49 protein-coding genes (2 of these 49 only partly in view) are annotated in these 57,671 nt (G+C 72.6%); 36 read left to right on the forward strand and 13 right to left on the reverse strand.

The annotated features are described in order from the left end of the window. Positions 1 to 557: the final stretch of a hypothetical protein gene (locus tag OG392_RS26980; RefSeq protein WP_329283727.1), read on the forward strand. It extends 829 nt beyond the left edge of the window; the window shows 557 of its 1,386 coding nt (coding positions 830-1,386); the start codon falls outside the window, past its left edge; it ends in the stop codon at positions 555 to 557. Between the two features lie 98 nt (positions 558 to 655). On the opposite strand, the gene OG392_RS26985 is transcribed toward OG392_RS26980, so the two are convergent. Further along, positions 656 to 2,305 carry a glutamate--tRNA ligase gene (locus OG392_RS26985; protein ID WP_329283728.1) on the reverse strand — a complete coding sequence of 550 codons (1,650 nt, stop codon included), beginning with the start codon at positions 2,303 to 2,305 and terminating at the stop codon, positions 656 to 658. Between the two features lie 196 nt (positions 2,306 to 2,501). On the opposite strand from OG392_RS26985, the gene OG392_RS26990 reads away from it, so the two are divergent. The 14 genes from OG392_RS26990 to hemL all read left to right on the forward strand — a co-directional run bounded on the left by OG392_RS26990 (position 2,502) and on the right by hemL (position 17,340). Then, positions 2,502 to 3,818, forward strand: coding sequence for an MFS transporter (locus OG392_RS26990; RefSeq protein WP_329283729.1), 1,317 nt, complete (start codon positions 2,502 to 2,504; stop codon positions 3,816 to 3,818). Then, positions 3,815 to 4,732 (forward strand): TIGR03619 family F420-dependent LLM class oxidoreductase, encoded by a 918-nt coding sequence (locus tag OG392_RS26995; protein WP_329283730.1) that lies wholly within the window; start codon positions 3,815 to 3,817, stop codon positions 4,730 to 4,732. The genes OG392_RS26990 and OG392_RS26995 overlap by 4 nt, the downstream gene beginning before the upstream one ends. Before the next feature lie 32 nt (positions 4,733 to 4,764). Next, the gene (locus OG392_RS27000) at positions 4,765 to 5,865 is read left to right on the forward strand and encodes a LysR family transcriptional regulator (protein WP_329283731.1); all 1,101 of its coding nucleotides are present in this window, start codon (positions 4,765 to 4,767) and stop codon (positions 5,863 to 5,865) included. Positions 5,866 to 6,091: 226 nt separating this feature from the next. Continuing rightward, positions 6,092 to 7,021 carry a DMT family transporter gene (locus OG392_RS27005; RefSeq protein WP_329283733.1) on the forward strand — a complete coding sequence of 310 codons (930 nt, stop codon included), beginning with the start codon at positions 6,092 to 6,094 and terminating at the stop codon, positions 7,019 to 7,021. A gap of 105 nt (positions 7,022 to 7,126) precedes the next feature. Further along, complete coding sequence (locus OG392_RS27010) at positions 7,127 to 7,741, forward strand: LuxR C-terminal-related transcriptional regulator (RefSeq protein ID WP_329283734.1); 615 nt, start codon at positions 7,127 to 7,129, stop codon at positions 7,739 to 7,741. 140 nt (positions 7,742 to 7,881) lie between these two features. Further along, entirely contained in the window at positions 7,882 to 8,301 is a 420-nt protein-coding gene (locus tag OG392_RS27015) for a tautomerase family protein (RefSeq protein ID WP_329283735.1), read from the forward strand. Positions 8,302 to 8,481: 180 nt separating this feature from the next. Further along, entirely contained in the window at positions 8,482 to 9,309 is an 828-nt protein-coding gene (locus OG392_RS27020; RefSeq protein ID WP_329283736.1) for a maleate cis-trans isomerase family protein, read from the forward strand. Continuing rightward, entirely contained in the window at positions 9,306 to 10,586 is a 1,281-nt protein-coding gene (locus tag OG392_RS27025) for an FAD-dependent oxidoreductase (protein WP_329283737.1), read from the forward strand. The genes OG392_RS27020 and OG392_RS27025 overlap by 4 nt, the downstream gene beginning before the upstream one ends. Continuing rightward, positions 10,555 to 11,355, forward strand: coding sequence for an aspartate/glutamate racemase family protein (locus OG392_RS27030; protein WP_329283738.1), 801 nt, complete (start codon positions 10,555 to 10,557; stop codon positions 11,353 to 11,355). Before OG392_RS27025 ends, OG392_RS27030 begins: the two co-directional genes overlap by 32 nt. Before the next feature lie 8 nt (positions 11,356 to 11,363). After that, complete coding sequence (locus OG392_RS27035; RefSeq protein WP_329283739.1) at positions 11,364 to 11,558, forward strand: hypothetical protein; 195 nt, start codon at positions 11,364 to 11,366, stop codon at positions 11,556 to 11,558. Next, the gene (hemB, locus tag OG392_RS27040) at positions 11,555 to 12,574 is read left to right on the forward strand and encodes a porphobilinogen synthase (RefSeq protein ID WP_030325713.1); all 1,020 of its coding nucleotides are present in this window, start codon (positions 11,555 to 11,557) and stop codon (positions 12,572 to 12,574) included. Before OG392_RS27035 ends, hemB begins: the two co-directional genes overlap by 4 nt. A 4-nt stretch (positions 12,575 to 12,578) precedes the next feature. Next, on the forward strand, positions 12,579 to 13,982 hold the full coding sequence (gene hemA, locus OG392_RS27045) for a glutamyl-tRNA reductase (RefSeq protein WP_329283741.1): 1,404 nt from the start codon (positions 12,579 to 12,581) through the stop codon (positions 13,980 to 13,982). Beyond that, on the forward strand, positions 13,979 to 16,042 hold the full coding sequence (locus tag OG392_RS27050) for an acetate--CoA ligase family protein (RefSeq protein WP_329283742.1): 2,064 nt from the start codon (positions 13,979 to 13,981) through the stop codon (positions 16,040 to 16,042). The genes hemA and OG392_RS27050 overlap by 4 nt, the downstream gene beginning before the upstream one ends. Continuing rightward, the gene (gene hemL, locus OG392_RS27055) at positions 16,039 to 17,340 is read left to right on the forward strand and encodes a glutamate-1-semialdehyde 2,1-aminomutase (RefSeq protein WP_329283743.1); all 1,302 of its coding nucleotides are present in this window, start codon (positions 16,039 to 16,041) and stop codon (positions 17,338 to 17,340) included. Before OG392_RS27050 ends, hemL begins: the two co-directional genes overlap by 4 nt. 78 nt (positions 17,341 to 17,418) lie before the next feature. On the opposite strand, the gene OG392_RS27060 is transcribed toward hemL, so the two are convergent. Further along, on the reverse strand, positions 17,419 to 17,835 hold the full coding sequence (locus OG392_RS27060) for an organic hydroperoxide resistance protein (RefSeq protein ID WP_329283744.1): 417 nt from the start codon (positions 17,833 to 17,835) through the stop codon (positions 17,419 to 17,421). A 152-nt stretch (positions 17,836 to 17,987) separates the two neighbouring features. Here OG392_RS27060 and OG392_RS27065 point away from each other — a divergent pair, with 152 nt between their 5' ends. Continuing rightward, entirely contained in the window at positions 17,988 to 19,097 is a 1,110-nt protein-coding gene (locus OG392_RS27065) for a CaiB/BaiF CoA transferase family protein (RefSeq protein ID WP_329283745.1), read from the forward strand. Positions 19,098 to 19,192: 95 nt separating this feature from the next. Here OG392_RS27065 and OG392_RS27070 read toward each other — a convergent pair whose 3' ends face one another. The 3 genes from OG392_RS27070 to OG392_RS27080 form a co-directional block, all read right to left on the reverse strand. After that, positions 19,193 to 19,837, reverse strand: coding sequence for a response regulator transcription factor (locus tag OG392_RS27070; protein ID WP_329283746.1), 645 nt, complete (start codon positions 19,835 to 19,837; stop codon positions 19,193 to 19,195). Next, positions 19,828 to 20,973, reverse strand: a complete 1,146-nt coding sequence (locus OG392_RS27075) for a sensor histidine kinase (RefSeq protein WP_329283747.1) — start codon at positions 20,971 to 20,973, stop codon at positions 19,828 to 19,830. The genes OG392_RS27070 and OG392_RS27075 overlap by 10 nt, the downstream gene beginning before the upstream one ends. A gap of 174 nt (positions 20,974 to 21,147) precedes the next feature. Next, entirely contained in the window at positions 21,148 to 21,819 is a 672-nt protein-coding gene (locus tag OG392_RS27080) for a DedA family protein (RefSeq protein WP_329283748.1), read from the reverse strand. A gap of 236 nt (positions 21,820 to 22,055) precedes the next feature. On the opposite strand from OG392_RS27080, the gene miaB reads away from it, so the two are divergent. Both miaB and OG392_RS27090 read left to right on the forward strand, forming a co-directional pair. Further along, positions 22,056 to 23,585 carry a tRNA (N6-isopentenyl adenosine(37)-C2)-methylthiotransferase MiaB gene (gene miaB, locus OG392_RS27085; protein WP_329283749.1) on the forward strand — a complete coding sequence of 510 codons (1,530 nt, stop codon included), beginning with the start codon at positions 22,056 to 22,058 and terminating at the stop codon, positions 23,583 to 23,585. 226 nt (positions 23,586 to 23,811) lie between these two features. Beyond that, positions 23,812 to 24,540, forward strand: coding sequence for a class III extradiol dioxygenase subunit B-like domain-containing protein (locus OG392_RS27090; RefSeq protein WP_329283750.1), 729 nt, complete (start codon positions 23,812 to 23,814; stop codon positions 24,538 to 24,540). A gap of 99 nt (positions 24,541 to 24,639) precedes the next feature. Here OG392_RS27090 and OG392_RS27095 read toward each other — a convergent pair whose 3' ends face one another. Next, positions 24,640 to 24,966, reverse strand: coding sequence for an antitoxin (locus tag OG392_RS27095; RefSeq protein WP_329283752.1), 327 nt, complete (start codon positions 24,964 to 24,966; stop codon positions 24,640 to 24,642). A gap of 51 nt (positions 24,967 to 25,017) precedes the next feature. Further along, on the reverse strand, positions 25,018 to 25,290 hold the full coding sequence (locus tag OG392_RS27100) for a hypothetical protein (protein ID WP_443054891.1): 273 nt from the start codon (positions 25,288 to 25,290) through the stop codon (positions 25,018 to 25,020). A gap of 188 nt (positions 25,291 to 25,478) precedes the next feature. On the opposite strand from OG392_RS27100, the gene miaA reads away from it, so the two are divergent. The 6 genes from miaA to hflX all read left to right on the forward strand — a co-directional run bounded on the left by miaA (position 25,479) and on the right by hflX (position 34,069). Continuing rightward, on the forward strand, positions 25,479 to 26,417 hold the full coding sequence (gene miaA / locus OG392_RS27105) for a tRNA (adenosine(37)-N6)-dimethylallyltransferase MiaA (RefSeq protein WP_329283754.1): 939 nt from the start codon (positions 25,479 to 25,481) through the stop codon (positions 26,415 to 26,417). Positions 26,418 to 26,525: 108 nt separating this feature from the next. Beyond that, complete coding sequence (locus OG392_RS27110) at positions 26,526 to 27,026, forward strand: hypothetical protein (RefSeq protein ID WP_329287483.1); 501 nt, start codon at positions 26,526 to 26,528, stop codon at positions 27,024 to 27,026. Positions 27,027 to 27,187: 161 nt separating this feature from the next. Then, positions 27,188 to 28,066 (forward strand): diaminopimelate epimerase, encoded by an 879-nt coding sequence (dapF, locus tag OG392_RS27115; RefSeq protein ID WP_329283755.1) that lies wholly within the window; start codon positions 27,188 to 27,190, stop codon positions 28,064 to 28,066. 212 nt (positions 28,067 to 28,278) lie between these two features. Continuing rightward, positions 28,279 to 30,774: a RelA/SpoT family protein gene (locus OG392_RS27120; protein ID WP_329283757.1), complete on the forward strand. Its 2,496-nt coding sequence runs from the start codon at positions 28,279 to 28,281 to the stop codon at positions 30,772 to 30,774. Between the two features lie 152 nt (positions 30,775 to 30,926). Then, the gene (locus OG392_RS27125; protein WP_329283758.1) at positions 30,927 to 32,417 is read left to right on the forward strand and encodes a M1 family metallopeptidase; all 1,491 of its coding nucleotides are present in this window, start codon (positions 30,927 to 30,929) and stop codon (positions 32,415 to 32,417) included. A gap of 158 nt (positions 32,418 to 32,575) precedes the next feature. Beyond that, positions 32,576 to 34,069: a GTPase HflX gene (gene hflX, locus OG392_RS27130; RefSeq protein ID WP_329283760.1), complete on the forward strand. Its 1,494-nt coding sequence runs from the start codon at positions 32,576 to 32,578 to the stop codon at positions 34,067 to 34,069. A gap of 196 nt (positions 34,070 to 34,265) precedes the next feature. On the opposite strand, the gene OG392_RS27135 is transcribed toward hflX, so the two are convergent. Both OG392_RS27135 and OG392_RS27140 read right to left on the reverse strand, forming a co-directional pair. Beyond that, positions 34,266 to 35,447 carry a trypsin-like serine peptidase gene (locus OG392_RS27135; protein ID WP_329283762.1) on the reverse strand — a complete coding sequence of 394 codons (1,182 nt, stop codon included), beginning with the start codon at positions 35,445 to 35,447 and terminating at the stop codon, positions 34,266 to 34,268. A 239-nt stretch (positions 35,448 to 35,686) separates the two neighbouring features. After that, the gene (locus tag OG392_RS27140; RefSeq protein ID WP_329283763.1) at positions 35,687 to 36,865 is read right to left on the reverse strand and encodes a trypsin-like serine peptidase; all 1,179 of its coding nucleotides are present in this window, start codon (positions 36,863 to 36,865) and stop codon (positions 35,687 to 35,689) included. A gap of 316 nt (positions 36,866 to 37,181) precedes the next feature. Here OG392_RS27140 and OG392_RS27145 point away from each other — a divergent pair, with 316 nt between their 5' ends. The 5 genes from OG392_RS27145 to OG392_RS27165 all read left to right on the forward strand — a co-directional run bounded on the left by OG392_RS27145 (position 37,182) and on the right by OG392_RS27165 (position 45,744). After that, positions 37,182 to 38,681 carry a diaminobutyrate--2-oxoglutarate transaminase family protein gene (locus tag OG392_RS27145; RefSeq protein WP_329283764.1) on the forward strand — a complete coding sequence of 500 codons (1,500 nt, stop codon included), beginning with the start codon at positions 37,182 to 37,184 and terminating at the stop codon, positions 38,679 to 38,681. 273 nt (positions 38,682 to 38,954) lie between these two features. Continuing rightward, positions 38,955 to 41,009, forward strand: a complete 2,055-nt coding sequence (locus tag OG392_RS27150; RefSeq protein ID WP_443055103.1) for an IucA/IucC family protein — start codon at positions 38,955 to 38,957, stop codon at positions 41,007 to 41,009. Beyond that, the gene (locus OG392_RS27155) at positions 40,978 to 41,751 is read left to right on the forward strand and encodes a GNAT family N-acetyltransferase (protein ID WP_443054893.1); all 774 of its coding nucleotides are present in this window, start codon (positions 40,978 to 40,980) and stop codon (positions 41,749 to 41,751) included. The genes OG392_RS27150 and OG392_RS27155 overlap by 32 nt, the downstream gene beginning before the upstream one ends. 67 nt (positions 41,752 to 41,818) lie before the next feature. Beyond that, positions 41,819 to 43,720, forward strand: coding sequence for an IucA/IucC family protein (locus OG392_RS27160; protein WP_329283767.1), 1,902 nt, complete (start codon positions 41,819 to 41,821; stop codon positions 43,718 to 43,720). Between the two features lie 50 nt (positions 43,721 to 43,770). Continuing rightward, positions 43,771 to 45,744 carry an ATP-dependent DNA helicase gene (locus tag OG392_RS27165; RefSeq protein WP_329283768.1) on the forward strand — a complete coding sequence of 658 codons (1,974 nt, stop codon included), beginning with the start codon at positions 43,771 to 43,773 and terminating at the stop codon, positions 45,742 to 45,744. 105 nt (positions 45,745 to 45,849) lie between these two features. Here the strand turns inward: OG392_RS27165 and lexA are convergent, their stop codons facing one another. Then, positions 45,850 to 46,638 (reverse strand): transcriptional repressor LexA, encoded by a 789-nt coding sequence (lexA, locus tag OG392_RS27170; protein WP_209497163.1) that lies wholly within the window; start codon positions 46,636 to 46,638, stop codon positions 45,850 to 45,852. A 432-nt stretch (positions 46,639 to 47,070) separates the two neighbouring features. Here lexA and nrdR point away from each other — a divergent pair, with 432 nt between their 5' ends. Then, the gene (nrdR, locus tag OG392_RS27175; RefSeq protein WP_030325324.1) at positions 47,071 to 47,580 is read left to right on the forward strand and encodes a transcriptional regulator NrdR; all 510 of its coding nucleotides are present in this window, start codon (positions 47,071 to 47,073) and stop codon (positions 47,578 to 47,580) included. A 170-nt stretch (positions 47,581 to 47,750) separates the two neighbouring features. Next, positions 47,751 to 50,642: a vitamin B12-dependent ribonucleotide reductase gene (locus OG392_RS27180; RefSeq protein ID WP_329283769.1), complete on the forward strand. Its 2,892-nt coding sequence runs from the start codon at positions 47,751 to 47,753 to the stop codon at positions 50,640 to 50,642. 90 nt (positions 50,643 to 50,732) lie between these two features. On the opposite strand, the gene OG392_RS27185 is transcribed toward OG392_RS27180, so the two are convergent. Then, positions 50,733 to 51,263: a TerD family protein gene (locus OG392_RS27185; protein ID WP_329283770.1), complete on the reverse strand. Its 531-nt coding sequence runs from the start codon at positions 51,261 to 51,263 to the stop codon at positions 50,733 to 50,735. Positions 51,264 to 51,459: 196 nt separating this feature from the next. Here OG392_RS27185 and OG392_RS27190 point away from each other — a divergent pair, with 196 nt between their 5' ends. Further along, the gene (locus OG392_RS27190) at positions 51,460 to 52,230 is read left to right on the forward strand and encodes an arylamine N-acetyltransferase family protein (RefSeq protein ID WP_329283771.1); all 771 of its coding nucleotides are present in this window, start codon (positions 51,460 to 51,462) and stop codon (positions 52,228 to 52,230) included. Between the two features lie 58 nt (positions 52,231 to 52,288). After that, positions 52,289 to 52,894, forward strand: coding sequence for a YdbC family protein (locus tag OG392_RS27195; protein ID WP_329283772.1), 606 nt, complete (start codon positions 52,289 to 52,291; stop codon positions 52,892 to 52,894). A gap of 137 nt (positions 52,895 to 53,031) precedes the next feature. Here OG392_RS27195 and OG392_RS27200 read toward each other — a convergent pair whose 3' ends face one another. Continuing rightward, positions 53,032 to 53,661: a TetR/AcrR family transcriptional regulator gene (locus OG392_RS27200; RefSeq protein WP_329283773.1), complete on the reverse strand. Its 630-nt coding sequence runs from the start codon at positions 53,659 to 53,661 to the stop codon at positions 53,032 to 53,034. A 92-nt stretch (positions 53,662 to 53,753) separates the two neighbouring features. On the opposite strand from OG392_RS27200, the gene OG392_RS27205 reads away from it, so the two are divergent. From OG392_RS27205 to OG392_RS27215, 3 genes are read left to right on the forward strand one after another with little or no spacing between them, the layout of a single operon-like run. Further along, positions 53,754 to 55,364: an ABC-F family ATP-binding cassette domain-containing protein gene (locus tag OG392_RS27205; protein ID WP_329283774.1), complete on the forward strand. Its 1,611-nt coding sequence runs from the start codon at positions 53,754 to 53,756 to the stop codon at positions 55,362 to 55,364. A 33-nt stretch (positions 55,365 to 55,397) separates the two neighbouring features. Continuing rightward, positions 55,398 to 56,057 carry a histidine phosphatase family protein gene (locus tag OG392_RS27210; protein WP_055601683.1) on the forward strand — a complete coding sequence of 220 codons (660 nt, stop codon included), beginning with the start codon at positions 55,398 to 55,400 and terminating at the stop codon, positions 56,055 to 56,057. 12 nt (positions 56,058 to 56,069) lie between these two features. Then, entirely contained in the window at positions 56,070 to 56,978 is a 909-nt protein-coding gene (locus OG392_RS27215) for an ADP-ribosylglycohydrolase family protein (protein WP_329283775.1), read from the forward strand. Positions 56,979 to 57,033: 55 nt separating this feature from the next. On the opposite strand, the gene OG392_RS27220 is transcribed toward OG392_RS27215, so the two are convergent. Continuing rightward, positions 57,034 to 57,671, reverse strand: the end of a protein-coding gene (locus OG392_RS27220) for an MFS transporter (RefSeq protein WP_329283776.1). The gene runs 916 nt beyond the window's last position; 638 of the gene's 1,554 nt are visible here — the last part of the coding sequence; its start codon lies beyond the right edge, outside the window — the gene reads right to left on this strand; it ends in the stop codon at positions 57,034 to 57,036.

A 57,671-nucleotide genomic window follows, 5' to 3' on the forward strand; every position in this document is an offset into this window, starting at 1 on the left:
ACTCCCGGCTCCTCTCGTACTCCGAGCGCGCGCACGACAGCATCTCGCAGACCTACGCCGACGCGGGGCTCGCACTCAACGAGGTGGCCAGGCTGCCCACGTCGGGCGACCGCGCGGAGGACGAGAAGCGCCTCAAGGAGCGGCCCATGGCCGCCCAGTTCGCCCTCGCCTACGAGAAGGTCTGGCAGCGGCCCTGGCAGTGGTTCAGCAGCGACCAGCGCACGGTCGTGGAGAAGATCCAGCCCGGCGAGGTGAGCTGGGTCGAGATGCAGCCGAGCCGCGAGCGGGTCGAGGGGTGGTTCGTCAGCAAGAAGGACGACTACCGGCTGCACGCCGTCGTCGACGGGCCCTCACGGGCCGTGCCCGACCGGCTGCTCCAGCGCACCGGGCCCATGTCGGAGGCCGAGAAGCAGCGCTGCGTGGCCGCCCGGCCCATGACCACCACCCCGGTGGGCGCGGACGCGCCCGCGAGCTCCAGCGACAAGGGACTCCTCAAGAGCCCGGCGTCGAGGGTCGCGGGCGCCCGTGACGGGCTCCGGAGCGTGCCGCTGGACTGACCCCGGCCGGGCGCGACCGGACCGACGCGGGGTGCTGCGCCGCCGCGCCGCCACCGGGGGACCCGCCGCCCGCGCCCGCCACGGTGGGACCCGCCGCCTCACCCCGCCACGGCGGTGAGGCGGCGCAGCACCTCGGCCCGGCCCAGCGCCCGGGCGACGGCGAACAGATCGGGGCTGCGGGTGGCGCCCGTGAGAGCGACCCGCACCACGTTCGCGACCTCCCTCGGCGGGCCCGCCCAACGCCCCGGATCCCGGCGCCAGGAGGCCGTGTCCGGGGCACGGCCGTGACGGGCCGCCAGCGCGCGCAGCGCCCCGTACCACTCCTCCGAGGCGGTCGCCCCGCTCCCCTCCCGCGCGAACTCGCCCGCGATCCGGCGCACCAGGTCCGGGGCCAGGCCGCCGTAGCGGTCGTCGTCGGCGGCCGGCGGCGTGCCGAAGAGCTCCGCGAAGAAGAAGCCGTAGCGGTCGCGGAAGCAGGACCAGCGGTCCAGGTCCTTCCGGGCGGGCGCGCCCTCGGGCCGGCCCGCGGCCACCGCCGCCAGCGCGAGCCCCCGCCGCCGCGCGAGCACGGACCCGAGCTCCGGGTCGTACTCCTCCGCCCAGGCGAGAAGCTGGCCGTACAGCTCGTCGGGAGTGAGCGAGGCGATGAACTCCCGGCTCAGGGAGTGCAGTTTGGGCAGATCGAGGAGCGGCCCCGAGGGGCGCATGCCGTCGAGCCGGACAGGCGCGGCCAGCGCCTCCGCCGTCGGGACGTCCATGAGCCGGATGTTGGCGAGGCCGCGCAGATAGTGCTGGACGGCGGCCGGCGGATACCCGGCGGCCAGGTAGTAGTCCACCGACGCCTCGGGGTCCTTGCGCTTGCTCAGCTTGCGCCGCGAGGGGCCCTCGGCCTTCATCAGCGGCGCCAGATGCGCGTACGCGGGCGGGTCGAAACCGAGCGCCGCGTGGAGCTGGAGATGGACGGGCGTCGAGGACAGCCACTCCTCACCGCGCACCACCAGCGACACCCGCATCAGACGGTCGTCCACGACATGCGCGAAGTGATAAGTCGGCAGGGGGAGTTCCTCCTGCGAGGACTTGAGCAGCACGATGTCGTTGCCGTTGTCCTGCATGGTGACGACGCCACGGATCCGGTCCTTGAACCGGACGCGGCCGGGAAACTCGTACGGGCAGCGGAACCGCACCACGTACGGCTCACCGGCCGCCATCCGACGGGCGGCCTCCGCCGGCGCCAGCGTCCGGCACGGCGCCCACCGGCCGTAGTAGCCGATCGGGGAGCGGCCCGCGCGCTGCTCCTCCGCACTGCGGGCCAGCCGGTCCTTGTCGCAGAAGCAGGGATACGCACGGTCCCGCCGCAGCAGTTCGCGCACATGGCTGAGGTAGACGTCCCGGCGCTCCGACTGGAGGTAGGGGCCCCACTCCCCGGCACCGGCGACCCCGCCCTCGTCGGGCGCGAGCCCGAAGGCCGCGAGCAGCCGGGAGAACTCCTCCGCGGCACCCGCCACCTGGCGTGACCGGTCGGTGTCCTCGACGCGCAGCACGTGCACACCACCCGACTGGTGGGCCAGGGCACGCGCCACGGCCGCCGTGTAGAGGCCGCCGATGTGCAGATGCCCGGTGGGACTCGGGGCGAAGCGCGTCACCTCGGCGCCCTCCGGCAGGGCGCGCGGCCGGAACCGGCGGTCCCAGTCGGCCGGTTCCGGGAGATCGGGCGGGAACATCGCGTTGATGACGGACAGGTCGAGCACGGTGGACTCCCTCCTGGGGTTCCTCGATCGATCCACCGTAGGCAGGTGACCGGCCGATTCGAGCCGGACGGCGGCGCGAGGCTGCGGAACTCCGAACCCACTTCGGTGTGGAGGGCCCCGAGCGGCGCGCACGGTCAGTAGCGTCCTGAGGGCCGTTCCGTACGACGCGGGCGGACGCGGAACAGAAAGGGGTGTGATGGGCGGCACGCGCGCGGTGGCCCTGCTCGCGCTCGGCTCCTTCGCCATGGGGACCGACGCCTACGCGATGGCGGGACTGCTCCCCGACATCGGTGCCGACCTCCATGTCTCGGTCTCCCTCGCCGGGCAGTCCGTCACCGCCTTCACCCTCTGCTACGCCCTGGCCGCGCCGCTGTTCTCGGCCGTCCTCGCCCGCTGGGGCACCCGGACGGTCCTGGTGACCGCGCTGGTGGTCTTCGTCGTCGCCAACGCCGGTACCGCGCTGACCGGTTCGTACGCCGGGCTGCTCGGCACCCGCGCCCTGGCCGGAGCCGGGGCGGGCCTCTTCACCCCGGCGGCGGCCACCGCGGCCGTCGCGCTCGTACCGCCCGAGCGGCGCGGAAGGGCCCTCGGCCTGGTGCTCGGCGGCATGAGCGCGGGGACGGTCCTCGGTGTCCCGCTCGGGCTGCTCGTGGCGGCCGACTCCGGCTGGCGCACCGCCCTGTGGCTGATCACCGGTCTCGGCGTGGTCGCCCTGGCCGGGGTGGGCACCGGGCTTCCGCCGGTACGCGGGGCCGCGGCACCCTCGCTGCGGGCCCGGTTCGGCGCCCTGGCCCGGCCCCGGGTCGCCGTGGTCGTCGCCGTCACCTTCACCCAGACCGTCGCCAGCCTCGGGCTCTACACCTATCTGGAACCGGTCCTCCACCGCGTCGCCGACATCGGCAGCGCCGTGCCGTACCTGTGGGTCTGGGGCATCGGCGGGGTCTGCGGCAGCCTCCTCGCGGGGACCCTCGTCGACCGGAGCGGGAGGCCGGCCCTGCTCGCGGTCGCCCTGCTCGGCACCCTGGGTGCCGCCCTCACCCTGCTGCCGTGGACCGGAACCGTACCCGGCCTGGTCCTGCTGCCCCTCGTCGTGTGGGGAGCGGTCGGCTGGGCCTTCGTCGTGCCCCAGCAGCACCGGCTGCTCGCGCGGGAGGGGGAAGGGGGTGCCGCCGCCGTCGGCCTCAACAGCTCCGCCACCTACCTCGGCGGCGCCGTCGGCTCCGCGCTCGGCGGCCTCGCCCTCGCCCACGGGCTCGACGCCCGCTGGCTCCCGCTCCCCGCCGCCGGGGTCGCGCTCGCGGGAGTCCTCTTCCATCTCACCGCGGTGCGCGCGCTCGCCGGGCGCGAGGCCGGGGCCGGTGCTCTGGCCGGGGCCGGACAGGACGACACCGGGACCGACCGGCCTGACGCCGGGACCGAGCCGCGCGCCGCGGAGGCCGATCACCGTGACAAAGGCAGGGCCGGAGCCGCGGACGCGACCGCGGCCGAGGCCCTGGAAAGGAACACGCCATGAAGTTCGGCGTCAATCTGCCCAACTACGGGCCCGAGGCCACCCCCGACGCCCTCGCCGACTGGGCGCTGCGGGTCGAGTCGATGGGCTACCACTACGCGATGGTCTCCGACCACGTCGCCCTCACCCCGGACGTGCAGCACCTCTTCCCCGCCCCGTTCTACGACCCCTTCGCGACCCTCGCCTGGCTCGCGGGCGTCACCAGGACCGTGGGGCTCGGGACGACGGTGACGATCCTCCCGTACCGGCATCCCGTCCACACCGCCCGCGTCGCCGCCAACATCGACCGGTTCAGCAACGGGCGGCTCGTCTTCGGCGCCGCCGCCGGCTGGGCCGCGCGGGAGTTCGCCGTCCTGGACGTCCCGTACCGCAAGCGGGGGGCGATCAGCGACGAGTACCTCGCCGCCATCAAGGCCTGCTGGGCGACCGAGGTGGCCTCCTTCGACGGCGCCCACGTCTCCTTCCGCGAGGTGCACACCGGACCGCTGCCCGTGCAACGGCCCGGCCCGCCCGTCTGGGTCGGCGGCCACAGCTACGGCGCGCTCCGCCGGGCCGTCCGCCTCGGCGACGCCTGGCACCCCACCTCCGTCTCCGGCGACTGGCTGCTCGGCGTCGGACTGCCCGCGCTCCGCCAGGTCGCGGAGGAACACGAGCGGCCCGTCCCCGACGTCTGCCCCCGGATCAAACTCCGCGTCACCTCCCGGCCGCTCGGCCCCGGACGGCTGCTCGGCGAGGGCACCCGGGCGCAGATCGCCGACGACCTCGGACTCCTCCAGGACCTGGGCGCCCGGGCCGTCGTCCTGGACCCCACCTACCCGGGCGACCGGCGCGAGGCGGGGCGCACGGCTCGGGACCTCGACGTCCTGGAGACACTGGTCAAGGAGGTCATCGACGTGGACGCCGGCTGCGTACGATGACCGAACGGCGGCAGCGGGAGGGGGCGCGTGACGTGACCGATCCGGACCTGCGGAAACTGCGGGTGCTGAGGGAACTCAGCGAGCGCGGCACCGTCAGCGCGGCCGCCCGGGCCCTGCACCTCACCCCCCAGGCCGTCTCCCAGCAGATCAGCGCCCTGGGACGAGAGCTGGGCGTGGCGCTCACCGAGCCCTCCGGGCGCCGGCTCCGGCTCACCGGAGCGGCGCGGATCGTGCTCCGGCACGCCGACGCCGTCTTCACCCAGGTCGAGCAGATGCGCGCGGAACTCGCCGCCCACCAGAGCGGCGAGCGGGGCGAGGTGGCGGTCGCCGGTTTCTCCACCACCCTCTCGGCGCTGATCCTGCCGGCCGTGGCCCGGCTGCGGGAGACCCGTCCGCTGCTGCGGACCTCGCTGGCCGAGGTCGACCCGCCGGAGAGCTTCTCCCTGCTCCAGCGCGGGGAGACGGACGTCGTCATCTCCGCGGACACGACCCGGCCCGCGGCGGGATCGGGCGGTTCGGCGGGATCGGCCGGCGCGGCCGGATCGGAGCCGCCGGAGCGCTCCGACGGCGAGGCCGGGCGCCTCGACGGACCGCGTGACGGATCGTCCGGCGGCGGCCTTTCCGACAGCCGCTCCGACAGCCGCTCGGACAGCCGCTCGGACAGCCGCTCGGACAGCCGGTCCGAGGGGCGTTCCGACGGGCGGTTCCACCGGGTCGTGCTCTGCGACGACCCCTTCGACATCGCCCTCCCCGCCGGTCACCGGCTCCTCGACAGCGAACGGCTGCTCCTCGCCGATCTGGCCGACGAGACCTGGATCTTCGCCACCACCGGCCTCTGTCACGACATCGGCGTCGCCGCGTGTACGGCCGCCGGGTTCACCCCGCAGGCATCCCACGCCATCGGCGACTGGGACGCCACACTCGCGGCGGTGCGGCTCGGCCTCGGGGTCGCACTGGTGCCGCGCCTCGCCAAGCCGGTCCCGCGGCCCGAGGTGACGATCCGCGCGTTCAGCGAGCGGGCGCCCTCGCGCACGGTCTTCGCGGCCGTGCGGGAAGGCAGCCAGACGTCCCCGGAGATCGCCGCCGTCCTCGACGCGCTGCGGACCGCGGCCCGGGCGGCCGTCGCCGGCTGAGCGGGCACCGCCGCCGACGCGTGGCGCGGCCGCCGACCTGCGCGGACACCATTCGCCACGTCTGGTGGACGGTACCGTCCACCAGACGTTGCTGGACCCGTCCCACCGCCGGTGCGAGGCTCGACCCCGTACCGCGGAGAGCTTCGCGCGTCCCCTTCACCTCCGCACCTCTTCCTCTTCCAACTCCTTGCCGAGCCCTGTCTGCCTTCGGAGAGCGGGAACACCCATGTCCAAAGCCACCTACACGCGGCTGGCCGCGCTGAGCCTCATCTGGGGCTCCGTCTTCCTGTGGATCAAGATCGCCGGGTACGGCTTCTCACCCGTGCAGATGGTGCTGATCCGGCTCGCCCTCGGGGCCGTCGTCATCCTCGCCATCGGTTACGCCAAGGGGCTCCGGCTCCCCAAGGAGGCCGCCACCTGGGGCCATCTGACCGTCGCCGCCCTGCTCGGCAACGCCATCCCCTGGACCCTCTACGCCGAGGGGGAGATCGACGGATCGAGCAGCGTCGCCGCGGTCGTCAACGGCAGCGCCCCGATCTGGACCCTGGCCGCCGCGCTGCTGCTCGGCCAGGAGAAGCGGGTCTCCGGCTTCAAGGCCGGCGGCGTGCTGCTCGGCCTCGGCGGCACCGCGCTCATCGCCTCGCCCTGGAACTCGTCCTCGGCCGGCACCGGTTGGAGCATCCTCTGCTTCGTCCTCGGTTCCATCAGCTTCGGCGCCAGCTTCGCCTACATGGGCAAGTACCTGGTGGGCAGGGGCATTCCGCCCCTGATGCTCGCGGGCGGACAGCTCAGCGTGGCCACCGTCCTCCTGCTGGTCGCCTTCCCCTTCCTGGGGCTCCAGACCGTCACCTGGCGCACCGACTCGGTGATCTCCGTCCTCATCCTCGGCGTCGTCTGCACCGGCTTCGCCGCGCTGCTCAACTTCGAGCTGATCATCAAGGACGGTCCCACCGTGGCCTCCACGGTCACCTATCTGATGACCGCCGTGGCCGTCGTCCTGGGTGCCGTGGTGCTCGACGAGCCCCTCGGCTGGACCGTGTGGCTCGGGGCGGTCGCGGTGCTCGCGGCCACGGGACTGCTCCGGCGCAAGCCGCGCCCGGCACCCGAGCCGGCGCCCGGGACCACCCCCGTACCGACGCCAGCGGCGGCCGATTAGCCGCCCCATTCCCTCAGGAAATGCCGGGCCGCCGCCCGCAACATTGTGTTCATTCATGGGGCGGGTGATGGGTGGTAGCGTCACGAGTGGAAACACCCGGCCCTAATGGGGGAGTCGCACGTGGCTTTTGTGGTCGAACTCGTTTTCCGTGGCAATGAGACGGACCGGCTGAGTTTCGGAGAGGCGCACCGGACCTATTGGAAAAGGATGGCCGCACGCGGCATCCTGCTCGGCGGCGGACCCTGGCGGGACGGTACCGGGGAACTCCTGGTCTGTGAGGCAAGGGACCGCGGCACCCTCTTACGGGTCCTGTACGCCGATCCGTACGCCCAGGCGCAGGTCATCGGCGAGTTACGGGTCCGTGAATGGAACGCGGTCATGGGGCACGTGGTGCTCGCCGGTCTGGAGAGGTCCACCGGTGGTGCCGGGACTCACGAGCGAATACGCGGGGGCGTCGCTGCGCCCGCCCCGCAGGCCGTCCGTGAGATGGCTCCCGTACGGGAGGAGGCCGCCGTCCGTGAGGAACTGACCGCCCACGAGCGGCGCATCGCCACGATGATGCTCGACGGCCTGACCAACAAGCAGATCGCCGAGTCGTTCACGGTCTCGACCCGGGCCGTGGAACTGCACATCACGCGGATCTACCGCAAGCTCGACATCCGCCGGCGCGCCCAGCTGGCGGCCGCCATCGACCGGTTCGAGGCGGCCCTTGCCTGCTGATCCCACCGCCGCGCCCGGGGGCCCGTGACCACCCGGCGCCCGCATCGGTGCCCGGTCCCGCGCCCCGTACCGGGGACGGTTCCCTTCCGGCACCCGTTCCCGTTCCTGTTCCCGTACGTATCCATTTGGGGGAGTTCGTCATGCCGCTCGTCGAGATAACCGTTCCCGAGGGCACCCTGTCCGAGACCGCCGCGGAGGTCCTGCGGCAGCGGGTCGCCGACTCCGTGCTGACGGCCATGGAGCTGCCGCACACCGACTTCTTCGCCGCCGCCACCTGGGTCTACGTCCGTGAGGCCGCCAAGGGGTCCGCGGCCACGGGGGCCGGCACCGTCCCGGGCGTCCTCGTCGTGGTCACCCCCCTGGAGGGCTTCCTCACCCCCGAGCGCAACGAGGCGCTCTCGGTCGAGGTCACCCGGCACGTCCAGGAGGTGACCTCGCCCGACACCGTCGTCTGGCTCGTCGTGAACGAGATCCCGGAGGGGAACTGGGCCGTGAACGGCGGACTGACCCGACGGGCGAAGATCGACGAATTCGTCGCCGAGGCCGCCCGGGCCGAGTGAGTTCCGCTTTCCGTTTCCGTATTCCGGACGCCGTGGCGCCGCACCGTATTGACGGTGCGGCGCCGTCCTTTTTTGCCGGGTGATGAATCCGGCCACGGGTGCGGAATCCCGTATCGATGTGCGGTGCGTTCCGCTCGTACGGTGATGTCAATGGCACCGACGGATGGGAGTGACTCGTTCATGGCTCTGCATTCGGCGCCGCGACTCGGTGTGGTGGTTCCTTCGGGAAACGCCGCGGCCGAACCCGAGATCGGCGGCCTCGTCAGCCCCGCATTCAATGTCCACACCGCACGCTTCCCGGTCCTTCCCGGAAAAGACCTCCGCGGCCGGCTTGAGAAGTACAACGACGTACTCCCCGATGTGCTGGGGAATTTCGGTGGTCTGCGTCTCGACGCGGCCGTCGTCTCCTGCACCGGCTCGCACTACCTGCTCACGCCGGACGGCGACCGGGCCCTCTGCGCGGAGCTCTCCGAGCGCGTGGGAGCCCCCGTACGGTCGGCGGCGCTCGCCATCCTCGACACGGCGCGGGCCGTCGGCGCCGAACGGCTGGTCCTCATCTCGCCGTACGAGCCCTGGCTCACCGAACTGTCGCACGCCTACTGGGAGTCGGCCGGCCTCGCCGTCGACCGGGTGGTCAAGATCCGGGCCGGTGCCCGCTTCTCCCCGTACGACGTGACCACCGACGAGCTCGTCGCGCAGGTCCGTGAGGCCGAACTGCCGGAGGACGCGACGCTGTTGTTCACCGGCACCGGCATGTTCACCTTCGACGCCCTCGCCGAGCTCGGCAAGGACAGCGGGCGCATCCTGCTCACCTCCAACCTGGCGAGCGCCTGGTGGGCCCGGGACGCTCTCGGCCTGCCCGCCCACGGCCCGGACGCGCACCCGCTGCTGCGCCGGCTCGCCGAGCGGACCGGCACGAGGACGGGCACTCCCCGCGCCGACAGCGCCGCCGGCGCCGGACCCGAGGCTGCCGCGGCCGGTCGCGACGCCGCCGTGGCCGTGTCGTGAGCGGCGACACCGCCTCCCACGAGCCGGTCGCCGTCGTCGGCGCGGGGCCCGTGGGGCTGACCGCCGCGCTCGTCCTCGCCCGGACCGGGGTCCGCGTGACCCTCCTGGAGTCCCGGGAGACGCTGGCCACCGAGTCCCGCGCGTCCACCTTCCACCCCTCCACCCTCGACCTCCTCGACGAGCTCGGCGTCGCCGCCGCGCTGAGCCGCCAGGGCCGGACGGTCGACCGTGTCCAGTGGCGCGACCTGGACGGCGTCGTCCACGCCGAGCTGGACTACTCCGTGCTCGCCGGGCACACCGGGCACCCGTACCGGCTCCATGTCGAACAGGCCCGGCTCACCCCGCTGCTGCTCGCCGAGCTGACGGCCACCGGTCTCGCCGACGTACGGTTCGGGACCACCGTCACCGGGGCCGAACAGACCGGCGACGGAGGCACCGGCGGCGGGAACGGCGGCGGCGGAGTGCTGCTGCGCACCGAGGACGCGGCGGGGCGGGTCACCGTCACCCGTCACCCGTACGTCCTGGCGGCCGACGGCAGCCGCAGCCGGCTCCGCGAGCTCGCCGGGCTGCCCGGAACGGCCGAGGAGTACCCGGACTACGCGCTCCGCGTGGTCACCGGGACGCCGCTCGACGAGCTGGTCCCCGGGCTCGCCCCGCTGTCCTACATCCGTGACGCCCGGGCCTCGTTCAGCGCCCTGGGGATGCCCGACCACTGGCGGCTGATCTTCCGGATCCCGCGCGGCACGGACCGCGAGGCCGTCCTCGCGCCCGGCGCCGTACGGGCCAGGGTCGAACAGGCCCTGCCCGGAGCCGCCGGGAAGGCGGTCCGGATCGCCGACGCCCACACCTACCGGCTGGCGCGGTTCCTGCTGCCCCGCTACCGGGCCGGCCGGGTGCTGTTCGCCGGGGACGCGGCCCATCTGACGTCCACCGCCGGCGGACTGAACATGAACTGCGGGATCCACGACGCCGTGGAGACGGGCCGGGCCCTCGCCGCCGTCCTGCGGGGCGACGCCCCGGGCGGGGCGTCGCTCGACGCGGCCCTCGACCGGCGCCGTTCCGTCGTCGAGACGGCCGTCATCCCGCGCAGCGAGGCCCGTACGGCCGGACTGGACAGCGCGGCCGAACTCCCGGCCCGGCTCGCCTCCTTGAGGCGTACCGCGGCCGACCCCCGCTCGGCCGTCGACTACCTGCTCAAGGCATCACTTCTCGACGTCGCACCACGACCACTGAAAGGTGACGCACATGCGGATCTGGTTTCACAAGCACACCGTTGAGGGACGCCTGCCGCTGCTCGACGAGTGGTATCGCACGCACCTGGACGCGATCGCCGCGCCCGGCACCACCATCGACATCAAGACCCTCCCCGCGGACACCTACCCCGACGCCACTCCGTTCGGACTCGTCGGCCACCACTCCGCCCAGGTGCTCTTCAGCCGGCACTTCTCCGAGTCCGCGCTCGTCGCGGAGCGGGAGGGCTACGACGCCTGGGTGATCGCCGCCGGCCAGGACCCCGGCCTGCGCGACGCCCGCCACCTCGCCTCCATACCGACCCTCGGCTACGGAGAGACGGCCTTCTTCCTCTCGGCGCTCACCGGGCAGCGCTTCGGCGTCCTCGGCTTCATGCCGCCCCTGGAGGAGCCCATCCGGGCCAACATCCGGCAGTACCGCCTGGAGTCCTCGCTCAGCTCGTACGAGGTCGTCCCCGGCGGCTGGGACTCCGTACACCGTTCCCTGGAAGGGGACTTCGACCAGTTCGTCGAGGTGTACTCGGCGGCCGCCGAGCGGGCCGCGCGGGCCGGCGCCGAGGTCATCATCCCCGCCGAGGGCATCCCCAACGAGATCCTCTGGCACCTCGGCATCCACGAGCTGCACGGCCTGCCCGTCGTCGACCCGGCCGGGCTCGCGGTCAAGCTCGCCGAAACCCTCGTCCAGCTCGGTGAGTTGAAGCTCTTCCAGCGCAGTGGGCACGGCTACTGGTTCAGCCGCCCGGACGAGCCCGTCGCCAAGCACCTGGAGCAGGTGTTCCTCGGCGAGGCGCTCTAGGAGATGCCGTGTACGCCGCCTCGCGCGCCCTCCTCACCCCGCACGTCCGCCCGTCCGTCCGCATCGGCCCGCCCTACCACCTCGCGCCGTCCGCGTACGTCGCCCGGTCTCCGCACCGGGCCCGGTCCGCGCACCGCTCCCCGTCTCCGTACAGCGCCGCCTCTCCGCACGCCGCCACGCCCTCGAAGGAGTCACGCTCATGACGTACGACGCCTACGGCCGCAACACCGCGGCCACCGACCCCGCCGCCCCTTACTACCGCCCCCGCCGACTGCGCCGCACACCCGCGCTGCGCCGGTTCGCCGCCGAGACCCGCGTCGGCCCCGCCAATCTCGTCCAGCCCCTCTTCCTCCGCGAGGGCCTCACCGAGGCGCGGGAGATCCCCTCCATGCCCGGTGTCTTCCAGCACACCCGTGACACCCTCCGCAAGGCCGCCGCCGAGGCGGTCGCCAACGGGGTCGGCGGACTCATCCTCTTCGGCATCCCCGAGCACAAGGACCCCACCGGCACCGGCGCCGTCGACCCGGACGGCATCCTGCAGGTCGCCCTCCGCGACGTCGTCGCCGAGGTCGGCGACTCCTCCGTGATCATCGGCGACATCAACCTCGACGAGTACACCGACCACGGTCACACCGGGGTCCTGGACGCGAACGGCGACGTCGACAACGACGCCAGCATCGAGCTGTACGCCCAGGCCGCCGTCGTCCAGGCCGACGCGGGCGCCCAGATCGTCGCCCCCAGCGGCATGATGGACGGCCAGGTCCGCCGCATCCGCGAGGCACTCGACCGGGCGGGCCACCAGTCCGTGGCCATCCTCGGCTACTCCGCCAAGTACGCCTCCCACTTCTACGGCCCCTTCCGCGACGCCGTCGAGTCCACCCTGCGCGGCGACCGCAAGGGCTACCAGCAGTTCCCCGGCAACATCCGCGAGTCGCTCCTGGAGGTCTCGCTGGACGTCGCCGAGGGCGCCGACCTGGTGATGGTGAAGCCCGCGCTCGCCTACCTCGACATCGTCCGGCTCATCGCCGACCACGTGCAGGTGCCCGTCGCCGCGTACCAGGTCTCCGGCGAGTACTCCATGGTCGAGGCGGCCGCCGCCAAGGGCTGGATCGACCGCGACCAGGTCGTCCGAGAGAGCCTCGCCTCCATCCACCGCGCGGGCGCCACTCAGATCATCACCTACTGGGCCTCCGAGTTCGCCCAGACGCTGGACCGGTGACCCGGTGAGTCCGTCCTCCACCATGCTGGTCCTCGGCATCAGCCATGCCAGCGCCCCGCTCGACCTCCTGGAGAGACTCGCCGGCACCGACCGGCCCGCCGAGGACCTCGTCTCCGACGTCACCTCGGTCGACGGCATCGACGCCGCCGTCGTCGTCTCCACCTGCAACCGCCTGGAGATCTACGCCGAGACCCGCGGCGGCCCCACCGCCTTCGGGGACACCGGAGAAGCGGCCGGCCCCGGCGAACTGAGCGGTCTCGGGAAGCTGTTCGCGGAACACACCGGGGTCGACCACGACGAGATCGCCCCGCACCTCTACAGCCACCACGCCGACGGAGCCGTACGCCATCTCTTCGCCGTGGCCTCCGGACTCGAATCCGTCGTGGTCGGCGAGGACCAGATCCTCGGCCAGGTGAAGCTCGGCCTCGAACGGTCCCAGCGGCTCGACCGGACCGGCCGGGTCCTCGCCAAGGCCGTGCAGACCGCCCTGCGGGTCGGCAAGCGGGCCCGCAACGAGACCGGTCTCAACGAGGCCGGCCGCTCGCTCGCCACCGCCGGACTCGGCTTCTTCGAGCGCCGGGTCGGCTCCCTGCACGGCAAGACCGCCCTGGTCATCGGCGCGGGCGCCTTCGCCGGAGTCGTCGTCGCCGCGCTGCGCCGCTCGGGCCTGGACCGGGTGCACGTCGCCAACCGCACCCCGGAGAAGGCCCAGCGCCTCGCCGAGACCACCGGGGGCGTCGGGTACGACCTGACGGACCTGCCCCGGCTCCTCACCGAGGTGGACGTGGTCGTCGGCGCCACCGCCGCCACCGGCCACCTCGTCTCCGCCCTGGACGTCGAGGAGGCGCTCGCCGCGCGGGACGGCCGCGAGCTGTTCCTGCTCGACCTGTCCCTGCCGCACAACATCGCGCCCGGCGCGGCCGAACTGCCCGGCGTCACCTTCGTCGACCTCCGCCGGATCGCGGAGGAGGGCCAGGAGGACGAGATCTCGGCGGCCAGCGTCCAGGCCGCGCACGAGCTGATCGACGCGGAGGTCGAGCAGTTCCGCACCGGGCTGCGGCTCGCCGGCGCGAAGCCGGTCCTCACCGCGCTGCGGACGGCCGCCACCGAGGCCGCCGAGGCCGAACTCGACCGGCTCGCCCGCCGGCTGGACGGGATCGACGGCATCGACGGCACGGTACGGCGCGAGATCGACCGCAGCGTTCGGCGGATCGTCGACAAGGCCCTGCACCAGCCCACCGTCCTGGTACGGGAGCTGGCGGCCGACCCGGACGGCGCCCGGCACATCGCCGCCTTCACCCGCCTCTTCGCGGCGGCGGACGCCGAGGGCGGCCCCGTCAGCACGACCCCGAACGACCCGAACGACCCGAACGCACAGAACGAGACGAAGATCGAGGCCATCGCATGAGTGACATCTCGGCTCTCTGGGAAGCCGAATCCATCGCGGTCATCGGCGCCAGCGAGCGCCCCGGCGCCCTGGGCCGCAAGCCGCTCGACTACCTCCTCCGGTACGGCTACAAGGGCCGCATCCTGCCGGTCAACCCGCGCTCCCCGGAGATCCTCGGCGTCCCCGCGTACCCCAGCGTGAAGGACGCCCCGGGCCCCGTCGACCTGGCACTGATCATGGTCTCCGCCGAACGGGTCGCCGGCGCCGTCGACGACTGCGTGGCCGCCGGCGTCAAGCTCGCCGTCATCGCCTCCTCCGGCTTCGCCGAGACCGGCGAGGAGGGCGCCCGACTCCAGGAGGAGATCGTCGCCAAGGCCCGCGCCGGGGGCCTGCGGATCATCGGCCCGAACTGCATCGGCGCCGTCGGCTACGAGAACCGCGTCCTCGCCACCTTCAGCCCCCTCTTCGGCGCCGAGTCCGTCCCCTTCGAGCCCGGCACCCTCGCCTTCGTCAGCCAGAGCGGCGCCCTCGGCTTCGGGGCCGCCAGCCTCGCCCTGGAACGGGGTCTGCGCCCCGGCTGGGTCGTCAGCACCGGCAACGACGCCGACGTCACCGCCCTCGAAGTCCTCCGCGAACTCGCCGCCGTCCCCGACGTCACCGGTCTCCTCGGCTACCTGGAGGACACCCCGGACATCGGCACCCTCCGTGAACTGGCCGGCTCCGGCAAGCCGGTGGCCCTGCTCAAGTCCGGCCGCACCGAGGCCGGCGGCCGGGCCGCCGCCTCGCACACCGGCGCCCTCGCCACCGACGACCGCGTCCTGGACGCGGCCCTGCGCGGCCTCGGCATCGTCCGCGTCGACGACATCGACGAACTCCTCGACGTGGCCCGGGTCTTCGAGTCCGAGCGGCGCCCCACCGGCAACCGCGTCGCGGTGGTCACCACCTCCGGCGGCTCCGGCATCCTCGCCGCCGACGCCGTCGAGGCACACGGCCTGGAGCTCAGCGCCCTGGAGCCGCGCAGCAAGGAGGCACTCGCCGAGATCGTCCCCGCCTTCGGGGCCATCGACAACCCGGTCGACATCACCGCCACGGTCCTCAGCGACCCCTCGCTCTTCGACCGCTCCCTCGACGTCCTGATCGCCGACGACACCGTCGACATCATCGTCGCCGCCTTCTGCGTGATGGCGGGGCCCGATGTGGAGAAGGCCGTCAACGCCCTCTCCCGGGCCGCCGAGAAGGGCGGCAAGCCCATCCTCGTCGCCCGCACCGGCGCCGACTTCCTCGCCCCCGACGCCCCGCGCGACCTGCGCGAGGCCGGGCTCCCCGAGTACCCGACGCCGGCCCGCGCCCTGCGGGCCGCCGCCGCCCTCTGGGAGGTCAGCCGCCCCCGTACCCTGCCGGACGCCCCGCGCCCCGGGACCGTGCCCGGCCCCGGCTCCGAGGCCACCGAGCCCGAGCTCAAGCGGCTCCTCGCCGAGGCCGGGATCGCCGTCCCGAAGGGCCGGATCGCCGAGAGCGCCGAGGACGCGGCGCGCGCCGTGACCGAGGTCGGCGGTACGGCGGTGCTCAAGGCCGTCGTACCGGGCCTGCTCCACAAGACGGAGGCCGGGGGAGTGGAGATCGGCGTCACCGCCGACACCGCGCCCGAGGTCCACGCCCGGCTGGCCGCGCTCGGCGGACAGGTGCTCGTCGAGGAACTGATCGACGGGGACGGCGAGGGCGTCGAGCTGATCGTCGGCGTGCACACCACCGACCTGGGTCCGGTGCTCACCGCCGGTCTCGGCGGGATCTTCACCGAGGTCCTGGACGACGTCGGCCACCGGCTGCTGCCGCTCGCCCCCGGCGAGGGGGCCGCACTCCTCGCCGGGCTGCGCGGCGCGAGGATACTCGGCGGAGCGCGCGGCCGGGCCGCCGTGGACGTCGAGGCGGCTGCCGAACTCCTCCACAAGGTCGGTGCGTTGGTGCAGGACTGGCCCGCCGGCTTCGCCCTGGACCTCAACCCGGTCCGCGTCCTCCCGAAGGGTGCCGTCGTCCTCGACGCGGCCCTCGGCTTCGAGGCCCCCGAGGAGGCCGGACGATGAGCGGCGCAGGGACCGCGAGCAGAGCGCTCTTCGAGCGGGCCCGCCGGGTCACCCCCGGCGGCGTCAACTCCCCGGTGCGCGCCTTCGGAGCCGTCGGCGGCACCCCGCCCTTCATGGCCTCGGCCCAGGGCCCGTACCTCACCGACGCCGACGGCAACGAGTACGTCGACCTCATCTGCTCCTGGGGCCCGATGATCCTGGGCCACCGGCACCCGGCCGTCGTCGAGGCCGTCACGGCGGCCCTGGGGCGCGGCACCTCCTTCGGGGCGCCGTCCACCGGGGAGGTCGAGCTCGCCGAGGAGATCGTCGAGCGGGTCGCCCCGGTCGAGCAGGTCCGCCTCGTCAGCTCCGGCACCGAGGCGACGATGTCGGCGATCCGCCTCGCCCGCGGCTTCACCGGACGCGGCAAGATCGTGAAGTTCGCCGGCTGCTACCACGGCCACGTGGACGCGCTGCTCGCCTCGGCCGGCTCCGGGCTCGCGACCTTCGCGCTCCCCGACACACCGGGCGTCACCGGGGCCCAGGCGAGCGACACGATCGTCCTGCCGTACAACGACCTGGCCGCCGTCGAGAAGGTCTTCGCGGAGATCGGCGACGAGATCGCCGCCGTGATCACGGAGGCCGCCCCCGGCAACATGGGCGCCGTTCCGCCGCTGCCCGGCTTCAACGCGGGACTCAAGGAGATCACTTCACGGCACGGGGCGCTCTTCATCTCCGACGAGGTGATGACCGGCTTCCGGGCCAGCCGCTCCGGCTGGTACGGCCGGGACGGCGTCGCCCCCGACCTGCTGACCTTCGGCAAGGTCATGGGCGGCGGCTTCCCGGCGGCGGCCTTCGGCGGCCGCGCCGACGTGATGGCCCACCTGGCCCCGGCCGGGCCCGTCTACCAGGCGGGCACGCTCTCCGGGAACCCGGTCGCCACCGCCGCGGGCCTCGCCACGCTCCGGCACAGCACCGCCGAGGTGTACGAGCGGCTCGACGAGGTCTCCGGGACGCTCGGCCGCGAGGTCTCGGCGGCCCTGGCCAAGGAGGGCGTGGCGCACCGGGTCCAGTACTCCGGCACCATGTTCTCGGTCTTCTTCACCGAGGACGAGGTCGTCGACTTCGACGGGGTCCGTGCCACGGAGTCGTACCGCTACACGCCCTTCTTCCACGAGCTCCTGCGCCGCGGCGTCTATCTGCCGCCCTCGCCCTTCGAGGCCTGGTTCGTCTCGGCCTCGCACGACGACCGTGCGGTGAGCCGGGTGGTCGAGGCGCTGCCGGCGGCGGCCGCCGCGGCCGCGGCGGCGACGCCCTGACGAGAGGGCCGTGGAGGACGGATCGGGAAAGCCCCCGTGGCAGGACCACGGGGGCTTTCCCTTTCGTCTCCGCGGGAATCAAGAGGCGAGGTTCACCCGCACCTCGACATTTCCCCGGATCGCCTTCGAGTACGGGCACCGCCCGTGCGCCGCGTCCGCCAGACGACGGGCCTCGTCGGCGTCGAGTCCGGGAAGCTCGACGGTGAGGACGACCGACAGATGGAATCCGCTCTCCTCCTTGTGGAGCGCCACCTCGGCGACGACCGTGTCGTCCGACAGCGCGACCCTGGACTCGCGCGCGGAGACCCGGAGCGCACTGTGGAAGCAGGCGGCGTAACCGGCGGCGAAGAGCTGCTCGGGATTGGTCGCGGTGCCGGAACCTCCCACGGCCTTGGGGCTCGACAGCGGAAGCTCTAGCAGCCCGTCGGAGGAGCGCACGGCGCCGTTGCGCCCGTCTCCGGTGGAGGTGACCTCGGCGGTGTAGACGACGGCCATTTCGTCATGCCTTTCGACTTCGGGAAAGGGGGAATTCCCTCAGTCTCGGGTGCGGCAGAATTCCGGACGCTACGGATGTCCGCAGTTTCCTGACCCGTCCGCCGGAATAGCGTGGAAAGCATCACAGACCGTTGGACACGAGGGAGTTGGCCATGGCGGGACCGCTGACCGGAGTGCGCGTACTGGAATTCGCCGGATCGGCGCCGACGGCGTTCGTCGGAACCGTCCTCTCGGGGCTCGGAGCCGATGTCGTACGGGTCGACCGGGCGCCCGGGAAGGCCGCCGCTCCCGACGCGCCGCGCCCGGCGGAGAACCCGCTCTCCCGCGGCCGCCGCTCCGTCGCCCTCGACCTCAAGAGCCCCGAGGGGGTCGAGCAGGCACTGGGCCTCGTCGAGCACGCGGACATCCTGGTCGAGGGCTTCCGCCCCGGCGTCGCCGACCGGCTCGGCATCGGTCCGGAGGCGGCCCACGCCCGCAACCCGCGTTTGGTGTACGGACGGGTCAGCGGCTGGGGCCAGCGGGGCGAGTGGGCCGGCCGCGCCGCCCACGACCTGGCGGTGCTGGCCCTCACCGGGGCCCTGGACGTCGACCCGGCCACCGGGGACCCGCTGCCGCCGCCGACCGCGTACCTCTCCAGCTTCGCCGGCGGTGCCAACGCCCATGTGCAGGGGCTGCTCGCCGCGCTCCACGAGCGGGAGCGCTCGGGCCGCGGCCAGGTCGTCGACACCGCGCTCGCTGACGGCGCCGCGCTGATCTCCACGCTGATCCACCAGTGGCGCGAGGTCCCCGGCAACCACACCGTCACCGACGCCCCGCACTACTCGCTCTACCCTGCCGCCGACGGCCGCCACCTCGCGGTCGCCGCCATCGAACCCCGCCTCTACCAGAACCTCCTGGAGCAGCTGGGCCTCACGGACGCCGGTGTCCAGCCCGAGGACAGCGCCCTCCCGGACCGCTCCGACCCGGCGGCCTGGCCCGCGCTGCGCGAGCTGATCGCGGCCCGCTTCGCGACCCGGGACCGCGAGCACTGGGTGAAGCTCTTCGATGCCGTGGACGCGGGGGTGGCCCCGGTCCTCACGGCCGCCGAGGCCGCCGCCCACCACCAGCTCGCCGCCCGCGGGGCCTTCGTGGCGGTCGGCGACGGCGCCACCCTCCAGCCCGCCCCGCCGTCCCGCTTCGACCGCACACCCACCGGGGCCCCGGGCCGCGCCCCGCTCCCCGGTGAGCACACGGAGGAGGTCCTCGCCGACTGGCGGGGGTGAGCCCGGACGCGGGCGGGGCGGGGAGCACGCGGCGGACCGGTCCGGCTCCCCGTCACGCCGGGGCGGGGAGCACCGGCACGACCGTTCCGTGTCCGCTACGACTCCAGATAGCGGAGCACCGCGAGGATCCGCCGGCTGTAGCCGGTCGTGCGGGTCAGCTCCAGTTTGTCGAAGACGGCGTTGAGGTTCTTCTCCACCGCGCTCAGCGAGAGGTGCAGCTTCTGCGCGATGGCCGCGTTGGTGTGCCCCTCCGCGAGCGCCTCCAGGACCGTTCGCTCCCGGGGCGTCAGCCGCGCGAGCGGGTCCCCGTGGGTGGTCCGGACGACCAGCTGCCGGACGACCTCGGGGTCGATGGCGGCCCCGCCGGCGTGGATCCGCTCCAGCGCGTCGAGGAACTCCTCGACCTGCCCCACCCGGTCTTTGAGGAGGTAGCCGACCCGCTCGGCGTTGGAGGCGAGGAGCTGGGCGGCGTAGTGCCGTTCGATGTGCTGCGAGAGCACGAGCACGCTCACCTCCGGCCAGCGCTCGCGGATCTCGACGGCCGCCCGCAGCCCCTCGTCCGTATGCGTCGGGGGCATCCGGATGTCGACGACCACGACGTCGGGCCGCCGCTCCTCGACCTCCTTGAGCAGCGTCACCGCGTCCCCGAGGGCCGCCAGGACCTCGTGGCCCTCCTCGGCGAGCAGCCTGACCAGGCCCTCGCGCAGCAGGGTCGAGTCCTCGGCGAGGATTACGCGCACGGCAGCTCCGCGGTGATGGTGGTCGGTCCCCCGAGGGGGCTGTGGACGAGCAGCACGCCGTCGAGCGCGGCCACCCGGCTGCGCAGGCCGGTCAGTCCGCTGCCGGTCTCGCGCGCGCCGCCCGTGCCGTCGTCCTCGACCCGTACGGTGAGGCGCGCTCCGTCGAGGAGGACGGCCACGGAGATCGCCGAGGCCGAGGAGTGCTTGGCCGCGTTCGTCACGGACTCCGACACCACGAAGTAGGCGGCCGTCTCGACCGGCCGGGGCAGCGGCGCGCCGACCTCGAAACGGGTCCGCAGCGGGATGCCGCTCCGCTCGGCGACTCCGCCGATCGCCTCTTCGAGCCCGAGGCTGTCGAGCGCCGACGGGTACACCCGCCAGGCCACCTCGCGCAGTTCGGTCAGCACGCCCTGGGACTCCTCGTGTGCCTGGAGCAGCAGCGCTTCGGCCTGCTCGGGGTGACGGCCGCGGCGGGCCCGGCCGATCAGCATGGCGAGCGCCACGAGCCGCTGCTGGACCCCGTCGTGGAGATCGCGCTCGATGCGCCGCCGCTCGGCGTCCACGGCCTCGACGACGGCCGCCCGGCTGGCGGCGAGTTCGTCGATGCGCCGCCGGAGCAGCTCTCCCTCGGAAGGGCCGAAGTGCTCGCGGGCGGTACGGGCGTCGAGCGCGGCCAGTGCGTACAGGCCCTGGACGTCGAGGAAGAGGAGCACCCCGCCGAGCAGGACCTGGGTGAGCAGTTCGTCCCAGTCGAGCCTGCCCCTTCCGGCGCCGTACACCAGGATGGCGGCCAGGACGGCGCCGAGGACGAGCAGCGCGAGGACGACCGCGCAGAGCAGCCCCGTGGAGGCGCGGACGGCGAGGTAGCGCAGGACCTTCCGGTCCGAGGCCCGGTAGTGCGCCGGGAAGAGATCACCGAAGAAGGCGGAGCGGCGGACCCGTTCGACGGTGACCAGGCGCCGGGCGCCGGCCATCAGGATCCCCTGGGCGCCGGAGCGGGTGCTCGGCAGGAGGAGGAACGGGCCGAGGGCCGTGCCGACGACGAGGAAGTACAGGGCGCCGGGCAGCGCGGTCGCGCAGCCGAGGAGGGTCCCCAGCCCGCGGCGCGGCCAGGACGGGACCTTCGTCCGGGCCACGGGCCTGTCGGCATCCGTACGGGGCACGGGCCTGTCGACACCCGCGCCGTTCCCGGTACCCGCCGATTCCCCGTCCCCGTGCACGGGGACCGAGGCTAATGGGCCCGCACAGCCCGGGCAAGATCGCCAGGACTGTGCGGGAAGCGGTGCCGTACCGGTGGGGCGGCGGCCCGGTCACGAGGCGCGCCGGTGCTGGGCGGACCGGCCGCGCCCGCGCAACCGGACCGCCGCATAGGCCGCGACCGCGACGGCGACCACGACGAGCACCGCCTTCGACAGGACACCCACGTAGGTCTCCACGACGTCCCAGCGGTCGCCGAGCCAGTAACCGGCCATCACGAGGACGCTGTTCCAGATGAGGCTGCCGAGCGTGGTGAGCATGACGAAGAGCGGCATCGGCATCCGCTCGACACCGGCGGGCACCGAGATCAGGCTCCGGAAGATGGGCACCATCCGCCCGAGGAAGACGGCCTTGGTGCCGTGCCGGGCGAACCACTCCTCCGTGCGGACCAGGTCCGAGGGCTTCACCAGGGGCAGCTTCCGCCAGATCGCGTGCATCCGGTCCCGGCCGAAGAGCACCCCGATCCAGTAGAGCGCCACCGCGCCCACCACCGAACCGAGCGTCGTCCAGAACAGCGCCGAGGCCAGGCTCAGCACCCCCTGACCGGCGGCGAAACCGGTCAGCGGCAGGATCACCTCGCTGGGCAGCGGGGGGAAGAGGTTCTCCAGAGCGATGGCGAGACCGGCGCCGGGCCCGCCCATCGTGTCGACGAGGCCGGCGGCCCAGCCGGCGACTCCGTCGGCTGGCTGCCGGGCGATCGCCAGGGTCGTGGGATCGAGGTGCATGAGAGGACTCCAAGTCGGCCGGGGAGTGCGGGGCGGGTGCCCCGCTCTTCTCCCTCGAACCTAGGAATCGCAGCTCAGCGCCGGTATGAGGGTTCCCGTCCACCCCGGTGCGGTTCTCCGTACGTCCGACCCTGCGGAAAACCGCAGGGTCACGGGTGCGCGGCCCGGCTTCCCGGCGGGCGGCCCGGCTCCCCGGCCCGGCCGGAGGCCCTCCGGGGACCGCCTACCCTTGACGCATGACGAGCAGCAGCGACCGGAGCACCGCAGTGAGCGTTGACGGCACCAAGACCTATGAGATCCGCACCTACGGGTGCCAGATGAACGTCCACGACTCCGAGCGGCTCTCCGGTCTGCTGGAAGAGGCGGGTTACGTCCAGGCCCCCAAGGGCTCCGACGGGGACGCCGACGTCGTCGTCTTCAACACCTGCGCGGTCCGCGAGAACGCCGACAACAAGCTGTACGGCAACCTCGGCCGGCTCGCCCCCAGGAAGACCACGCGCCCCGGCATGCAGATCGCCGTCGGCGGCTGTCTCGCCCAGAAGGACCGCGACACGATCGTCGAGAGGGCCCCCTGGGTCGACGTGGTCTTCGGCACGCACAACATCGGCAAGCTGCCCGTCCTCCTGGAGCGCGCCCGCGTGCAGGAGGAGGCGCAGATCGAGATCGCCGAGTCGCTCGAGGCCTTCCCCTCGACGCTGCCGACCCGCCGCGAGTCCGCGTACGCCGCCTGGGTCTCGATCTCCGTCGGCTGCAACAACACCTGCACCTTCTGCATCGTCCCCGCCCTGCGCGGCAAGGAGGAGGACCGCCGCCCCGGCGACATCCTCGCCGAGATCGAGGCGCTGGTCGCGGAGGGCGTCTCCGAGATCACCCTGCTCGGCCAGAACGTCAACGCCTACGGCTCCGACCTCGGCGACCGCGAGGCCTTCTCCAAGCTGCTGCGCGCCTGCGGACAGATCGAGGGCCTGGAGCGGGTCCGCTTCACCTCCCCGCACCCCCGCGACTTCACCGACGACGTGATCGCGGCGATGGCCGAGACGCCCAACGTGATGCCGCAGCTCCACATGCCGATGCAGTCGGGCTCCGACTCGATCCTGCGGGCGATGCGGCGCTCGTACCGGCAGGAGCGTTTCCTCGGCATCATCGAGAAGGTCCGCGCTGCCATCCCGCACGCCGCCATCTCCACCGACATCATCGTGGGCTTCCCCGGCGAGACCGAGGAGGACTTCCAGCAGACCATGCACGCCGTGCGCGAGGCCCGCTTCGCGAACGCCTTCACCTTCCAGTACTCCAAGCGCCCCGGCACCCCGGCGGCCGACATGGAGGGCCAGATCCCCAAGGAGGTCGTGCAGGAGCGTTACATGCGCCTCGTCGCCCTCCAGGAGGAGATCTCCTGGGACGAGAACAAGAAGCAGGTGGGCCGCACCCTGGACGTCATGGTCGCCGAGGGCGAGGGCCGCAAGGACGGCGCCACGGACCGCCTCTCGGGCCGCGCCCCCGACAACCGGCTCGTCCACTTCACCAAGCCGGACGAGGACGTCCGCCCCGGTGACGTCGTGACCGTCGAGATCACGTACGCCGCCCCGCACCACCTGCTCGCCGAGGGCCCCGTCGCGGCGGTGCGCCGCACCCGCGCGGGCGACGCCTGGGAGAAGCGGACCACCGGGGCCGCCGCGAAGCCGGCGGGCGTCCTGCTCGGGCTCCCGAAGATCGGAGTCCCGGAGCCGCTCCCGGCGGCCGAGGTCCCGGCCTGCGGCAGCCACTGACACCGCTCGTACCCGTGGGGGCCCGGTGATCGTCGAGGACGCGGTGACGCCGAGATCACGACGGGCATCGCGGAACTGATCCACGACTCGAAGGCCGGCCCGCCCGAGCAGCGGGCCGGCGGGCCACGGAGGGCGGAGGGGACCTGTCGGTCACGTCGGGCGGACGACGTGGCAGGGGGCTCGGGAAACCCGGCTCCGTGGGGCGGGGCGCAGTAGGCTGCCGATCATGCTTGTCGCCGCCGCCGTCTGCCCCTGCCCGCCGCTCCTCGTGCCCGAGGTCGCGACCGGCGCCGCCCCCGAGCTGGACGCCGCGCGGGCGGCCTGTACGGATGTCGTCGGGCTGCTCGCCGCGGCGCGCCCCGACCGGCTGTACCTCGTCGGCCCGGCCGACGAGGGCGCCCACGGCGTCTTCCCGGCGGGTTCGAAGGGCTCCTTCGCGGGCTTCGGCGTCGACCTCTCCGTGCGCCTCGGAGGCTCCGCGCCTCCGAGCGCGGGGCCGGCGGGCGGCGACCGCCCCCTGCCTGCCTCCCTCGCCGTCGGCGCCTGGCTCCTCGGCCGGGCCGGTTGGGCCGACGCGCCGATCGAGGGCCTGGGCGTCGACCCGAAGGCAACGCCCGACGTCTGCGCCGGGATCGGCCGCGGGCTCGCCGACTCGGGCGAGCGGGTCGCCCTCCTGGTGATGGGCGACGGCAGCGCCTGCCGGACCGTCAAGGCCCCGGGCTACCTCGACGAGCGCGCCGCCGGCTTCGACGCGGAGGCCGCCCGCGCGCTGGGCACGGCCGACACGGCCGCGCTGCTCGCCCTGGAACCGGAGCTCGCGTACGAGCTGAAGGCGGCCGGCCGCGCCCCCTGGCAGGTCCTCGCGGGCGCCGCCGAGGGCGCGGACCTCGACGGCCGGCTGCTCTTCGAGGACGCCCCGTACGGCGTGGGGTACTTCGTGGCCGCCTGGTCCTGACGTCGCTCCACCCCGACCCGCGGAAACGGCGGACGGCCGCGGAGCGAGATGCTCCGCGGCCGTCCGCCGTGCGGAGGGACTGCCGGGTGACGCCGTAGGTCAGGCGCTCGGCGGCGGCGTCGTACCGGCACTGCCGGGCGCGCCGCCACCGGTGCCCTCACTGCCGGGCGTGGCGCCGTTCCCGGGGGCAGTACCCCCGGTCCCCGGCGTGCCGTCGTCCTTGTGACCGATCCGGTCCAGCGCGTCCTTGGCCTTGTCCGTACCGGTATGGATCTTGTCGCTGTACTTGCCCTTGGTCTTCTCGTCGACCAGCTTCGCGGCCTTCTCGATGCCGTGATCGATCTTGTCCCCGTGCTGCTGCGCGAGGTCGGCGACCTTGTCCTTCGCGGGGGCGAGCTTTGCCTTCAGCGAATCCAGGAGACCCATGGGGCACCTTCCCTCCGAGGACCCCCGAGGAGTCCCTGTTCCGTGTGCTGCCTACTGACGGGCGCCTTCGCCGGCCTCGTTGTCCGCGGCGGCCTCGGCCGACTGCTGCTTCGGGATCTCCACGACGTCCACGACCTCCGAGGCGACCGCTCCGGTCTCCACCTCGTCGGCGTCGACGCCGTCCGTGCCGTCCGCCTCCGCGGCCTCCGTCGTGCCGACCCCCGGTCCGATGGCGGCGTCCGGGGCGTCCGTCCCGGTCTCCGCCTCCGTCCCGCCGTCCGCCGCCGGAGCGACGGCCCCGGTCTCCGTCTCCGCCGACGACACCGCAGCCGCATCCTTCTTCTTACGGCGAAACATTGTAAAAACGCCCATATTCACTCCATAGCGTACTCGGATGGGAGGGATTCCGTGATGATCGACGGCCGGAACCTCGCAACAGGCAACGAAGCCGGATGAGGGCCCGTCACGTAGCTCATTCGGGGACGGGCCGGGAGGTTTGCGAGACTGGTGCGGTGAGAAGCGCAGCTCCCGCCCCGCGGGTCATCGCCGTCGTCGGCCCCACGGCGGCCGGAAAGTCCGATCTGGGTGTATTCCTGGCCCAGCAGCTCGGGGGCGAGGTCGTCAACGCAGACTCCATGCAGCTCTACCGGGGGATGGACATCGGGACCGCCAAACTGACGCCGGAGGAACGCGGCGGCGTTCCGCATCACCTCCTCGACATCTGGGACGTGACCGAGGCGGCCAGTGTCGCCGAGTACCAGCGGCTCGCCCGCGCCGAGATCGACCGGCTGCTCGCGGCCGGCCGCACCCCCGTCCTCGTCGGCGGCTCCGGCCTGTACGTGCGGGGTGCCGTCGACGCCCTCGAGTTCCCCGGCACCGACCCCGCGGTCCGGGCCCGGCTCGAGGCCGAACTGGAGGAGCGCGGCCCCGGCGCCCTGCACACCCGGCTCGCCGAGGCGGACCCCGAGGCGGCCCGCGCGATCCTGCCCAGCAACGGGCGCCGGATCGTCCGCGCCCTCGAGGTGATCGAGATCACCGGCAAGCCCTTCACCGCCAACCTGCCGGGCCCCGACTCCGTCTACGACACCGTCCAGATCGGTGTCGACGTGGGCCGCCCCGAGCTCGACGAGCGGATCTCCACACGCGTGGACCGGATGTGGGAGGCCGGCCTCGTCGACGAGGTGCGCACCCTGGAGGCCCAGGGGCTGCGCGAGGGGCGCACGGCGGCCCGCGCCCTCGGCTACCAGCAGGTCCTCGCCGCGCTCGCGGGGGAGTGCACCGAGGACGAGGCACGCGCCGAGACCGTGCGCGCCACCAAGCGCTTCGCCCGCCGGCAGGACTCGTGGTTCCGCCGCGACCCGCGCGTCCACTGGCTCAGCGGAGCCGCAGATCACCGGGGGGAACTCCCGGGGCAGGCGCTCTCGTTGGTCGAACGAGCGGTTACAGCCTGATCACGTGATGGCATCGGGACGCCCTGCCCGTCATTTCGGCGGTCGGGAGCGTGCCATCATCGAGCATCGATCGACCAAGTGGAGTCCGAGTGGGGAGGGCGCGTGGCGATGGAGGCCGGCCCTCGCGACAGAGAACAGCACGAATCGGCGCTCGGTGACCCGACGGGTGACACACCGGGCCGTCCGACCGGCGACCTGCCGGTCGGTGCCCCGGGGCTGACCCCGGACGGCCCCGACGACGCGGTGGGAACCGCCGTCGAGGTGGTCGCCGACGAGGTCGAGGTCGAACTGCGTCCCCAGCGCCGGCTGCGGATCTGGCAGCTCGCCCCGATCGTGGGCCTGGCGGCCGTCGGCTCGCTGATGTTCGCGTTCCCGCTCGCCTTCGGCTCCGGTGACGGCGGCGCCGTCCTCGCCATGCTGGGGCTGCTGATCAGCTTCTGCGCCGCGGGCTGGGGCATGATGGCGGCCCGCAAGGTCGGCTACACGTGGCCGGGACTCCCGCCGCGCGGCTCGGGCGAGCGGCCGAACTGGCGTTACCTCGCGCTCTACGTGACAACGATCGCAGCGCTGGTCGCCCTCGCCGTCTGGCGCGTCGCCCGCCTGCGCTGACGGGGCGGCGGGACACGGCCCGCCTCGTACGGACCGCCCTGTGGACGACCGGATGGCCGGACGCCCGGATCGGGCGGATGTACGGATCGGGCGGACGACCGGATCGGCCGGGTGACCGGCGGCCGGGCGCCCTGCCGGGGCCACCCCGTACAGTTGATCTCGTGACCAGCGCGCAGACCTCACCGCTCCCGCCCCTCCGGTTCCTCAAGGGACACGGCACCGAGAACGACTTCGTGATCGTCCCCGACACGGAGAACGCCGTGGACCTGCCCCCGGCCGCCGTCGCACGCCTCTGCGACCGACGGGCCGGCATCGGTGGCGACGGGCTGCTGCACGTCGTGCGCAGCGCCGCCCACCCCGAGGCCCGGCACATGGCCGACGAGGCCGAGTGGTTCATGGACTACCGGAACGCCGACGGCTCGGTCGCCGAGATGTGCGGGAACGGGGTCCGGGTCTTCGCCCGGTACCTGGAGCACGCCGGGCACGTCACAGCCGGCGAGGTCGCCGTCGCCACCCGCGGTGGGGTCAAGCGCGTCCACCTCGACAAGGACGGCTCCGTCACCGTCGCCATGGGGCGCGCGGTCCTTCCCGAGTCCGGCGTCACCGTCACCGTCGACGGCCGCAGCTGGCCGGCACGCAACGTGAACATGGGCAATCCCCACGCGGTCGCCTTCGTCGAGGACCTCGACCACGCGGGCAACCTGTTCACCGAGCCGCCGTACGCGCCGGGCGCGGTCTACCCGGACGGGGTGAACATCGAGTTCGTCGCCGACCGCGGCCCCCGCCACGTCGCCATGCGGGTCCACGAGCGCGGCGCCGCCGAGACCCGCTCCTGCGGCACCGGCGCGTGTGCCGTCGCCGTCGCCACCGCCCGCCGGGACGGCGCCGACCCCGCCGAGAGCGGCACCCCCGTCACGTACACCGTCGACGTGCTCGGCGGGACGCTGGTCATCACCGAGCACCCCGACGGGCAGATCGACATGACGGGCCCCGCCGTGATCGTCGCCGAGGGGACCGTCGACCCCGCCTGGCTCGGCTGAGACCCGACGCCCGGACGGCGCGGGACCGCGGGAATCGAAGGAAGCGACGAAATCGAAACAGTCAACGACTGATTTGTCGCTCGAATGGGTGATCCGATTCACGCTGAGCGAGAGGGCGACTGCGCCACGTGGTGGGGTCGGTAGCATCAAGCACCGGCCCCCCGGGCACGCCTGGCCCGCCCACCGCCGGTCGACGTTGCCGGAGGTGCCCCATGAGCGCAGAGGCCACCAACCCTGTGAGCGCGGCGGAAGCCGCCGTCACCGATGCGACCCCCCGCAGACGCGGGCGCGCCCGAATCGACCTGCGCCGGATCGGCCGCGCCGCACTGCTCGGCGCCACCGCCGGACCGGCCCCCCGCGACCGGCTGCCCGACGCGATCAGCCATGTCGCCGAGGCGCACCGCGCCCACCACCCCGAGGCCGACCTCTCGGTGCTGCGCCGTGCGTACGTCCTCGCGGAGTCCTCGCACCGCGGCCAGTTCCGCAAGAGCGGCGAGGCGTACATCACCCACCCGCTCGCGGTGACCCTGATCCTCGCCGAACTCGGCGCGGAGACCACCACCCTGACCGCGTCCCTCCTCCACGACACTGTCGAGGACACGGATGTGACGCTCGATCAGGTGTGCCGCGAGTTCGGAGACGAGGTCGCCTACCTCGTCGACGGCGTCACCAAGGTGGAGAAGATCGACTACGGCGCCGCCGCCGAACCCGAGACCTTCCGCAAGATGCTCGTCGCCACCGGCAACGACGTCCGCGTGATGTCGATCAAGCTCGCCGACCGGCTCCACAACATGCGCACGCTCGGGGTGATGCGGCCCGAGAAACAGGCGAGGATCGCCAAGGTCACCCGGGACGTCCTCATCCCACTGGCCGAACGGCTCGGGGTCCAGGCCCTCAAGACCGAGCTGGAGGACCTCGTCTTCGCGATCCTCCACCCCGAGGAGTACGAGGCGACCCGCGCCCTCATCGCCGGGAACCCGCACGCGGGCGACGCGCTCGCGGCCGTCGCCGAACAGGTCTCCTCGGTCCTCCGCGAGGCGGACATCGGCGCCGAAGTCCTCGTCCGCCCACGGCACTTCGTCTCCGTCCACCGCGTCCGCCTCAAGCGCGGCGAGCTGCGGGGCTGCGACTTCGGCCGACTCCTCGTCCTGGTCTCCGAGGACGCCGACTGCTACGCGGTCCTCGGCGAGCTCCACACCTGTTTCACCCCGGTGATCTCCGAGTTCAAGGACTTCATCGCGGCCCCCAAGTTCAACCTGTACCAGTCGCTGCACACCGCCATCGCGGCCCCCGACGGTGCCGTGGCGGAGGTCCTCATCCGCACCCACCGGATGCACACGGTCGCGGAAGCCGGCGTCGTCGCCCTCGGCAACCCGCACGTGGGGCAGGAGACGACGGCACAGCCGGGCGGCGCCCCGGACGGAGACACCCGGACCGCCGCGACTCCCTCGGCGCCGGCGCACACCGGCCGTCAGGGGACCACCGGCCGTCAGGGGACCACCACCCCGCGGGACACCACCGCATCAGCCACGCCCGCCCCCCGTGGCACACCGGCCCCCCGTGACGCACCGGCCCCCCGTGACGCACCGGCCGCACGGGCCACGCCGGATCCGTCCGCGCCGTCGACCGCATCAGGCACGTCAGACACACCAGGCACACCAGCCGCACCGGCCGCCTCAGTCACCCCGGCCACCTCCGACGCGCCGGTCGGAGTCGCCTCACCCCCCTCACCCGCAGCCCCCGCCGCCGAGGACGGCGAGCGCGTCGACCCCACCCGTCCCGGCTGGCTCTCCCGGCTCCTCGACTGGCAGCAGGCCGCCCCCGACCCGGACACCTTCTGGACCTCGCTCCGCGCCGACCTCGCCGAGGACGACGAGATCACCGTCTTCCGTGCCGACGGCAGCGCCCCCGGCACCATCAGCCTCCCCGCCGGAGCCAGCTGCGTCGACGCCGCCTACGCCCAGCACGGCGAGGCCGCCCACGCCTGTCTCGGCGCCCGCGTGAACGGACGCCTCGCGCCCCTCAGCACCGTCCTCGGCGACGGGGACACCGTCCAGCTCCTGCTCGCCCAGGACGCCGTCTCCGGGCCGTCCCCCGAGTGGCTCGACCACGCCCGTACCCCCGCGGCCCGGATCGCGATCGCCGGCTGGCTCCGGGCCCACCCGGAGAGCGTCGCGCCGCCCGTCGCCACGACCGGCCCCCGGCCGCAGTCCGGCGTCACCGCCGACCACCGCTCCGGCGCGGAACTCCACGCCGACCTGGAGGGCGAGCCCCACGCCTCCGTCCGGCCGGCCGGCTGCTGCACCCCCGTACCGCCGGACACGATCACCGGCTTCCGGGTCCGCGGCGGATCCGTCACCGTCCACCGGAACGCCTGCGCCGCCGTCGACACCATGCGCCGGCTCGGCCGCGAGCCCGTCGCCGTCCGCTGGGGCGACACCACCCACGGCCGGGTCACCCTCGTCGCGGAGTCCTTCGGACGGCCCGGTCTCCTCGCCGACCTCACCGAGGCCATCGCCGTCGCCGGGGCCGCCGTCGTCTCCGCGACCGTCGAGCCGCCCAGCGAGCAGCGGGTCCGCCACACGTACACCCTCCACCTGCCCGACGTGGCCCGGCTCGCCGCTCTCATGCGGGCCATGCGGGACGTGCCCGGGGTGTACGACGTGAGCCGCGCCCGGCACCGCTCCCAGGAGCCCCGCCGGGCCTGACCCGCCCGGACGGGGCGGTGTCGCGCGACGCCGCCCCGGCGCGGCGTGGGACCCGGCCGTGTCCCCCTTCGAGTGGCGGGCGAGCGCGCCGCCCGGGGGAGCGGTCGCGGCCCTGGTAGCCGTAGGGCCATTCCTCCGGAAAGGCCTGGCCCATGCCGCTCGTCCGAACGCCCCTGCCCCGCGCGCGGTGGCTCCGCTCCGCCGTCCTGGTCGCCGCCTCGGCCGGGCTCGTCGCCGCCGCGCTGCCCGCCCCGGAGCCGCTCGGCATCGGGGACCCGCTCTTCCCCCACCTCGGCAATCCCGGGTACGACGTCCTCTCGTACGCCGTCGACCTCACCTATCCCGGGGTCAACACCGCGCCGCTGGTCGCCGTGACCCGGATCGACGCGCTCGCCACCGACGACCTGGAACGGCTCAACCTCGACTTCACCCACGGCACGGTCTCCGCCGTCAGCGTCGACGGCCTGGCCGCCACGTTCACCACCAGCGGCGAGGACCTGGTCGTCACCCCCGCCGTGCCGATCGACGAGGGCGAGTCGATCGAGATCACCGTCACCCACACCAGCGACCCCAGCGGCCCCGCCGACACCGGCGGCTGGGTGCGCACCAGCGACGGTCTCGCCATGGCCAACCAGGCCGACGCCGCCCACCGGGTCTTCCCGTCCAACGACCACCCGTCGGACAAGGCGTACTTCACCTTCCGCGTGACCGCCCCCAGCGAGCTCACCGCCGTCGCCAACGGTGTGCGCACCGGCCGGGTCACCCGGGGCGCCACGACGACCTGGACGTACCGCACCAGTCATCCCATGGCCACCGAGCTCGCCCAGGTGTCCATCGGCCGCTCCACCGTCGTGCACCGGGCCGGCCCCCACGGTCTGCCCGTCCGGGACGTGGTGCGCACCTCCGACCGGCAGCTGCTCGAGCCCTGGCTCCGCAGGACCCCCGGCCACCTGGAGTGGATGGAGCGGCAGGTCGGCCCGTACCCCTTCGAGACGTACGGGGTGCTCGTCGCGGACGCCACCACGGGCTTCGAGCTGGAGACGCAGACCCTGTCGCTCTTCGAGCGCCGCCTCTTCACCGAGCCGGGTTACCCGGAGTGGTACGTCGACTCGGTCATGGTGCACGAGCTGGCCCACCAGTGGTTCGGCGACAGCGTCTCGCCGCGGGCCTGGTCCGACCTCTGGCTCAACGAGGGGCACGCCAGCTGGTACGAGGCGCGGTACGCCGAGGAGACCGCCGGCAAGTCCCTGGAGCGGCGCATGAAGGCCGCGTACGCCGCCTCCGACATGTGGCGGGCCGCCGGCGGCCCGCCGGCCGCCCCCGAGCCGCCCTCGCCCGGCCACAAGATCAGCCTCTTCCGGCCCGTGGTCTACGACGGCAGCGCCCTCGTCCTCTACGCGCTCCGCCAGGAGATCGGCACCGGGGCCTTCGGGCGCCTGGAGCGGCGCTGGGTCGCCGACCACCGGGACGGCACCGCCACCACCGCCGACTTCGTCGCCCTGGCCGGTGAGATCGCCGGACGCGACCTCACCGCCTTCTTCCGCGGCTGGCTGTACGAGGCGAAGACGCCGGCGATGCCCGGCCACCCGGACTGGCGCAGCGGCCCCATGAAGACCGGGCGGACCGCCCCGAAACCCGGATGACGGGCCCCACCGGGGCGTGTCACCATCTTCAGGTCGGCGACGCGGCCGGCGGACCGGGAATCATCCCGTGCCCTCACGCGTTGTGACGGCATAAGACTCATAGCCCCGGGGCCCGCCGGCACCGGCGACGCCGTGGCAGCAATCGACGTAAGGATCAAATGACCTCCTCTTCTTCCCCTTCCCAGGACGAGCAGAGCTTCGCGGAGACGAGCCGTACCGAGAGCCTTCGGGCCGATGCCCTGATGGAAGAGGACGTCGCCTGGAGCCACGAGATCGACGGAGACCGGGACGGCGACCAGTTCGACCGCTCCGAGCGCGCGGCCCTGCGCCGTGTCGTCGGACTCTCCACCGAGCTCGAGGACGTCACCGAGGTCGAGTACCGCCAGCTGCGCCTGGAGCGCGTCGTGCTGGTCGGTGTCTGGACCTCCGGGACCGTCCAGGACGCGGAGAACTCCCTCGCGGAACTCGCGGCTCTCGCCGAGACGGCGGGCGCCCTCGTGCTCGACGGCGTGATCCAGCGCCGTGACAAGCCGGACCCGGCGACCTTCATCGGCTCCGGCAAGGCGCGCGAACTGCGCGACATCGTGGTCGAGACCGGTGCCGACACCGTCGTCTGCGACGGCGAGCTCAGCCCCGGCCAGCTCATCGCCCTCGAAGACGTCGTCAAGGTCAAGGTGGTCGACCGGACCGCCCTGATCCTCGACATCTTCGCCCAGCACGCCAAGTCCCGAGAGGGCAAGGCGCAGGTCGCGCTCGCGCAGATGCAGTACATGCTGCCGCGCCTCCGTGGCTGGGGCCAGTCGCTCTCCCGTCAGATGGGTGGCGGCGGCGGTGGCGGCATGGCCACGCGTGGCCCCGGTGAGACCAAGATCGAGACCGACCGGCGTCGTATCCGCGAGAAGATGGCGAAGATGCGCCGGGAGATCGCGGAGATGAAGACCGGCCGTGACATCAAGCGGCAGGAGCGGCGCCGCAACAAGGTGCCGTCGGTCGCCATCGCCGGATACACGAACGCGGGCAAGTCCTCCCTGCTCAACCGCCTCACCGGTGCGGGTGTGCTCGTGGAGAACGCGCTGTTCGCCACGCTGGACCCGACCGTCCGCCGGGCCGAGACGCCCACCGGCCGGGTCTACACCCTGGCCGACACCGTCGGCTTCGTCCGGCACCTGCCGCACCACCTGGTCGAGGCGTTCCGCTCCACCATGGAGGAGGTCGGCGACTCCGACCTCATCCTGCACGTGGTGGACGGTTCGCACCCGGCGCCGGAGGAGCAGCTGGCCGCCGTGCGCGAGGTCTTCCGCGACGTCGGCGCGGTGAACGTGCCGGAGATCGTCGTCATCAACAAGGCGGACGCGGCGGACCCGCTGGTGCTCCAGCGACTGCTGCGGATGGAGAAGCACTCCATCGTGGTCTCGGCCCGCTCTGGCCAGGGCATGCGGGAGCTGCTCGCGCTCATCGACTCCGAGCTGCCCCGCCCGCAGGTCGAGCTCGAAGCACTCGTGCCGTACACGCAGGGCGGTCTCGTCTCGCGGGTGCACGCCGAGGGCGAGGTCGAGTCCGAGGAGCACACCCCGGAGGGCACCCTGCTTAAGGCCCGGGTGCACGAGGAACTGGCGGCGATGCTCGCGCCGTACGTTCCCGCCGCGCACTGACCCGAGACACGACGAAGGCGCCGGCCTCCTCCCACTGGGGAGGGGCCGGCGCCTTCTTCTGCCATGACGCGAGGTGCCGTGCACGAGCCCGTCGAGCCCGGGCCCGCCGTGACGAGGCGGTGGTGACACGCGCCGCCGAGTCGTGACGGTGGGCCCGGGCTCCGTGGTGGCGGACCCGGGCCCGTGACGGGACGGATCAGCGGGCGTACTTCTTGCTGACCATCTCGTGGGCGGCCTTGGCCCCCCGGCCCAACTGCGGTCCGGCGAGCCAGCCGTTGCTTCCGGCCGGGCCGATCGAGGTGTTCGACACCAGGGCCGTCGTGCCGTTCGGCAGCACGCGGAACCAGCCGCCGCCGGACGAGCCCGCGGTCATCGTGCAGCCGATCCGGTACATCACCGGGGTGGCGGGCGCCGTGGTCATGCGCGTCGCCCGGTCCAGGCACTTGTGCATGATCACGCCGTTGTACGGGGCGGCCTGCGGGTATCCCCAGGCGCCGACCGTCCCCGACCGTGCGGGAGCGGGGGCCGAGAAGTCGACCGGCAGCGCGGCGCCGACGGTCTCCTCCAGGGACTTCCCGCCCCGCTGCGGCTGCACGTGCAGGACGGCGTAGTCGTAGGGCCAGGCCTGGTTGGTGCCACCGGACTTGATCCACTCGCCCGAGGTCACGGCCCAGTCGGCCCAGTACTGGCCGTACGGGTAGATCTCGTGCGCCTGCGCGTTGTTGAGCGCGGCGGGCGACTTGCCCAGGTCGTTGAAGGCCGGGACGAACGTGATGTTGCGGTACCAGCCGCCCTTCGTGCCCGCGTGGACGCAGTGGCCGGCCGTCCACACCAGGTTGGACCTACCGGGCCGGCGCGGGTCCTTCACGATGGTGCCGGAGCAGACCATGTGGCCCTGCGGCGAGTCGAAGAAGATCTTTCCGACCGGGGCCGCGTTGCGGTGGTACGGGGTCTTCTCGCGCTGCGCCTTGACGGGGCGGGGCGTCGGGTCGGTGCCGCCGCCTCCGGCCTGCGCGGTGATCGTGGGGTCGGGGCTCTTGGCGGACTGCATCCGCGCCGGGTCCCAGAGCCCGTCGATGACCGGGTTGACGAAGTCCTCGGCCTCACGCAGCCAGGTCTTCGTGTCCCAGTTCTTCCACTCGCCGTCCTTCCACTTGTCCAGGTCGACGCCGTGCTTCTTCAGCTTGCCGGCGAGGTCCTCGGTGAGGTCGGCGCCACCGTCTCCGGTGGCCGCGTCGTCGGTGCCCGACGCGGAACCGGTCGTCCCGGCGCTCGGCTTGTCGGCCGCCGGGGTCTCGGTGGGGCCGCAGGCCGTGGCGGTCAGCGCGAGCGCCGTGGCCAGGCCGAGCGCGGCGGGTATGAGTCGTACGGAACGCATGTGGTGGCTTCCCCCTGAGATGGTTCCCGCGTCCGGGGAGCGGCCTCGTGTACGGCACGCTCACGCCTGGGCATTGCCATGGACGCGTCACTTGCGGTGCACAGTATGCCGGTCGGGCGGACCGTCGGACGAAGGGCGGACCAGGAGGCTCTCCCTGTACGGGCGGAAGCCCCCTGGGACGGACGGGCGGACAAGGGGAGAGGCGAGACCCCCGGGGCCCCGCCTCCCGCCCTGCGCGCCTACTGCCCGGCGTACTTCTTGCTGACCTCGTCGAACATGGCCTTGGCCTCGGGACCGAAGCGCGGACCCGCGAGCCAACCGGCTGTCGACGGGCCGATCGAGGTGTTCGACACCAGCGCCGGCTTGCCGTCACCGCCCTTGGCGACCCAGCCGCCACCGGACGAACCACCGGTCATCGAGCAGCCGATGCGGTACATCGTCGGCTGCTCCGCCTTCAGGGACAGCCGGCCCGGCTTGTCCTCGCACTGGAACATCCGCTGGCCGTCGAACGGCGGCGCCGCCGGGTACCCAGTCGCCTTCATGGCCGCGATCTTCGGCACCGCCGGCGCGTTGAAGTCCACGGGAAGCGCTGAACCGACCGTCTCCTCAAGAGACTTGGACGTGCCGCCCTTCTCCGGGGTCACCTTGATGACCGCGAAGTCGTACGGAGCGCCCGCGCCGCCCGTGGACGCGCCCTGGGCGATCCACTGGTCGGAGGTCTTGACCCAGTCCGCCCACCACACGCCGTACGGCGCGATCTGCTCCCGCGTCGCCTTCTCGAGGTCTGCGGTCGACAGGGCGGCGTCGTTGTACGAGGGCACGAAGGCGATGTTGCGGTACCAGCCGCCCGCCTTGCCCTTGTGGACGCAGTGGCCGGCCGTCCACACCATGTTGGACTTGCCGGGGTGCGCCGGGTCCTGCACGACCGTGGCCGAGCAGACCATCGAGCCCTCGGGACCGTCGAAGAAGACCTTCCCGGACTCAGCGGCGTTGCCGTGGTACTTCGCCGCCACCGGCCTGGCCCGCACCGGCACCGGCGTCGGGTCGGTCACGCCCTCGTCGCCCGAGATGTCCTCCTCCTCGACCGGCTTGTCGGGACGCTCGGCGTCCCGCATCCGGTCCGGGTCCCAGAGGTCCTCGATGATCGGGTTGACGAAGTCCTTGGCCTCACGCAGCCACTTGTCGCGGTCCCAGTTCTTCCAGTCGCCGTTGCGCCACTTGTCGACGTCGATCCCGTGCTCCTTCAGGCGATCCTTCAGGTCCTCCGGAATCTTGATCTTGTCGGCCGGGTTCTGGGCGGTCGCGGGCGCGCTGGGCTTGTCCCCCGCGTTCTCCTCGCTCGGTCCGCAGGCCGTAACGGTGAGCGTCAGCGCCGCGACGGCGGAAGCCGCCGTCAGCAGCGGACGAATCGATCGCATCTCGTGATCCCCCTGGGACTACGTCAACTGGTGCATGGACAGCGGCCGCGCCCGTGCGGGCGGCGGCCGACGGCCCCCACTATGCCGGTGCCGGAGGGGACGGTACGCGGCCGGTCAGCGGTTCCGGCCATCGTTCCGTCGTTGCCATGACGTGATCCGGGACACGCCAAGTTCTTGCCTCCGGCCCGTGATCCTGGGCAGTTCGCGTCGTTGGTACGTACGGGGGACACAACGGTGGCGCTCAGGGCGACCCTTGAGGCGGCTCCACGACGTCCCGATGTGCAACGCAACCGTTACAGCGGGAGGACACCGAGCCGTGGCCGTGACCGAATCAGCTCCGGCCGTCCCACCGGCCGCGCGGACGCAGACCCGGACACCCGACGGGCCCGACGCCGGACCGCCCGACGAGGCCGGCGCAGGCACGCACACACCGACGGCCCGGGACGGGTACGAAGGCATCCTGCGCCGACAGTCCCTGCGGGAGTCCGCCGCCCGCACCTACGCCCGTTCCCTGCCCATCGTCCCCGTACGGGCGCGAGGGCTGACCATCGAGGGCGCCGACGGCCGCCGCTACCTGGACTGCCTGTCGGGCGCCGGGACGCTCGCCCTCGGCCACAACCACCCCGTGGTCCTGGAAGCCGTCAAGAAGGTCCTCGACTCCGGGGCCCCGCTCCACGTCCTCGACCTGGCCACCCCCGTCAAGGACGCCTTCACCTCGGAGCTCTTCGCGACCCTCCCGGGCGAGCTCGCCGACAACGCCCGCATCCAGTTCTGCGGACCCGCCGGAACGGACGCCGTGGAGGCGGCCCTCAAACTGGTCCGCACCGCCACCGGCCGCAGCGGACTCCTCGCCTTCACCGGCGCCTACCACGGCATGACGTCCGGCGCCCTCGACGCCTCGGGCGGAGCGACCGACGTCCGCGTCACCCGGCTGCCGTACCCGCACTCGTACCGCTGCCCCTACGGGGTCGGCGGCGCCCGCGGCGCCGAGCTCGCCGCCCGCTGGACCGAGAACCTTCTCGACGACCCCAAGAGCGGCGTGACCACCCCCTCCGGAATGATCCTCGAAGCCGTCCAGGGCGAGGGCGGCGTCATCCCCGCGCCCGACGACTGGATGCGCCGGATGCGCCGCATCACCGCCGACCGTTCCATCCCGCTCGTCGTCGACGAGGTCCAGACCGGCGTCGGCCGCACCGGCGCCTTCTGGGCCGTCGAGCACAGCGGCGTCGTGCCCGACGTGATGGTCCTCTCCAAGGCCATCGGCGGCTCACTTCCCCTCGCCGTCATCGTCTACCGGTCCGAGCTCGACGCCTGGGAACCCGGCGCCCACGCGGGCACCTTCCGCGGCAACCAGCTCGCCATGGCCGCCGGTACGGCCACCCTCGCCTACGTCCGCGAGAACGGACTCGCCGAGCGGGCCGGCATCCTCGGCGCCCGCATCCTCGCCCGACTCCGGGACCTCGCCACCGACCACCCCTGCGTCGGCGACGTCCGCGGCCGGGGCCTCATGATCGGCGTCGAACTCGTCGACCCCGACGCGGCGGGACCGGACGACCCCGTACCGCCCGCCGCCCCCGCGCTGGCCCTCGCCGTCCAGCAGGAGTGCCTCGCCCGCGGACTCATCGTCGAACTCGGCGGCCGGCACTCCGCCGTGGTCCGGCTCCTGCCCCCGCTCACCCTCACCGACGAGCAGGCCACCGCCGTCCTGGACCGCTTCGCCGACGCCCTCGCCGCGGCCGAACGGGCCCACACCCCCCAGCTGCCCGCCGCCCGCAGGTCCACGGCCCCCCGGACCGCCCCCGGGCCGTCCCACTGACCCGGGCCGCCCCCGGCCCCGCCCCCCAAGGAAGCCCCCGTGAACGCCACGCCCCCCTCCCCGGCGCCCGAGACCGAGGCCCACCTCGCCGTCGAGCAACTCACCGCCCAGGTCCTCGCCTCCACAGCACTCGATGCCTCCCCGCTGACAACCGAGTCCCTCGCCCCCGAGAGGCTCACCCCCCTGGAACCCACCCCCCGCCCCCTCGCCACAGAACCCACCACGGACACGACCCCGGGCACCACGACCCCGGGCACCACGGCCCCTGGCGCCATGGCCCCGGGCCCTGGCGCCACGGGCCTCGCCACACCGGGCCCTGACGCCACGACCCTCGCCACGGGCTCTGGCGCCACGGCCTTCGTCACACCGGGCGCTGGCGCCACGGGCCCTGGCGCCGAGGGTTCCGGGTTCGCAGACTCCACGGTCCCGCGCCAGCACATCGGCCCGTACGACCCCCGACCCCACCGCACGTCCGCGGGAACCGCCCCACTGAGCGACGCGCACCCGCACCCGGACCTGCACTCCCACACGGACCTGCACCCGGACCGCCCTGCCGGCGCCGTCGCCCCGCGGCGCGACCCGGCTCCGGGCCCGCGCCACCCGGCCGACGCCGACCCCCTGGACCACCCGGACCCACAGCGCGCCGCCGACGCGGCCGCCGTCGAGAACCTCCTCCGTTGCTGGGTCCGGGAGAAGAACCTGCCGGCCCCCACGTCCTCCACCCTGCGCATCCCTCTCGACGCCAGTGGCACCGCCCTCCTCGTCCCCGTCCGCTACTGGTCGTCCACCGGCTGGCACCGCTTCGGCGCCCCCGCTCTCGAAGGCCTCCCGGCCACGGCCCCCACGGTCGACGCCGTGACCGTGGCCGCCCTGCTCAGCCGGGAGACCGGCCGGCCCGAAGGCACCGAACTCGTCGGCAGGGTCGCCGACTCGGCCCGCCGCACCGCCGACTTCCTCACGGAGCGCCGCCGCTCGCCCCAACCGCACCCGGACGCCGACCTCTTCCTCGCCGCCGAGCAGTCCCTGCTGCTCGGCCACCCCCTCCACCCCACGCCCAAGAGCCGCGAAGGCCTCTCCGACGCCGAGGCCCGGCTCTACTCACCCGAACTCCAGGGCTCGTTCCCCCTCCACTGGCTCGCCGTCGACGCCTCCCTCCTCGCCTCGGACTCCGGCTGGACCGAACAGGGCCGCCCCGTCAGCGCCGAGCAACTCGCCCTCGGCCTCGCCGAAGGGCTCGCGCTCCCCACCGGAACCGCGCCCCTGCCCGTCCACCCCTGGCAGGCCCGAGAGCTGCTGCACCGCGACGACATCCGTGCTCTCGTCGACGCCGGTCTCCTCCACGACCTCGGTCTCCACGGCAGCCCGTGGCACCCCACCTCCTCCGTCCGTACCGTGCACCGCCCCGGCGCGCGGGCCATGCTCAAACTCTCCCTCGGCCTGCGCATCACCAACTCGCGCCGCGAGAACCTCCGCAAGGAGCTCCACCGCGGTGTCGAGGTCCACCGGCTGCTCCGTACCGGCCTCGTCGACGAATGGCAGTCCGCCCACCCCGGCTTCGACATCGTCCGCGACCCCGCGTGGCTCGCCGTCGACACCCCGGACGGCGCCCCCGTCCCGGGCCTCGACCTGATGATCCGCCACAACCCCTTCGGGCCCGGCGACGACGCCGTGTGCATCGCCTCCCTCACCGCCCCCAGGCCCTGGCCGGGGACCAGCGTCATGCGCTCCCGCCTCGCCGACGTCATCGGCCGCCTCTCCGCCCGCACCGGCCGTCCCACCACGGCCGTCGCCACCGAGTGGTTCCTCCGCTACCTCGATCAGGTCGTCCGCCCCGTCCTCTGGCTCGACGGACACGCCGGCATCGCCCTGGAGGCCCACCAGCAGAACACCCTGGTCCTCCTCGACCCCGACGGCTGGCCGGTCGGCGGGCGTTACCGCGACAACCAGGGCTACTACTTCCGCGAGTCCCACCGGAGCGAGCTGGAGGGCCGCCTCCCCGGCATCGGCGCCGAGAGCGACACCTTCGTCTCCGACCAGGTCACCGACGAGCGCTTCGCCTACTACCTCGGCATCAACAACGTCCTCGGCCTGATCGGCGCCTTCGGCGCCCAGCACCTCGCCGACGAGCGTGTCCTGCTCGCCGCCTTCCGCAGCTTCCTCACCTCCGCCACCGGCCTCGGCTCACCCCTGCCGCACCGCCTCCTGGAAGCCGCCACCCTCCGCAGCAAGGCCAACCTCCTTACCCGCCTCCACGGCATGGACGAACTCGTCGGACCCGTCGACACCCAGTCCGTCTATGTCACCGTCACCAACCCCCTCCGCGCCTGATCCCGCCCCTGGAGAACCCACGCCCCGACCGCACCGCCGAGAGGAGAGCGACACCGTGTCACCCACCCGCCCACCGGCCGACCCGCCCGGTGACGACACCCTCGACCTGAGGCTCGACGAACTCGTCACCCTCCTCGAAGGCGGTCACGTCGACGCCGACCCTCTCGACGGCGACCTGCTGGACTCCGTCGCCTCCTGGAAGCCGGCCCAGACCTCCGCCGGGCTCTTCCAGCTCGTCCCCGTGCGGCTCGAACGAGACCTGCGGCTCGTCGCCCGATGGATGAACGACCCGGCCGTCGCCGCCTTCTGGGAACTGGCCGGACCCGAGACCGTGACCGCCGAGCACCTCCGTACCCAACTGGAGGGCGACGGCCGCAGCGTCCCCTGCCTCGGAGTGCTCGACGCCACGCCCATGAGCTACTTCGAGATCTACCGCGCCGACCTCGACCCGCTCGCCCGGCACTACCCGGCGCGCCCCCACGACACCGGTATCCATCTGCTGATCGGAGGCGTCACCGACCGGGGCCGCGGCGTCGGCAGCACCCTGCTGCGCGCCGTCGCCGATCTCGTCCTCGACCACCGTCCCCGCTGCACCCGCGTCGTCGCCGAACCCGACATCCGTAACATCCCCTCCGTCTCTGCCTTCCTCAGCGGCGGCTTCCGCTACGCGGCGGAAGTCGACCTCCCTGACAAGCGAGCGGCCCTCATGATCCGTGACCGCGCCCTCCGTCACGCTCTGTGATCACCCCTCTGTCTTCTATACACCGCTCGACCCACAGCGGTTCCCACTCCGAGGAGTCCTCGTGTCGATGTCCCCTGCACCCCACGACTCCGCACAGCCCACCCCCTCGTCACAGCCCGCCCCCTCCGCCTCGGTTCCCGCCCCCGCGTCCAGGGCGGAACCGGCTCCGGCTCCCGCACCTCCGGTGGACCCCGAGCCGTTCACGTCCCCTGGACTGCTCGCGCCCCCCGAGCTGAACGCCGCCGCCTGGACCAGGGCCTCCTCCCGGCTCCTCGCCAAGGCCCTCGCCGAGTTCGCCTACGAGGAGATCGTCGAACCCGCCCCGGTGGCGGCCGAACCGGACCTCCACACCCTGCGGCTCGACGACGGCACCACCCTCACCTTCCGGGCCCGTCGTGGCGCCTACGGCAGCTGGTACGTCGCCGCCGACTCGATCACCCACGAGGGCCGGCCCATGACCGACGCCCTCGACTTCCTCGTCCGGGCCCGCAGCCTCCTCCGGCTCGACGGCGCCACTCTCGGGCACCTCATCCGCGAGCTCTCCGCCACCCTCGCCGCCGACGCCCGCCTCGACCACACCGCCCTCCCGGCCGCCCGGCTCGCCGACCTCTCCTACGCCGAGCTCGAAGGGCATCAGACCGGCCACCCCTGGCTCGTCCTCAACAAGGGCCGCGTCGGCTTCTCCGCCACCGACGCCGCCCGCTGGGCACCCGAGGCCCGGCGGGCCACCCGGCTGCCGTGGATCGCCGTCAGCAACCGCCTCGCCGCCTACCGGGGCGTGTCGGGCCTCGGCACCCCCGACCGTCTCTACTCCCAGGAGCTCGACCCCGAGGTCCACGCCGCGTTCCGCGCCGAACTGACCGCCCGCGGCCACGAACCCGACGGCTATCTGCTGCTGCCCGTCCACCCCTGGCAGTGGGACGAGATCCTGCTCCCCCTCTACGCCCCGGCCATCGCCGCCGGGACCGTCGTCCCGCTCTCCACGGACGGCGACCTCAGGCTGCCGCAGCAGTCGGTCCGTACCTTCCTCAACACCAGCCGCCCCGACCGGCACACCGTCAAACTTCCGCTGTCCGTGCTCAACACCCTCGTCTGGCGCGGCCTGCCCACCGAGCGCACCCTCGCCGCCCCCGCCGTCACGGCCTGGGTCCACGGCCTCCGCGACGCCGACCCGTTCCTGCGGGACGAGTGCGGAGTGATCCTCCTCGGCGAGGTCGCCTCCGTCACGGTCGAGCACCCCCTCTACGACCGGCTGCCCGAAGTCCCGTACCAGTACAAGGAACTCCTCGGCGCGATCTGGCGCGAACCGCTGCGGCTGCCCCCGGGCGAACGGGCCCGCACCCTCGCCTCCCTGCTCCACACGGACGCCGCCGGGCGAGCCTTCGTCGCCGAACTCGTCGGCCGCTCGGGACTCGCTCCGGCCGTCTGGCTCCAGCACCTCTTCGCGGCGCTGCTGCCCGCGCTGCTGCACTTCCTTTACCGCTACGGCACCGTCTTCTCCCCGCACGGCGAGAACGCCATCGTCGTCTACGACGGAGAGGACGTCCCCGTCCGCCTGGCGATCAAGGACTTCGTCGACGACGTGAACATCAGCGCCCAGCCGCTCCCCGAGCACGACACCCTGCCGGACGACGTGCGCGCCGTCCTCCTGACCGAGGAGCCCGACTTCCTCGTCCAGTTCATCCATTCGGGGCTCTTCGTCGGTGTCTTCCGCTATCTGGCGCCGCTCTGCGAGGAGCAAATCGACGTTCCGGAGGAGGAATTCTGGTCCCTCGTCCGTGCCGAGATCCTGCGGCACCAATCGCGTTTCCCCGAGCTGAAGGAACGGTTCGAGCTCTTCGACCTCCTCACCCCCCGGATCGAACGGCTCTGTCTCAACCGCAACCGTCTGCACCTGGACGGCTACCGGGACCGCCCCGAGCGGCCCCACGCCGCCGTCCACGGGACCGTCCCCAACCCGCTCGCGTGACACGCGCGCGTGCCTGGGCTGTCAGTGGCGCCCCGTAGGGTGGAAGGGCTATGACGAAGCCATCCCTCCCCGACCTCCTCCACGCCGCCGTCACCGCCGTCGGCGGCACGGAGCGGCCCGGCCAGGTCACCATGGCCGAGGCCGTGGCCGAGGCCATCGACGACAATTCCCACCTCCTCGTCCAGGCCGGCACCGGCACGGGCAAGTCGCTCGGCTACCTGGTGCCGGCCCTGGCCCAGGGCGAGCGGGTGGTGGTGGCCACGGCCACCCTGGCGCTCCAGCGTCAGCTCGTCGAGCGTGACCTCCCGCGCACGGTCGACGCGCTGCATCCGCAGCTGCGCCGCCGCCCCCAGTTCGCCATGCTCAAGGGCCGGTCGAACTACCTCTGTCTGCACCGGCTCCATGAAGGAGTCCCGCAGGACGAGGAGGACGGCCTCTTCGACCCCTTCGAGGCGGCCGCCCCCACCAGCAAGCTGGGCCAGGACCTGATGCGGCTCCGGGACTGGTCGGACGAGACCGAGACCGGCGACCGCGACGACCTGACCCCGGGCGTGTCCGACAAGGCCTGGGCCCAGGTGTCGGTCTCCTCCCGGGAGTGTCTGGGCGCGAGCAAGTGCGCGTACGGGCCGGAGTGCTTCGCCGAGTCGGCCCGCGAGCGGGCCAAGCTCGCCGACGTCGTCGTCACCAACCACGCCCTCCTGGCGATCGACGCGATCGAGGGTGCCCCGGTGCTCCCGCAGCACGAGGTGCTGATCGTCGACGAGGCCCACGAGCTGGTCTCCCGGGTCACGGGTGTCGCCACCGGCGAGCTCACCCCCGGCCAGGTGAACCGGGCCGTGCGCCGGTCCGCGAAGCTGGTCGACGAGAAGGTCGCCGACCAGCTGCAGACCGCCGCGGAGGGCTTCGAGCGGGTCATGGAGCTGGCTCTGCCGGGTCGCCTGGAGGAGATCCCGGAGGACCTCGCGTACGCCCTGATGGCGCTGCGCGACGCGGCCCGCGCGGTGATCACGTCCCTGGGTTCCACCCGGGACCGGTCCGTGCAGGACGAGGACGCGGTGCGCAAGCAGGCCATGGCCTCGGTGGAGAGCGTCCACGGTGTGGCGGAGCGGATCACCCAGGGCTCGGAGTACGACGTCGTCTGGTACGAGCGGCATGACCGGTTCGGAGCCTCGGTGCGGGTCGCGCCGCTCACGGTCTCGGGCCTGCTCCGCGAGAAGCTCTTCACGGAGCGGTCCGTGGTCCTGGCCTCGGCGACGCTCAAGCTGGGCGGCGACTTCAACGGCGTGGGGGCCTCGCTGGGTCTGGCCCCGGAGGGCACCACGGGTGACGACCTGCCGGTCTGGAAGGGGATCGACGTCGGCTCCCCGTTCGACTACCCCAGGCAGGGCATCCTCTACGTCGCCAAGCACCTCTCCCGTCCCGCGCGGGACGGAGACCGCGGCGACATGCTCGATGAGCTGACCGAGCTGATGCAGGCGGCCGGCGGGCGGACCCTCGGCCTGTTCTCCTCGATGCGCGCGGCGCAGCAGGCGGCGGAGGAGCTGCGGGTCCGGGTCCCGGAGCTGCCGATCCTGCTCCAGGGCGAGGACACGCTGGGCGAGCTGATCAAGAACTTCGCTGCGGACCCGAAGACCTGCCTCTTCGGCACGCTGTCGCTGTGGCAGGGCGTGGACGTCCCCGGGGCCAGCTGTCAGCTGGTGGTGATGGACAAGATCCCGTTCCCGCGTCCGGACGACCCACTGATGAGCGCCCGGCAGAAGGCCGTAGAGGAGGCCGGGGGCAATGGCTTCATGGCGGTCGCGGCGACCCACGCGGCCCTGTTGATGGCACAGGGCGCCGGTCGGCTCGTACGGGCCACGGGCGACCGCGGCGTCGTGGCGGTTCTCGATCCCCGGCTGGCGACGGCCCGGTACGGCAGCTATCTGAAGGCCTCGCTGCCCGACTTCTGGTACACGACCGACCGCAACCAGGTACGGAAGTCGCTCGCGGCCATCGATGCCGCTTCGAGGGCGGCGCAGGTCTGAGGCTCCACCCTGCCGAGCCCCGGTCCACCGGGGCTCGGCAGGACACGGCAGGGCCCCGGGACCGGCGCAGTGGGTCCCGGGGCCCGGTCAGAGCCGACGGGTGCGTCAGACCCGCCGCAGCACCGCCACGACCTTGCCGAGGATGGTCGCCTCGTCGCCGGGGATGGGCTGGTACGCCGCGTTGTGCGGGAGCAGCCAGACGTGACCGTCCTCGCGCTTGAAGCGCTTGACCGTGGCCTCGCCGTCCAGCATGGCCGCGACGATGTCGCCGTTCTCCGCGACCGGCTGGCGGCGCACGGTGACCCAGTCGCCGTCACAGATGGCGGCCTCGATCATCGAGTCGCCGACGACCTTGAGGACGAAGAGCTCTCCGTCACCGACAAGCTGCCGGGGGAGGGGGAAGACGTCCTCGACGGACTCCTCGGCGAGGATCGGGCCACCGGCCGCGATCCGGCCGACCAGCGGCACGTACGACGCGGCGGGCTTGCCCGTGGTGTCCGTCGGCTGGGTGCTCGGCTGGTCGGATCCACGCACCTCGTACGCGCGGGGGCGGTGCGGGTCCCTGCGGAGGAAGCCCTTGCGCTCCAGCGCCATGAGCTGGTGCGCCACCGAGGACGTGCTGGACAGGCCGACGGCCTGCCCGATCTCGCGCATCGACGGCGGGTAGCCGCGCCGCTGGACCGAGTCGCGGATGACTTCGATGACCCTGCGCTGCCGGTCGGTGAGACCGGAGCTGTCGGCTCGGATGCCTGGAGGTCGCCCGGGGAGGGCGCGGGCAGGTCGCCCGGGCTCCTCACCGTTCATGCTGGTGTCATTCATGGCGTGCACCGGCTCGAGTCGGCCCTGGGAGCGGTCCTGGGCGGTGATGGTGGCACTGTCTGCGGTGGTGGTCACGTCGTCGGCCCCTCTCGAATGGTCTCCCTGGCTGGCACAACGGTAGTGGCTTTCGAAAGGTTGCGCCAAACACACGTTCGAGTGAAAATTCGCAGATTGCCTTACGCGTATACGCATGCAGGTGTATGAGCACTCTTGCGCCGCCGTCTCCGGCCGTCGTCACGGTAGCCTTCGCCGCTGGGTCGCGCGCGGCGCACCCTCTCAGTGTCGCACCCGGAGGGGCCGAATCACGGGAGCGCGCGCGCCGCGACACGCGGGGGCCTGGAATCGCCGCGAACCCAAGATCTAGTGGTTGGATGGCACCGGCCACCCAGGGGTAGTGGTCCCCGGTCTGCCGGGGCTGCCCACATCGCCTATGCTGGTGGTCGCTTCGCAGGGCCTTGACGGTCGGGCGAGGTCCACCAGTCGTGCCGTGAGGGAGGGTCGGAACCAATGCACTGCCCCTTCTGCAGGCACCCCGACAGCCGTGTCGTCGACAGTCGCACCACCGACGACGGGACGTCGATCCGGCGTCGTCGCCAGTGCCCTGACTGCTCCCGTCGTTTCACGACGGTGGAGACGTGCTCGCTCATGGTGGTGAAGCGCTCCGGCGTCACCGAGCCCTTCAGCCGTACCAAGGTCATCTCCGGCGTACGCAAGGCGTGCCAGGGACGGCCGGTCACCGAGGACGCCCTCGCCAAGCTCGGCCAGCGGGTCGAGGAGGCGGTGCGCGCCACCGGCAGCGCCGAGCTGACCACCCACGACGTGGGGCTGGCCATTCTCGGCCCGTTGCAGGAACTCGACCTCGTCGCGTACCTGCGCTTCGCGTCCGTGTACAAGGCTTTCGACAGCCTCGAAGACTTCGAGGCCGCCATCGCGGAACTCCGCGTGCGGCCTCCCGCTGAGAACCGCGGGACCGGTGCGACCCCCGAGGTCCCCGTTCCCGCCACCGCCGCCGATTGACCGGCGGTCCGGGCCCCGCGCCCGGCGATCCGGCCGCCGAGCGGCCCGGCAGACGTGCCCCGAGTGACCCCCGTGGCGTTCGTGGCAGCAGTACAGAACGACGTACAGAAGACGGTGCCCTGGGACTATCTGGGCGCCAAAGTGTGTTTTGCCCGTATATGGGAGGCGGCATGACAGAGACGGCGAGCGGTCCGGCGCGTGGTTCTCGTTCCAAGGGAGCGAAGGCCACGAGCAAGGGCCTGCGTATCGAGCGCATCCACACCACCCCCGGCGTGCATCCGTACGACGAGGTGGCGTGGGAGCGCCGTGACGTCGTCATGACCAACTGGCGCGACGGCTCGATCAACTTCGAGCAGCGTGGCGTCGAGTTCCCCGACTTCTGGTCGGTGAACGCGGTCAACATCGTCACCAGCAAGTACTTCCGCGGGGCGGTCGGCACCCCGCAGCGCGAGACCGGTCTCAAGCAGCTCATCGACCGGATCGTGAAGACGTACACGAAGGCCGGCGAGGAGTACGGCTACTTCGCCTCGCCCGCCGACACCGAGATCTTCGAGCACGAGCTGGCCTACGCCCTCCTGCACCAGATCTTCAGCTTCAACTCGCCGGTCTGGTTCAACGTCGGCACGCCCCAGCCCCAGCAGGTCTCCGCCTGCTTCATCCTGGCCGTCGACGACTCCATGGAGTCCATCCTCGACTGGTACAAGGAAGAGGGCATGATCTTCAAGGGCGGCTCCGGCGCCGGCTTGAACCTCTCCCGCATCCGCTCCTCCAAGGAGCTGCTCTCCTCCGGCGGCAACGCCTCCGGCCCGGTCTCGTTCATGCGCGGAGCCGACGCCTCCGCCGGAACGATCAAGTCGGGCGGCGCGACCCGCCGCGCGGCCAAGATGGTCATCCTCGACGTCGACCACCCCGACATCGAGGACTTCATCGAGACCAAGGTCAAGGAGGAGGAGAAGATCCGCGCCCTCCGTGACGCGGGCTTCGACATGGACCTGGGCGGCGACGACATCACGTCCGTCCAGTACCAGAACGCCAACAACTCGGTCCGTGTGAACGACACGTTCATGAAGGCCGTCGAGTCCGGCGGGAAGTTCGGTCTCACCTCCCGCATGACCGGCGAGGTCATCGAGGAGGTCGACGCCAAGTCGCTCTTCCGCAAGATGGCCGAGGCCGCGTGGGCCTGTGCCGACCCGGGCATCCAGTACGACGACACGATCAACCACTGGCACACCTGCCCCGAGTCCGGCCGTATCAACGGCTCGAACCCGTGCAGCGAGTACATGCACCTGGACAACACGTCCTGCAACCTCGCCTCGCTGAACCTCATGAAGTTCCTCAAGGACGACGGCAAGGGCAACCAGGCCTTCGAGGTCGAGCGCTTCGCCAAGGTCGTCGAGCTCGTCATCACCGCGATGGACATCTCCATCTGCTTCGCCGACTTCCCCACCGAGAAGATCGGCGAGAACACCCGCGCCTACCGCCAGCTCGGCATCGGCTACGCCAACCTCGGCGCCCTGCTGATGGCGACCGGTCACGCGTACGACTCCGACGGCGGCCGCGCCCTCGCCGGTGCCATCACCTCCCTGATGACCGGTACCTCGTACAAGCGCTCCGCCGAGCTCGCCGCGGTCGTCGGCGCGTACGACGGCTACGCCCGCAACGCCGAGCCGCACCAGCGCGTCATGCAGCAGCACGCCGACGAGAACACCAAGGCCGTCCGCGTCGACGACCTGGACTCGCCGATCTGGGCCGCCGCCACGGAGGCCTGGCAGGACGTGATCCGCCTCGGCGCCAAGAACGGCTTCCGCAACGCGCAGGCCTCGGTCATCGCCCCGACCGGCACCATCGGTCTCGCGATGTCCTGCGACACCACCGGCCTCGAGCCCGACCTCGCCCTGGTCAAGTTCAAGAAGCTCGTCGGCGGCGGCTCGATGCAGATCGTCAACGGCACCGTCCCGCAGGCCCTGCGCCGCCTGGGCTACCAGGAGGAGCAGATCGAGGCGATCGTCGCCCACATCGCCGAGAACGGCAATGTGATCGACGCCCCCGGTCTGAAGACCGAGCACTACGAGGTCTTCGACTGCGCCATGGGCGAGCGCTCCATCTCCGCGATGGGCCACGTCCGCATGATGGCCGCCATCCAGCCGTGGATCTCGGGCGCCCTCTCCAAGACCGTGAACCTGCCGGAGACGGCCACGGTCGAGGACGTCGAAGAGGTCTACTTCGAGGCCTGGAAGATGGGCGTCAAGGCGCTCGCCATCTACCGCGACAACTGCAAGGTCGGCCAGCCCCTCTCCGCCAAGAAGAAGGAGCAGGAGAAGGTCGAGGTCACCGCGAAGACCGAGGCGACGATCCGCGAGGCCGTCGAGAAGGTCGTCGAGTACCGTCCGGTCCGCAAGCGTCTGCCCAAGGGCCGCCCGGGGATCACCACCTCCTTCACCGTCGGTGGCGCCGAGGGTTACATGACCGCCAACTCCTACCCGGACGACGGTCTCGGCGAGGTCTTCCTCAAGATGTCCAAGCAGGGTTCGACGCTCGCCGGCATGATGGACGCCTTCTCCATCGCCGTCTCGGTCGGTCTGCAGTACGGCGTCCCGCTGGAGACCTACGTCTCGAAGTTCACCAACATGCGCTTCGAGCCCGCCGGCATGACGGACGACCCGGACGTGCGGATGGCGCAGTCGATCGTCGACTACATCTTCCGCCGCCTGGCGCTGGACTTCCTGCCCTTCGAGACCCGCTCCGCGCTCGGCATCCACTCGGCCGAGGAGCGTCAGCGTCACCTGGACACCGGCTCGTACGAGCAGTCCGAGGACGAGGTCGACGTCGAGGGGCTGGCCCAGTCCGCGCCCTGCGCCCAGGAGCTGAAGGCCGTCGCGGCCCCGGCCCCGAAGACCGAGATCCCGGCCCCGAAGCAGGCGCACACCTCGGCGGAGCTCGTCGAGATGCAGCTCGGCATCAGCGCCGACGCCCCGCTCTGCTTCTCCTGCGGGACGAAGATGCAGCGCGCCGGCTCCTGCTACATCTGCGAGGGCTGCGGCTCGACCAGCGGCTGCAGCTGACATCGAGTAGGTGCTTCATGAAGGGGACCGGCCTTGTGCCGGTCCCCTTTGCCGTGTCCGGGCGTCGACCGCCGGCGGTCGTCCAGGCCTTCAGGCGCGTAGGGAACCCAGCACCGTGCCGAACGCCTGGGGGTCGGCGTCGAAGCCCTGGCTGATCGGGCGGTACGTCCAGCCTTCGGCGCCGTCCCGGGTGAACTCCACGACCGTCGCCGAGAGGGCGTCCGGCACGTCCGCGAAGTCGTGGACCAGCAGGTCCGTGTACCCCTCGCGGACCCGTATGCCCGTGTTCGCCACGTCGCCGAAGGACCGCCGGCCGCCGCCCTGCTGTATGGCGACGCCCACCACCACGCGCGCGTACCGCGGTGCAAGCCGGTCGAGCTCCAGGGTCATGGCCTCGTCGTAGCCGAATCCCTGGCCCGTACGGCTGTCCCGGTGGAGCGTGATCGTGCCGTCGGGGGACCGGCTGCCGAAGTGCACCAGCTGGACCGGGGCTCCGTGCGCGTCGTCCGCGTCGAAGACACCGGCGACGATGTCCAGGTCGTGGGCCGGCGCGCCGCTCGGGGCAGGGTCCCACTTGAGTGTCACCTCGACCCGGCCCACCCCTTTGTTGAGTCCGCTCATGGTGCTTCCCCTCTCCGCGTACGCCCCCGCGCACGTCTCGCGTCGAACCGTCCACCCGCTCAAAAGCCCTTGGTCGTGGGCTGATTGCTCATGGTGTCATGGGGCTACGACAGTGGGCCCGGGGGTTGAGGGGGAGAGCGGTTTGTGGAGTGGTGAGGAGCTGGATCTCGATGCATATCTGGCTCGAATCGGATACGTGGTCGAACGGGACGGGGAACTCGTCCCCGATCTGAGGACATTGACGGCCCTTCACCGGGCGCATGTCCGCGCGGTGCCCTTCGAGAACCTCGACGTCGCCCTGGGGCGTCCTGTTCCACTGGATCTGAAGAGCATTCAGGCCAAACTCGTCGAGCGACGCCGTGGAGGTTACTGCTACGAGCAGAACTCCCTGTTCGCCGCCGTGCTCGAACGGATCGGTTTCGCGGTGACCGGGCGCGGAGCGCGGAACCGTTCGCGAGGCGCGGCGCTGCCGCCCGTCACGCACGCGATGCTCGTCGTCGAGATCGAGGGCGAACAGTGGCTCGCCGACGTGGGGTTCGGCTGGCAGGGGCCGCTTGAGCCGGTGCCCCTGCGGGACGGGGCGCGCGTCGAGCAGAGCGGCTGGACCTTCGGGACGGCCGTGGAGGACGAGGGTATCCACGTGCTGAGGTCGCTCCGCCCGGAGGGATGGACCGACCTGTACGCCTTCTCCCCGCAGACCCTCTACCCGGGTGACTTCACCGTCATGAACCACTACAGCTCCAGTCATCCGCAGTCCCGCTTCCTCGGCCAGGTCGTGGCCCAGTGGCCGGGAGCGGACGAGCGCAGGGCGCTGGTGCGCGACACGCTGTCGACGGTACGGACCGACGGCGTCGTCAAGGAACGTCGCGTACCGGTGGACGAGTTGATCGCGATCCTGGAGAGCCGTTTCGGGATCGAACTGGACGACGAGGAGCGCACGGGACTCGAGCGCTTGCACCCGGCGTGACTCTGGCGGGTCCTGACGGGGTCTGCCGGGGCGGTCTCCTGGCCCGTACGATGGCGCGGTGCTGGTCAAGTGGATTCGCTGCACCGTGATGGACCGTCGAGGGTTCGAGCGGGGGCAGCGGAAATGGGCGGGGCTGCTCGGTGAGCCGGGATTCCGGGGGCAGGGCGGTGGGTGGAGCCGGGCTCGGCCGGACGTCGCCCATGTCTTCGGGTTCTGGGAGAGCAGGGCCTTCTACGACTCGTTCATGGCGCGTTCGCACGATCGTCTGGCGGCCGCGCAGGTGGGCACGTTCAAAGACATCCAGGTCAAGCTGTTCGACCACCGCTTCGATGTGAAGACCGGTTTCGAGCCGAAGTTCTCCGACGCGGATGTGGCCAGGGTGGCGCACTGCCGTGTCCACGAGGACCGTGCCGAGCACTTCGCGCTGATGCAGGAGAAGGTGTGGAACCCGGCGATGGCCGGGTCCCCCGGCATGCTCCGCGGCCTGTTCGGCGAGGCTCCCGGCAGCGAGTTCCTGGTCCTGTCGATGTGGCAGTCCGCCGCGGAGCACGGGAAGTACCGGGTGGAGCGGATCGAGCGGCTCGGGCTCCGGGCCAGGACCGCGGCCGATGTGGCGGCGCTGGCCGGGGACGTGGTCCAGCTCGAGGCGGCCTGGACGGTCTGAGCGAGCCCGGATCGGCTCCCGAAGGGTCCGGAAGGGCCGCTACCCGGGACGGCGTACGCGGGAACGCCTAGGCGGGAGCGTCTGCGCGGGAAGCCTTGGGCGGAACGCCTGCGGCGGGAGGCCTGAGCCGGGAAGACCTACGCGGGGACGTACGCGCCCGCTCGCACCCCTGCCAGAACCGCGCGTGCGGCCTGGTCCGCGAACGCTCCGTCGATCGGTTCGCGGGTGACGAAGAGCCGCAGGAACAGGGGGGCGGAGACCGCCCGGACGGCCGCTCCCGCGTCCGTGCCCGGCGGCGCCTCGCCGCGTGTGACGGCGCGGGTGACGACGACCTCGCAGCGCCGGAAGCGCTCCACGTAGAAGGCGCGCAGGGCTTCCGCCGCCCGAGGGGACTGGAACGCGGCGCCGACGAACGCGGTGGGCGCCGCCCCCGTGGCGGGATCGCCGAAGGCGTCGACGACCTCGTGCGCGAGTGCGCGCAGATCTCCGGAGAGGCTCCCGGTGTCCGGTGGCGTCCAGGCGTCCTCGTTCGCCAGGTCGAGCGCGTCGGCGAGAAGGCCTTCGACGCTTCCCCAGCGGCGGTAGAGCGTCGTCTTGTGGACGCCCGAGTGCTCCGCGACGTATTCCACGGTCAGGGCCGGGTAACCGTGCTCGGACAGGCCGGTCAGGACGGCGTCGCGGACGGCCGTCCGGGTGCGCGCGGTGCGGCCGCCGGGGCGTGTGCTGCCGGGTGCCGGAGCCGGGCGCTCCTCGATCGAGTCATTCAATTGCCACTCCTGTTGCGTTAGTGGACCGAGTCTGCCACACTCGCCTTAATGCAATCGTGGTTGCGTTTGACCGTCTGCTTCCGGAGGCGCCCTTGCCCACTCAGATCTCACTGCATGACGTCGTCGTGTCCCGTGGGGAACGACTGCTCCTCGATCAGGTCTCGCTCTCCGTGCGCCCCGGGGAGCGGATCGGGATCGTCGGGGAGAACGGCGCGGGGAAGTCGACCCTGCTGCGTCTCCTCGCCGGGACGGAGCAGCCCGACGAGGGCAGCGTCGTCACCGTCGCCGACGGCGGTCTGCGGATGCTCGCCCAGACACCCGAGCTGCCTCCCCAGGCCACCGTCGGTGACGCGATCGACGCGGCGCTCGCCGAACTCCGTGGCATGGAGCGTCGGCTTCGCGCGCTGGAGAACCGGCTCGACGCGGCGGACGGAGCGGAGCTCGACGCGTACGGGGAGCTCCTCACCGCCTACGAGCTCCGGGGCGGCTACGAGGCCGACGCCCGGGTCGACAAGGCTCTTCACGGACTGGGCCTCGCCGGTACGGGCCGCGAGCGGATACTCGGCAGCCTTTCCGGTGGCGAGCTGGCCCGGCTCGGCATCGCCTGCGCGGTCGCCGCCGGCCCCGAAGTGCTGCTGCTCGACGAACCCACCAACCACCTCGACGCGCAGGCGCTCGACTGGCTGGAGGCCGCCCTCCTCGCGCACCGAGGCACCGTCGTGGCCGTCTCCCACGACCGGACCTTCCTGGAGCGCGTCGCCACGGCGATCGTCGAGGTGGACTCCGACCGGCGCTCGCTCGTGCGGTACGGAGACGGCTACGCCGGCTACCGCGCGGCACGACTGGCCGCACGACGGCGCTGGGAGGAGGCCTATGAGGAGTGGTGCGAGGAGACGGCACGGCTGGAGGCGTACGCCACGACCACGGCGCACGGGGTCGCTCCCGGGAGGGAGATGAAGGACAACAACAAGATGGCCTTCGACCGGGCGGCGGGCCGCGTCCAGGCCTCTGTCTCGGGGCGCGTGCGCAACGCCCGGGAGCGATTGAGGCGACTCCGCGACGAGCCCGTGCCCCAGCCGCCTCCGCCCCTCTCCTTCTCCGCCCGGCCCCTGGCGGGCGGAGCGGAGGGAGCACTCGTCACCCTCACCGGAGTACGGGTCGCGGACCGGCTCTCCGTGGACACCCTCACCGTCCGGGCGGGGGAGCGGCTGCTCGTCCACGGCGGCAACGGCGCGGGCAAGTCCACGCTGCTGCGGGTCATGGCGGGGGCGGTCGAGCCCGACACCGGAGACGTCCGGCGCCATGGCCGGATCGGTTGTCTGGCCCAGGACGTCACGGTCCGGCGCCCCGAGGAGCGGCTGCTGGCCAGTTTCGGACGCGGTCTCGCCCTGGCCGAGGAGGAGCGGGCCGAACTGCTCCTGTCGTACGGACTGTTCCGCCCGGCCGACCTGAGTGTGCCGGTCGGCGGTCTCTCCGCGGGCCAGCTCCGCCGGCTGGCGCTCGCCCGGCTGCTGGCCCGGCCCGCGGACCTCCTCCTGCTCGACGAGCCGGGCAACCACCTGGCCCCGGGGCTCGTGGAAGAGCTGGAAGCGGCGCTGGAGCAGTGGACCGGGGGCCTGGTGGTGGTCTCGCACGACCGTGCGCTGCGTCGCCGCTTCACCGGGCACATACGCCGGATGGACTCCGGACGCCTCCTCGGCTGAGCCCGCTCAGGACCGGCGATCTAGGGTCGGGGTATGGCACGACCGCGGCGCATCGTCCTCGTACGGCACGGAGAGTCCGAGGGCAATGTGGATGACACGGTGTACGAACGGGAGCCCGATCACGCCCTACGGCTCACGGAGACCGGATGGCGACAGGCGGAGGAGACAGGGGAGCGGCTGCGGGAACTCTTCGGGGACGAGGCGGTGAGCGTCTACGTCTCGCCGTACCGCCGCACCCACGAGACCCTCCGTGCCTTCCGGCTGCCTCCGGAGCAGGTCAGGGTGCGTGAGGAGCCCCGGCTGCGCGAGCAGGACTGGGGCAACTGGCAGGAGCGGGAGGACGTACGCCTGCAGAAGGCCTATCGGGACGCCTACGGGCACTTCTTCTACCGCTTCGCCCAGGGTGAGTCGGGGGCGGACGTGTACGACCGGGTCGGGGCGTTCCTGGAGAGCCTGTACCGCAGTTTCGAGGCGCCCGACCATCCGCCCAACGTCCTGATCGTCACCCATGGACTGACCATGCGGCTGTTCTGCATGCGCTGGTTCCACTGGACGGTCGCGGACTTCGAGTCGCTGTCGAACCCGGGCAACGCCGAGACCCGCATGCTCCTGCTCGACGCGGACGGGCGATACAGGCTGGACAGGCCGTTCGAACGCTGGCGCACCCCGGAACCGTACGGCCCTACCGGATAGAGTGGCAGACCGATGACCGCTGACTCCTCATTCGACCGGCGCTTCGACCGCGCCCTGGCCAGCCTGCGCGGGCTGTCCGTGGGAGACGCCCTGGGCTCCCAGTTCTTCGTACCCGCCAACTATCCCCTGCTGAAGCGGCGCGAGCTGCCCGACGGCCCCTGGCAGTGGACCGACGACACCGAGATGGCCTGCTCCGTCCTGGCCGTCCTCGCCCGCCACGAACGGATCGACCAGGACGCCCTGGCCATGTCCTTCGCTCAGCACCACGACTTCGACCGGGGTTACGGCCCCGCGGTCAACCGCATGCTCCGGCTCATCAGGGAGGGGGGCGACTGGCGGGAGCTGGCCGCCGCGCTCTTCCAGGGGCAGGGCTCCTGGGGCAACGGCGCCGCGATGCGGATCGCGCCGCTCGGGGCCTGGTACGCGGACGACCCGGAGCAGGCGACGCACCAGGCGGAGATCTCCGCCTACCCGACCCACCAGCACCGTGAGGCCGTGGTGGGTGCCATGGCCGTCGCCGCCGCGGCAGCTCTGGCCGCCGATCCCGCCGGACCGCCGACTCCGGAGGCGCTGCTCGACGGGGTCATCGCCCTGGTGCCGCGCAGCGCGGTCGGGGCGGGCCTGCGCAGGGCCCGCGACATGCTCGACTACGGCGACGCGGGCACGGTCGCCGCGGTCCTCGGCAGCGGTCGCCGGACGAGCGCACACGACACGGTTCCGTTCGCGCTCTGGTCGGCTGCCCGCGGCCTCGGTGACTTCGAGCGGGTGTTCTGGACGACCGCGCAGGTCGGTGGCGATGTCGACACGACCTGTGCCATCGCCGGCGGCGTCGTGGCCGCGGCGACGACCGGTGGGCCGCCGGCGGAGTGGCTGCGGCAGACCGAGGACCTGCCGGAGTGGGTTCCGGCCGAGACGGCCTGAAACGGCACGATGGCCCCCCAAACCCTGCGGGGTTTCGGGGGCCATCGGCGCGTTCTCAGGCCACCGGCCCGGCGGCCTCCGCCCGGCCGCTGAGCGCTTCCAGGTCGCTCTTGCGGACCCGGATCACCAGGACGGCCGTCGCCAGCGCGATCAGCACCATCCCGACCGCGGCCGTGAAGGCCGAGGAGATGCCCGAGGTCAGCACCTCGTGCCCCCAGGGGGCGGGCAGCTCGTGCGTCTTCATCGCCTCGGCCTGCTGCTCGGGCGTCGAGTTCGCGAGGAAGGCGGGCATCTGCTTCTCGCCCTCCTCGCGGCTCGCCGTGCCGAAGATCGTGACCAGGATGGACAGGCCCAGCGAACCGCCCACCTGCTGGGTGGCGTTGAGCAGGCCCGACGCGGCACCCGCCTCATGCTGGGCCACTCCGGAGACGGCCGTCAGTGTGAGCGTCACGAAGTTGAGGCCCATACCGAAGCCGAACAGGACCATCGGGCCGAGGACACCGCTCGCGTAGCTGCTGTCCGAGCTGATGAACGTCAGCCAGAACAGACCCGCGCCGGTGATCGCCGCACCGCTCACCATGAACGGCTTGGGGCCGAGCACCGGCAGCAGCCGCTGGGCGAGCCCCGCGCCGGCGCCGATCGCGAAGGTCACGGGAAGGAAGGCGAGTCCGGACTGGATGGGGGTGTAGCCCA

Origin of the sequence: Streptomyces sp. NBC_00691 (assembly GCF_036226665.1) — a bacterium.
Classification (GTDB): domain Bacteria; phylum Actinomycetota; class Actinomycetes; order Streptomycetales; family Streptomycetaceae; genus Streptomyces.

Coding starts and splice junctions, on each gene's coding strand:
- OG392_RS26990 (WP_329283729.1), top strand. CDS start 2,502: ATGGGCGGCACGCGCGCGGTGGCCCTGCTCGCGCTCGGCTCCTTCGCC.
- OG392_RS26995 (WP_329283730.1), top strand. CDS start 3,815: ATGAAGTTCGGCGTCAATCTGCCCAACTACGGGCCCGAGGCCACCCCC.
- OG392_RS27005 (WP_329283733.1), top strand. CDS start 6,092: ATGTCCAAAGCCACCTACACGCGGCTGGCCGCGCTGAGCCTCATCTGG.
- OG392_RS27010 (WP_329283734.1), top strand. CDS start 7,127: ATGGGGGAGTCGCACGTGGCTTTTGTGGTCGAACTCGTTTTCCGTGGC.
- OG392_RS27015 (WP_329283735.1), top strand. CDS start 7,882: ATGCCGCTCGTCGAGATAACCGTTCCCGAGGGCACCCTGTCCGAGACC.
- OG392_RS27020 (WP_329283736.1), top strand. CDS start 8,482: ATGGCTCTGCATTCGGCGCCGCGACTCGGTGTGGTGGTTCCTTCGGGA.
- OG392_RS27030 (WP_329283738.1), top strand. CDS start 10,555: ATGCGGATCTGGTTTCACAAGCACACCGTTGAGGGACGCCTGCCGCTG.
- hemB (WP_030325713.1), top strand. CDS start 11,555: ATGACGTACGACGCCTACGGCCGCAACACCGCGGCCACCGACCCCGCC.
- OG392_RS27050 (WP_329283742.1), top strand. CDS start 13,979: ATGAGTGACATCTCGGCTCTCTGGGAAGCCGAATCCATCGCGGTCATC.
- hemL (WP_329283743.1), top strand. CDS start 16,039: ATGAGCGGCGCAGGGACCGCGAGCAGAGCGCTCTTCGAGCGGGCCCGC.
- OG392_RS27060 (WP_329283744.1), bottom strand. CDS start 17,835: ATGGCCGTCGTCTACACCGCCGAGGTCACCTCCACCGGAGACGGGCGC.
- OG392_RS27065 (WP_329283745.1), top strand. CDS start 17,988: ATGGCGGGACCGCTGACCGGAGTGCGCGTACTGGAATTCGCCGGATCG.
- OG392_RS27080 (WP_329283748.1), bottom strand. CDS start 21,819: ATGCACCTCGATCCCACGACCCTGGCGATCGCCCGGCAGCCAGCCGAC.
- miaB (WP_329283749.1), top strand. CDS start 22,056: ATGACGAGCAGCAGCGACCGGAGCACCGCAGTGAGCGTTGACGGCACC.
- OG392_RS27090 (WP_329283750.1), top strand. CDS start 23,812: ATGCTTGTCGCCGCCGCCGTCTGCCCCTGCCCGCCGCTCCTCGTGCCC.
- OG392_RS27095 (WP_329283752.1), bottom strand. CDS start 24,966: ATGGGTCTCCTGGATTCGCTGAAGGCAAAGCTCGCCCCCGCGAAGGAC.
- OG392_RS27110 (WP_329287483.1), top strand. CDS start 26,526: ATGGAGGCCGGCCCTCGCGACAGAGAACAGCACGAATCGGCGCTCGGT.
- OG392_RS27120 (WP_329283757.1), top strand. CDS start 28,279: ATGAGCGCAGAGGCCACCAACCCTGTGAGCGCGGCGGAAGCCGCCGTC.
- OG392_RS27125 (WP_329283758.1), top strand. CDS start 30,927: ATGCCGCTCGTCCGAACGCCCCTGCCCCGCGCGCGGTGGCTCCGCTCC.
- hflX (WP_329283760.1), top strand. CDS start 32,576: ATGACCTCCTCTTCTTCCCCTTCCCAGGACGAGCAGAGCTTCGCGGAG.
- OG392_RS27135 (WP_329283762.1), bottom strand. CDS start 35,447: ATGCGTTCCGTACGACTCATACCCGCCGCGCTCGGCCTGGCCACGGCG.
- OG392_RS27140 (WP_329283763.1), bottom strand. CDS start 36,865: ATGCGATCGATTCGTCCGCTGCTGACGGCGGCTTCCGCCGTCGCGGCG.
- OG392_RS27150 (WP_443055103.1), top strand. CDS start 38,955: ATGGCCCCGGGCCCTGGCGCCACGGGCCTCGCCACACCGGGCCCTGAC.
- OG392_RS27155 (WP_443054893.1), top strand. CDS start 40,978: ATGTCACCGTCACCAACCCCCTCCGCGCCTGATCCCGCCCCTGGAGAA.
- OG392_RS27160 (WP_329283767.1), top strand. CDS start 41,819: ATGTCCCCTGCACCCCACGACTCCGCACAGCCCACCCCCTCGTCACAG.
- OG392_RS27165 (WP_329283768.1), top strand. CDS start 43,771: ATGACGAAGCCATCCCTCCCCGACCTCCTCCACGCCGCCGTCACCGCC.
- nrdR (WP_030325324.1), top strand. CDS start 47,071: ATGCACTGCCCCTTCTGCAGGCACCCCGACAGCCGTGTCGTCGACAGT.
- OG392_RS27180 (WP_329283769.1), top strand. CDS start 47,751: ATGACAGAGACGGCGAGCGGTCCGGCGCGTGGTTCTCGTTCCAAGGGA.
- OG392_RS27185 (WP_329283770.1), bottom strand. CDS start 51,263: ATGAGCGGACTCAACAAAGGGGTGGGCCGGGTCGAGGTGACACTCAAG.
- OG392_RS27210 (WP_055601683.1), top strand. CDS start 55,398: ATGGCACGACCGCGGCGCATCGTCCTCGTACGGCACGGAGAGTCCGAG.
- OG392_RS27215 (WP_329283775.1), top strand. CDS start 56,070: ATGACCGCTGACTCCTCATTCGACCGGCGCTTCGACCGCGCCCTGGCC.